The organism is Streptomyces sp. NPDC001750, assembly GCF_042892615.1.
Taxonomy (GTDB): Bacteria; Actinomycetota; Actinomycetes; order Streptomycetales; family Streptomycetaceae; genus Streptomyces.
In genome coordinates this window covers 173,014-228,923 of the sequence record NZ_JBIAUE010000011.1, presented here as the reverse complement: position 1 = coordinate 228,923, position 55,910 = coordinate 173,014, and the positions used below count along the sequence as shown (strand labels likewise).

The 55,910-nt window shown below is 72.1% G+C and carries 50 protein-coding genes and 3 pseudogenes (2 of these 53 only partly in view); 25 read left to right on the top strand and 28 right to left on the bottom strand.

The features are described from left to right. The 3 genes from ACFYY6_RS19455 to ACFYY6_RS19445 all read left to right on the top strand — a co-directional run. A protein-coding gene (locus ACFYY6_RS19455; protein ID WP_351517077.1) for a hydantoinase/oxoprolinase family protein crosses the window boundary here: on the top strand, positions 1-217 show its 3' portion. It extends 1,823 nt beyond the left edge of the window; only the last 217 of its 2,040 coding nucleotides appear in the window; its start codon lies beyond the left edge, outside the window; the stop codon is at positions 215-217. Position 218: 1 nt separating this feature from the next. Next, positions 219-2,195 (top strand): hydantoinase B/oxoprolinase family protein, encoded by a 1,977-nt coding sequence (locus ACFYY6_RS19450; RefSeq protein ID WP_360108474.1) that lies wholly within the window; start codon positions 219-221, stop codon positions 2,193-2,195. Between the two features lie 246 nt (positions 2,196-2,441). Next, positions 2,442-3,947 (top strand): PucR family transcriptional regulator, encoded by a 1,506-nt coding sequence (locus ACFYY6_RS19445; protein WP_351517074.1) that lies wholly within the window; start codon positions 2,442-2,444, stop codon positions 3,945-3,947. Between the two features lie 272 nt (positions 3,948-4,219). Here ACFYY6_RS19445 and gabT read toward each other — a convergent pair whose 3' ends face one another. Then, positions 4,220-5,596 carry a 4-aminobutyrate--2-oxoglutarate transaminase gene (gabT, locus tag ACFYY6_RS19440; RefSeq protein ID WP_351517073.1) on the bottom strand — a complete coding sequence of 459 codons (1,377 nt, stop codon included), beginning with the start codon at positions 5,594-5,596 and terminating at the stop codon, positions 4,220-4,222. Between the two features lie 285 nt (positions 5,597-5,881). Here gabT and ACFYY6_RS19435 point away from each other — a divergent pair, with 285 nt between their 5' ends. From ACFYY6_RS19435 to ACFYY6_RS19415, 5 genes are all read left to right on the top strand, one after another. Beyond that, positions 5,882-7,390 (top strand): aldehyde dehydrogenase family protein, encoded by a 1,509-nt coding sequence (locus ACFYY6_RS19435; protein WP_351517072.1) that lies wholly within the window; start codon positions 5,882-5,884, stop codon positions 7,388-7,390. 77 nt (positions 7,391-7,467) lie between these two features. After that, a complete protein-coding gene (locus tag ACFYY6_RS19430) occupies positions 7,468-8,571 on the top strand; it encodes a CaiB/BaiF CoA transferase family protein (RefSeq protein WP_388652997.1) in 1,104 nt (367 codons plus the stop codon). Then, positions 8,568-9,746: an acyl-CoA dehydrogenase family protein gene (locus ACFYY6_RS19425; RefSeq protein WP_351517069.1), complete on the top strand. Its 1,179-nt coding sequence runs from the start codon at positions 8,568-8,570 to the stop codon at positions 9,744-9,746. Before ACFYY6_RS19430 ends, ACFYY6_RS19425 begins: the two co-directional genes overlap by 4 nt. A 329-nt stretch (positions 9,747-10,075) precedes the next feature. Continuing rightward, complete coding sequence (locus ACFYY6_RS19420) at positions 10,076-10,207, top strand: hypothetical protein (RefSeq protein WP_351517067.1); 132 nt, start codon at positions 10,076-10,078, stop codon at positions 10,205-10,207. A 227-nt stretch (positions 10,208-10,434) separates the two neighbouring features. Next, a complete protein-coding gene (locus ACFYY6_RS19415) occupies positions 10,435-11,058 on the top strand; it encodes an SRPBCC family protein (protein ID WP_351624503.1) in 624 nt (207 codons plus the stop codon). A 42-nt stretch (positions 11,059-11,100) separates the two neighbouring features. On the opposite strand, the pseudogene ACFYY6_RS19410 reads toward ACFYY6_RS19415, so the two are convergent. From ACFYY6_RS19410 to ACFYY6_RS19370, 9 genes and pseudogenes are all read right to left on the bottom strand, one after another. After that, a pseudogene (locus ACFYY6_RS19410) lies at positions 11,101-11,511 on the bottom strand (excinuclease ABC subunit A); the annotation flags it as partial. Between the two features lie 230 nt (positions 11,512-11,741). Continuing rightward, positions 11,742-12,320, bottom strand: coding sequence for a rhodanese-like domain-containing protein (locus tag ACFYY6_RS19405; protein ID WP_351517066.1), 579 nt, complete (start codon positions 12,318-12,320; stop codon positions 11,742-11,744). Between the two features lie 155 nt (positions 12,321-12,475). Beyond that, a complete protein-coding gene (locus ACFYY6_RS19400) occupies positions 12,476-13,225 on the bottom strand; it encodes a sulfite exporter TauE/SafE family protein (RefSeq protein WP_360108450.1) in 750 nt (249 codons plus the stop codon). Further along, positions 13,222-13,698, bottom strand: coding sequence for a rhodanese-like domain-containing protein (locus ACFYY6_RS19395; RefSeq protein ID WP_389194338.1), 477 nt, complete (start codon positions 13,696-13,698; stop codon positions 13,222-13,224). The genes ACFYY6_RS19400 and ACFYY6_RS19395 overlap by 4 nt, the downstream gene beginning before the upstream one ends. Before the next feature lie 72 nt (positions 13,699-13,770). Next, a complete protein-coding gene (locus ACFYY6_RS19390) occupies positions 13,771-15,135 on the bottom strand; it encodes a rhodanese-like domain-containing protein (protein WP_386607843.1) in 1,365 nt (454 codons plus the stop codon). A gap of 449 nt (positions 15,136-15,584) precedes the next feature. Further along, on the bottom strand, positions 15,585-16,046 hold the full coding sequence (locus ACFYY6_RS19385) for a hypothetical protein (protein ID WP_351517060.1): 462 nt from the start codon (positions 16,044-16,046) through the stop codon (positions 15,585-15,587). A 349-nt stretch (positions 16,047-16,395) separates the two neighbouring features. Further along, entirely contained in the window at positions 16,396-16,890 is a 495-nt protein-coding gene (locus ACFYY6_RS19380) for a hypothetical protein (protein WP_386607841.1), read from the bottom strand. Next, on the bottom strand, positions 16,887-18,611 hold the full coding sequence (locus tag ACFYY6_RS19375; protein ID WP_386607839.1) for an ATP-binding protein: 1,725 nt from the start codon (positions 18,609-18,611) through the stop codon (positions 16,887-16,889). Before ACFYY6_RS19375 ends, ACFYY6_RS19380 begins: the two co-directional genes overlap by 4 nt. Further along, positions 18,608-19,300: a response regulator transcription factor gene (locus ACFYY6_RS19370; protein WP_351624494.1), complete on the bottom strand. Its 693-nt coding sequence runs from the start codon at positions 19,298-19,300 to the stop codon at positions 18,608-18,610. The genes ACFYY6_RS19375 and ACFYY6_RS19370 overlap by 4 nt, the downstream gene beginning before the upstream one ends. 136 nt (positions 19,301-19,436) lie before the next feature. Between ACFYY6_RS19370 and ACFYY6_RS19365 the strand changes: the two genes are divergently transcribed. Genes ACFYY6_RS19365 through ACFYY6_RS19350 form a run of 4 tightly spaced genes read left to right on the top strand, consistent with a single transcriptional unit; the run spans position 19,437 to position 23,207 of the window. Beyond that, positions 19,437-20,093, top strand: coding sequence for a hypothetical protein (locus tag ACFYY6_RS19365; RefSeq protein WP_351624535.1), 657 nt, complete (start codon positions 19,437-19,439; stop codon positions 20,091-20,093). Positions 20,094-20,113: 20 nt separating this feature from the next. Then, positions 20,114-21,166, top strand: a complete 1,053-nt coding sequence (locus ACFYY6_RS19360) for a peptidoglycan-binding protein (protein ID WP_388652968.1) — start codon at positions 20,114-20,116, stop codon at positions 21,164-21,166. After that, positions 21,163-22,017 carry an ABC transporter ATP-binding protein gene (locus tag ACFYY6_RS19355; protein ID WP_351624492.1) on the top strand — a complete coding sequence of 285 codons (855 nt, stop codon included), beginning with the start codon at positions 21,163-21,165 and terminating at the stop codon, positions 22,015-22,017. The genes ACFYY6_RS19360 and ACFYY6_RS19355 overlap by 4 nt, the downstream gene beginning before the upstream one ends. Continuing rightward, a complete protein-coding gene (locus ACFYY6_RS19350; RefSeq protein WP_351624490.1) occupies positions 22,014-23,207 on the top strand; it encodes an ABC transporter permease in 1,194 nt (397 codons plus the stop codon). Before ACFYY6_RS19355 ends, ACFYY6_RS19350 begins: the two co-directional genes overlap by 4 nt. A gap of 289 nt (positions 23,208-23,496) precedes the next feature. On the opposite strand, the pseudogene ACFYY6_RS19345 reads toward ACFYY6_RS19350, so the two are convergent. Further along, positions 23,497-23,913, bottom strand: a pseudogene (locus ACFYY6_RS19345) (peptidoglycan-binding protein); the annotation flags it as partial. A 398-nt stretch (positions 23,914-24,311) separates the two neighbouring features. Between ACFYY6_RS19345 and ACFYY6_RS19340 the strand changes: the two are divergent. Together ACFYY6_RS19340 and ACFYY6_RS19335 are read left to right on the top strand one after the other, a co-directional pair. Then, positions 24,312-25,166 (top strand): alpha/beta hydrolase, encoded by an 855-nt coding sequence (locus ACFYY6_RS19340; RefSeq protein ID WP_351517052.1) that lies wholly within the window; start codon positions 24,312-24,314, stop codon positions 25,164-25,166. 117 nt (positions 25,167-25,283) lie between these two features. Further along, positions 25,284-26,684, top strand: a complete 1,401-nt coding sequence (locus ACFYY6_RS19335) for a carboxylesterase/lipase family protein (protein WP_388652961.1) — start codon at positions 25,284-25,286, stop codon at positions 26,682-26,684. Between the two features lie 39 nt (positions 26,685-26,723). Here the strand turns inward: ACFYY6_RS19335 and ACFYY6_RS19330 are convergent, their stop codons facing one another. Continuing rightward, a complete protein-coding gene (locus tag ACFYY6_RS19330) occupies positions 26,724-27,905 on the bottom strand; it encodes a helix-turn-helix domain-containing protein (protein ID WP_351517050.1) in 1,182 nt (393 codons plus the stop codon). 385 nt (positions 27,906-28,290) lie between these two features. On the opposite strand from ACFYY6_RS19330, the gene ACFYY6_RS19325 reads away from it, so the two are divergent. After that, positions 28,291-28,827 (top strand): VOC family protein, encoded by a 537-nt coding sequence (locus tag ACFYY6_RS19325; protein WP_351517049.1) that lies wholly within the window; start codon positions 28,291-28,293, stop codon positions 28,825-28,827. Then, the gene (locus ACFYY6_RS19320; protein WP_351624486.1) at positions 28,820-29,623 is read left to right on the top strand and encodes a MerR family transcriptional regulator; all 804 of its coding nucleotides are present in this window, start codon (positions 28,820-28,822) and stop codon (positions 29,621-29,623) included. Before ACFYY6_RS19325 ends, ACFYY6_RS19320 begins: the two co-directional genes overlap by 8 nt. A gap of 80 nt (positions 29,624-29,703) precedes the next feature. On the opposite strand, the gene ACFYY6_RS19315 is transcribed toward ACFYY6_RS19320, so the two are convergent. Beyond that, the gene (locus ACFYY6_RS19315; RefSeq protein WP_389194331.1) at positions 29,704-30,657 is read right to left on the bottom strand and encodes an alpha/beta fold hydrolase; all 954 of its coding nucleotides are present in this window, start codon (positions 30,655-30,657) and stop codon (positions 29,704-29,706) included. A 115-nt stretch (positions 30,658-30,772) separates the two neighbouring features. Between ACFYY6_RS19315 and ACFYY6_RS19310 the strand changes: the two genes are divergently transcribed. Beyond that, the gene (locus tag ACFYY6_RS19310; protein ID WP_351517044.1) at positions 30,773-31,393 is read left to right on the top strand and encodes a TetR/AcrR family transcriptional regulator; all 621 of its coding nucleotides are present in this window, start codon (positions 30,773-30,775) and stop codon (positions 31,391-31,393) included. Between the two features lie 106 nt (positions 31,394-31,499). Here ACFYY6_RS19310 and ACFYY6_RS19305 read toward each other — a convergent pair whose 3' ends face one another. After that, positions 31,500-31,880 carry a DUF1330 domain-containing protein gene (locus ACFYY6_RS19305; RefSeq protein ID WP_351517043.1) on the bottom strand — a complete coding sequence of 127 codons (381 nt, stop codon included), beginning with the start codon at positions 31,878-31,880 and terminating at the stop codon, positions 31,500-31,502. Positions 31,881-32,166: 286 nt separating this feature from the next. Between ACFYY6_RS19305 and ACFYY6_RS19300 the strand changes: the two genes are divergently transcribed. Beyond that, a complete protein-coding gene (locus ACFYY6_RS19300; RefSeq protein WP_351517041.1) occupies positions 32,167-32,634 on the top strand; it encodes an NUDIX domain-containing protein in 468 nt (155 codons plus the stop codon). A gap of 135 nt (positions 32,635-32,769) precedes the next feature. Here ACFYY6_RS19300 and ACFYY6_RS19295 read toward each other — a convergent pair. Beyond that, positions 32,770-33,012 (bottom strand): annotated as a pseudogene (locus ACFYY6_RS19295) (IS5/IS1182 family transposase); the annotation flags it as partial. Positions 33,013-33,386: 374 nt separating this feature from the next. Continuing rightward, on the bottom strand, positions 33,387-33,953 hold the full coding sequence (locus ACFYY6_RS19290) for a hypothetical protein (RefSeq protein ID WP_351517040.1): 567 nt from the start codon (positions 33,951-33,953) through the stop codon (positions 33,387-33,389). A 270-nt stretch (positions 33,954-34,223) separates the two neighbouring features. Here ACFYY6_RS19290 and ACFYY6_RS19285 point away from each other — a divergent pair, with 270 nt between their 5' ends. Next, complete coding sequence (locus ACFYY6_RS19285) at positions 34,224-35,288, top strand: 2,3-butanediol dehydrogenase (RefSeq protein WP_351517039.1); 1,065 nt, start codon at positions 34,224-34,226, stop codon at positions 35,286-35,288. 163 nt (positions 35,289-35,451) lie between these two features. On the opposite strand, the gene ACFYY6_RS19280 is transcribed toward ACFYY6_RS19285, so the two are convergent. Beyond that, positions 35,452-37,221 (bottom strand): CocE/NonD family hydrolase, encoded by a 1,770-nt coding sequence (locus ACFYY6_RS19280; protein WP_389194327.1) that lies wholly within the window; start codon positions 37,219-37,221, stop codon positions 35,452-35,454. A 126-nt stretch (positions 37,222-37,347) separates the two neighbouring features. On the opposite strand from ACFYY6_RS19280, the gene ACFYY6_RS19275 reads away from it, so the two are divergent. Further along, on the top strand, positions 37,348-38,064 hold the full coding sequence (locus tag ACFYY6_RS19275; RefSeq protein ID WP_351517038.1) for a TetR/AcrR family transcriptional regulator: 717 nt from the start codon (positions 37,348-37,350) through the stop codon (positions 38,062-38,064). A gap of 242 nt (positions 38,065-38,306) precedes the next feature. On the opposite strand, the gene ACFYY6_RS19270 is transcribed toward ACFYY6_RS19275, so the two are convergent. From ACFYY6_RS19270 to ACFYY6_RS19260, 3 genes are read right to left on the bottom strand one after another with little or no spacing between them, the layout of a single operon-like run. Beyond that, a complete protein-coding gene (locus tag ACFYY6_RS19270) occupies positions 38,307-39,107 on the bottom strand; it encodes a 2OG-Fe(II) oxygenase (protein WP_351517037.1) in 801 nt (266 codons plus the stop codon). Positions 39,108-39,155: 48 nt separating this feature from the next. Further along, on the bottom strand, positions 39,156-40,373 hold the full coding sequence (locus ACFYY6_RS19265; RefSeq protein WP_351517035.1) for a hypothetical protein: 1,218 nt from the start codon (positions 40,371-40,373) through the stop codon (positions 39,156-39,158). Beyond that, complete coding sequence (locus ACFYY6_RS19260) at positions 40,370-41,764, bottom strand: hypothetical protein (RefSeq protein ID WP_389194324.1); 1,395 nt, start codon at positions 41,762-41,764, stop codon at positions 40,370-40,372. Before ACFYY6_RS19260 ends, ACFYY6_RS19265 begins: the two co-directional genes overlap by 4 nt. 158 nt (positions 41,765-41,922) lie before the next feature. Between ACFYY6_RS19260 and ACFYY6_RS19255 the strand changes: the two genes are divergently transcribed. Together ACFYY6_RS19255 and ACFYY6_RS19250 are read left to right on the top strand one after the other, a co-directional pair. After that, positions 41,923-43,281 carry a lysine 2,3-aminomutase gene (locus ACFYY6_RS19255; protein ID WP_351517032.1) on the top strand — a complete coding sequence of 453 codons (1,359 nt, stop codon included), beginning with the start codon at positions 41,923-41,925 and terminating at the stop codon, positions 43,279-43,281. Further along, complete coding sequence (locus ACFYY6_RS19250; protein ID WP_389194321.1) at positions 43,281-44,561, top strand: pyridoxal phosphate-dependent aminotransferase; 1,281 nt, start codon at positions 43,281-43,283, stop codon at positions 44,559-44,561. Before ACFYY6_RS19255 ends, ACFYY6_RS19250 begins: the two co-directional genes overlap by 1 nt. Here ACFYY6_RS19250 and ACFYY6_RS19245 read toward each other — a convergent pair. Genes ACFYY6_RS19245 through ACFYY6_RS19230 form a run of 4 tightly spaced genes read right to left on the bottom strand, consistent with a single transcriptional unit; the run spans position 44,549 to position 47,923 of the window. Continuing rightward, positions 44,549-45,166: a 2OG-Fe(II) oxygenase gene (locus tag ACFYY6_RS19245; RefSeq protein ID WP_351517029.1), complete on the bottom strand. Its 618-nt coding sequence runs from the start codon at positions 45,164-45,166 to the stop codon at positions 44,549-44,551. The two genes, ACFYY6_RS19250 and ACFYY6_RS19245, sit on opposite strands and share 13 nt — an antisense overlap. Beyond that, on the bottom strand, positions 45,160-45,789 hold the full coding sequence (locus ACFYY6_RS19240; protein ID WP_351517028.1) for a hypothetical protein: 630 nt from the start codon (positions 45,787-45,789) through the stop codon (positions 45,160-45,162). The genes ACFYY6_RS19245 and ACFYY6_RS19240 overlap by 7 nt, the downstream gene beginning before the upstream one ends. Beyond that, positions 45,786-46,895, bottom strand: a complete 1,110-nt coding sequence (locus tag ACFYY6_RS19235; protein ID WP_351517027.1) for an aminotransferase class I/II-fold pyridoxal phosphate-dependent enzyme — start codon at positions 46,893-46,895, stop codon at positions 45,786-45,788. Before ACFYY6_RS19235 ends, ACFYY6_RS19240 begins: the two co-directional genes overlap by 4 nt. After that, positions 46,892-47,923, bottom strand: a complete 1,032-nt coding sequence (locus ACFYY6_RS19230) for a radical SAM protein (protein ID WP_351517026.1) — start codon at positions 47,921-47,923, stop codon at positions 46,892-46,894. Before ACFYY6_RS19230 ends, ACFYY6_RS19235 begins: the two co-directional genes overlap by 4 nt. Positions 47,924-48,115: 192 nt before the next feature. On the opposite strand from ACFYY6_RS19230, the gene ACFYY6_RS19225 reads away from it, so the two are divergent. Further along, complete coding sequence (locus ACFYY6_RS19225) at positions 48,116-48,898, top strand: tyrosine-protein phosphatase (protein WP_351517025.1); 783 nt, start codon at positions 48,116-48,118, stop codon at positions 48,896-48,898. Positions 48,899-48,913: 15 nt separating this feature from the next. On the opposite strand, the gene ACFYY6_RS19220 is transcribed toward ACFYY6_RS19225, so the two are convergent. Further along, the gene (locus ACFYY6_RS19220) at positions 48,914-50,266 is read right to left on the bottom strand and encodes a hypothetical protein (protein ID WP_351624464.1); all 1,353 of its coding nucleotides are present in this window, start codon (positions 50,264-50,266) and stop codon (positions 48,914-48,916) included. Positions 50,267-50,302: 36 nt separating this feature from the next. Continuing rightward, positions 50,303-50,932, bottom strand: a complete 630-nt coding sequence (locus ACFYY6_RS19215; protein WP_351517023.1) for a 2OG-Fe(II) oxygenase — start codon at positions 50,930-50,932, stop codon at positions 50,303-50,305. Between the two features lie 582 nt (positions 50,933-51,514). Between ACFYY6_RS19215 and ACFYY6_RS19210 the strand changes: the two genes are divergently transcribed. Both ACFYY6_RS19210 and ACFYY6_RS19205 read left to right on the top strand, forming a co-directional pair. After that, positions 51,515-52,792 carry an ATP-grasp domain-containing protein gene (locus ACFYY6_RS19210; RefSeq protein WP_351517022.1) on the top strand — a complete coding sequence of 426 codons (1,278 nt, stop codon included), beginning with the start codon at positions 51,515-51,517 and terminating at the stop codon, positions 52,790-52,792. 4 nt (positions 52,793-52,796) lie between these two features. Further along, positions 52,797-54,044 carry an MFS transporter gene (locus ACFYY6_RS19205; protein WP_351517021.1) on the top strand — a complete coding sequence of 416 codons (1,248 nt, stop codon included), beginning with the start codon at positions 52,797-52,799 and terminating at the stop codon, positions 54,042-54,044. A 116-nt stretch (positions 54,045-54,160) separates the two neighbouring features. Here ACFYY6_RS19205 and ACFYY6_RS19200 read toward each other — a convergent pair whose 3' ends face one another. Continuing rightward, positions 54,161-54,943 carry a LuxR C-terminal-related transcriptional regulator gene (locus ACFYY6_RS19200; RefSeq protein WP_388651867.1) on the bottom strand — a complete coding sequence of 261 codons (783 nt, stop codon included), beginning with the start codon at positions 54,941-54,943 and terminating at the stop codon, positions 54,161-54,163. Positions 54,944-54,971: 28 nt separating this feature from the next. Then, on the bottom strand, positions 54,972-55,910 hold the 3' portion of the coding sequence (locus ACFYY6_RS19195; RefSeq protein WP_351517018.1) for an amidohydrolase. Its footprint extends 774 nt past the window's final position; only the last 939 of its 1,713 coding nucleotides appear in the window; its start codon lies off the right edge, out of view; it ends in the stop codon at positions 54,972-54,974.

The window sequence follows — 55,910 nt, the reverse complement described above, 5'->3', positions numbered from 1 at the left end:
CCCGGCCCCCGAACCGGCGTCCACCCGGCAGGTCTGGTTCCCCGGCACCGGCTGGGCCGAGACCGGCATCCACCGCCGCGACGACCTCCCGGCCGGTACCCGGCTCCAGGGCCCCGTGATCGTCGAGCAACTGGACTCCACCGTCGTCGTCCCGCCCCGCGCCGAGGCCGAGATCGACGCCTGGCTCAACATCCGCATCCACCTCCAGGAGGCCTGACGTGAGCACCACCGAGCACCTCCCGCGCGAGCGGACGCTCGACCCGGTCACCTTCGAGGTCCTGAAGAACGCCTTCACCACCTCGGTCGACCTGATGAGCGAGCAGATCCTGCGGACCTGCTACTCCTTCGTCATCTACTGCCGGGACTTCTCCTCCGCGCTGTGCGACGCACAGGGCAACACCGTCATGCAGGGCAGCCAGGACATCGCCGTGCACGTCGGCACCCTGCACTTCCAGTGCAAGGCGGTCATCGAGTACTTCGGCGACGACATCCACCCCGGCGACGTCTTCGCCATCAACGACCCCTATCGCGGCGGCACCCACTTCAACGACATCAGCTTCATCCGGCCCGTCTTCGCCGGCGACGAGATCATCGGCTTCGCCCAGAACAAGGGCCACTGGGCCGATGTCGGCGGCACCGTCCCCGGCTCGTTCGACGTCACCGCGACGGAACACTTCGGCGAGGGCCTGCGCATCCCGCCGCTCAAGATCTGGGACCGCGGCGACTTCCGCCACGACGTCGCCCAGCTGATCGTGCAGAACACCCGCTCCCCGTTCGTCGGCCTCGGCGACCTGCACGCGCAGTCCGAGGCGACCGCGGTGTGCGAGCGCGAGCTCCTGCGCCTCGTCGACCGCTATGGCCAGGGCACCGTCGTCGCGGCGATGGCCGAGGTCCAGGACTACGTCGAGGACCTGGTGCGCGGCAAGGTGAGCGAACTGCCCGACGGGACCTGGGAGGCCGTCGACCACCTCGACGCCGACCCCGGCGCCGACGAGGCCCTCGTACCGATCCGGGTGAGGATGACGATCGAGGGCGGCACGGTCACCTACGACCTGTCCGGCAGCGCCCCCGCCGTCGCTACCTTCCTCAACAGTGGCTACGGCGCCACGTATTCGGCGCTCTACGCGGGCACCAAGACCTTCTTCCCCGACGTGCCGCTGAACTCCGGCTTCTACCGCGTGGTGCTCGGCGACCTGGGCCCCGAGGGGACGGTCGTGAACGCCGGGTGGCCGATCGCGGTCACCGGATTCTGTTCGGGAGCCTACGAGAAGCTGATGAACGCGATCATCGAGATCTGGTCGCGGATCCTGCCCGAGCGGGCCATGGCCTGCTCGTTCAATCTCGAATACCTCCTCGTCGGCGGGCGCGACGGCCGGACCGAGGAGCGGCCGTACTTCATGTGGTACGACTGGATGGCCGGCGGCTGGGGCGGCCGCCGCACGAAGGACGGCTCCAACGCCACGTCCCCGGTGTTCGGACCGGGCCTCGCGGTGCAGCCGCTGGAGGGCCAGGAACGCCTGTCTCCCGTGCTGACCACCACCCACGGCATCACCACCGACTCCGGCGGCCCGGGGAAGTACCGCGGCGGCTGCGGCGTGGACAAGGGCGGCCTGCTCACCGACGCCGAGAAGACCGTCATGTCGTACTGCTGCGACCGCGCCCGCTCCATCACCTGGGGCATCGAGGGCGGTCTGCCGTCCGTCCCGCACGGCGTCTGGCTCAACAAGGGCACCGAGGAGGAACGGTTCCTCGGCAGCGTCTTCTCCAACGTCACCGTCGAGTCCGGCGACACCTTCACCCGCCCCTCGGCCGGTGGCGGAGGATACGGCGACCCGCTCGAACGCGACCCTCGCCTCGTCGTCGAGGACGTCATCGACGGCTACGTCTCCCTCGAACGCGCGGCCAAGGACTACGGCGTGGTGATCCGGCCGGTACGCCCGGAGCTCGACGAGTACGAACTCGACCAGGAGGCCACCGCCGCCCTGCGCGCCGAGATCGCCGCCGCCCGCGCCGGCTGGCTCGCCCAGGACCCCGAGGAACTCGCCGAGCGCTACCGCGCCGGTGAGGTGGACATGCTCGACATGATCCGTCGCTACGGGGTCATCGTCGACTGGGGCACCGGCGAACTGCTCCGGGAGACGACCGACCAGTTCCGCCGCACCCTGCGGGACCGCGCGCTCGCCCACTGGGCCTGATCCGCCCCCACACCCCGGGCGCCTCCCCGCCCGGAAATCCCCGTCGGCGCTCTCCCCGGCGCGCCGACGGGGCGCGGCCCGGTCAGGCGGGCCGGTGACGGCCGGTCTGCGCGATGTGCTACCTCTGACCTCGCGGAGACCGGCCGGGCCGTGTCGTCGTACCGCCCTCGTTCGGCCGGAGGCAGTTCGACGCGGGCTCTCGCGGCCTCGCACCACCGGACGACCGACCGAACGGAGACGAACAGCGTGGGCGTACCCCTCGCCTGGCTGCTGCGGCGCCAGGAACTGCGCCTGAAGGTGCTGGCCGGACACGACAACCTGGACCGCGAGGTCGAGTGGGCGCACAGCATCGAGCTCGCCGACCCCGTGCCGTGGCTCGGCGGCGGAGAACTCGTGCTCACCACCGGACTGCGGCTCCCGGACTCGGCCGAGGCCCGCGGGCACTACACCCGGCGGCTGGCCAAGGCCGGGGTGGCCGCGGTCGGGTTCGGCGTCGGCCTGTCGCACGCGCGGGTGCCCGACGCCCTCGTCGAGGCCGCGGACGAGACCGGGCTGCCCCTGCTCGAAGTGCCCCTGCCCACACCCTTCGTGGCGGTCACCAAGGCGGTCATGGAGCGGCTCGCCGAGCAGCAGTACGAGGGCGTGGTCCAGGCATCCCGGATCCAGCCCCGGATGACCCGGGCCGCACTGCACGGCGGCGCACAGGCCGTCGTGCGGGAGCTGGCCGTCTCCACCACGACGTCCGTCCTCTTCCTGGACCACGACGGCGCCGCACGGGCCTCCCACCCGCCCGGTGCGAGCGCGCCGGAACCCTGGGGTCTCGCCGGAGCGTGCCCGGCGGACCAGGCAGCGGCGGCGGTGAGCACCGGCCCCGACGGGGTGGTGGCGGTGCAGCAGGTACGCGTGGGGCCCCGGGCGCACGGGCGCCTGATCCTGACCGCGCGGCGGCCCCTCACGACGGTCGACCACCTGCTCCTCGGGCACGCCGCTTCGCTGATCGCCCTGGAGGCGGAGAAGCCTCTGCGGCTGCGGGACGAGCAGAGCCGCGTGAACAGCATGTTCCTGCGGATGCTGCTGGACGGCACGGTTACCGCGACGGCCTGCGCCGACCACCTCGCCGAGTCGGGCTTCCCGCTCCGGGACGGCGTCCGCGTCCTGGCGCTGCGGGGCGGGGACCCGCGGCGCGACCTGAAATGGGCGGGGGAGGAGCTGGCCCGGCGCGGCCTGCCCCTGTTCGGCGCCGTGCACGAGGGGTGCGCGGTGGTGCTGCTGCCCGGCGCCCATACGGAGACGGCGCGCGCCCTCGCGGACGGTGCGCCCTCCCGGCCGCGCTCGCGCGCCTGCGCCGGCCTGAGCGACGTACACGATCCGGGGGACGGCCCGGCGGCGTTGCGCGAGGCCATGAACGCGGCGTCGGCGGCGTGGGCGCGCGGCCGCCCCGATCTCGTCGCCTTCGAGTCGCTGGCCGGGCGGACGCTGATCGCCGACCCCGGGACGAGAGCGGCGCTCCAGGCACTCGCCGAGGCCAGGCTCGGCCCGCTCGCCGCCTACGACGCCCGGCGCGGCACCGAACTGGTCGCCTCGCTGCGGGTGTTCCTCGAACACAACGGGCAGTGGGAGGGCGCCGCCGCGGTCCTGGGCGTGCACCGGCACACCCTGCGCGGCCGCCTGGAACGGATCCGGAGCCTCCTCGGCGTCGACCTCGACGCGGCCCACGTCCGGGCCGAGCTCCTGCTGGCGCTGTCGGTCTGAGAACTGTCCGTCGTCCCCGGCGGGCGCCCGAGACCGGCCGCTGCACCTCGCCGTGTTGCCGGAACGCCCGCGTGCATCCGGTATGCGGGCGCCCCTCCGTCCTGCGACGGACGCACCACGTCCGACGCCGCGCGCCGATCCGTCACGGATGACGGGACAGCCCTCGGCAGGAGCCCGGCCTCCCCGGCCGACGACGGCGCCGGGCGGGGAGGCGGACGACGGCGCCGGGCGGGGCCGGCCCGCCCGGCGCGGAGACCGCGGCGGGACGCCGGTCACACGACGGACGCGGCCTCCGCGGCGACGGCCTCGCCGAGCAGGGACAGCCCTTCCACCAGCAGGTCGTCGGGGATCGACAGCGGCGGCAGGAACCTCAGCACGTTGCCGTAGCTGCCCGCGGTCAGCACCATCAGCCCCTCCGCATGGCAGCGCCGGGCGATCCGGGCGGCGAGATCGGGCGCCGGGAGCCGCTCGCCGAACGGTTCCACCAGCTCGATCGCGGCCATCGCACCCCGGCCGCGCACATCCCCGATCACCGGATGCGCGTCACGCAGCGCGTCGAGCCGCCCGAGCATGGTGTCACCGATCGCGAGCGCCCGTTCCAGCAGGTCATGGGCCTCGATTTCGGCGAAGACCCCGAGCGCGGCCTCGCAGGCCACCGGATTGCCGCTGAAGGTGCCGCCCAGTCCACCGGCCGGCACCGCGTCCATCAGCTCCGCCCGGCCGGTCACCGCGCCCAGCGGCAGACCACCCGCGAGGCCCTTCGCGGTGGTGATCAGATCGGGCCGGACGCCCTCGTGCTCGCAGGCGAACATGCGCCCGGTACGGGCGATGCCGCTCTGGACCTCGTCGGCGATCAGCAGGATGCCGCGGGCCCGGCAGATCTCGGCGACCCGGGGGAGGAACCCGGGCGCCGGCACGATGAACCCGCCCTCGCCCTGGATCGGCTCGACGAGGACCGCGGCCGCGTTGTCCGCTCCCACCTGCCGGTCCAGCAGGTCCTCCAGGGCGTCCGCGGCCTCCGCGGCACAGTCGGCCGGGCCGGAGGGCCAGCGGTACGGGTACGCCATCGGGGCGCGGTGGACCTCGGGCGCGAAGGGACCGAAACCCTGCTTGTAGGGCTTGTTCTTGGCCGTGAGGCTCATGGTGAGCAGCGTGCGCCCGTGGAATGCGTGGTCGAAGACGACGACGCCGGGCCGTCCGGTGGCCGCTCGCGCGATCTTGACGGCGTTCTCCACGGCCTCGGCACCGGAGTTCACCAGAAGGGTGCGCTTCTCACCGGGCACGGGCGCGTACTCGTTGAGCTTCGCGCACACGTCGAGGTACGACTCGTACGGGTTGACGAGGAAACAGGTGTGGGTGAAGCGGCGCAGCTGGGCGGCGGCGCGCTCCGCCACGGCCGGGGCGGAGTTGCCCACCGTCGTGACGGCGATGCCGCTGCCGAAGTCGATGAAGGAGTTGCCGTCCGCGTCGACGATCACTCCGCCTCCGGCGGCCTCCACGAAGACGGGCAGCGTCGAGCCGACCCCGGCCGGCACCAGGGCGCGCTGACGGGCCAGCAGCTCGCGCGAGCGCGGGCCGGGGATCTCGCCGGTGATCCGTCGTACCTGCGTGAGACCGGGACCGCCGACCGGTCGGGAAGCACGGGGCATGGAAGGTCCTCCGAGGAACTGCGGGGATGGGGGCACCGAGCCAAACACCGCCCCGGCGACCGCGGCCATGGACGAAGCGGCGTGCCGGAGCCCTCGGGTTCGGGACATCCCGTCCAGTGCGGTGGCGCCCACGCGGTCCCCAGAATCGTCCTCACCGCCCGGGGCCCCGACGGACGGCGCGCGCGGCCCCAGGGACACGAGCCCGTGGGCCGACCGCGGACGCGTGCCGGCCCACGGGTGCGCACGGGAGTCATGGACGCGTACGGAGTCACGAGAGGAAGGCCGATGCGGCACAGTGCAGGCAGCAGCGTGGCGGCGGGCGGAGTCCCGGGGCCGGCCCGGACCCTGCGTCACCTGGTCGCGGGGCGATGGCGGCCCGGCGACGGCGACGAATTCGTCGACACCAGCCCGACACGCCCCCATGAGACGGTGGCGACCGGGCGGCTCGCCCGCGAGCACGACCTCGACGAGGCGGTCGCCGCCGCCCGCGACGCCTTCCCCCGCTGGGCGGCCACCCCCCATCACGTACGCGGCCGGATCCTCGACCGGGCCGCCGACGTCATCGACGCGCACGCCGAGCAGTGGGGCGAGGAACTGTCCTGGGAGGAGGGCAAGACCCGGGCCGAGGGGATCGGCGAGGTGCGTCGCGCCGCCGAGATCCTCCGCTACTGCGCGAGCGAGGCCTCGCGTCCCGTGGGCGAGGTGTTTGCCTCGCCCCGGCCCGGCGAGCAGATCCAGGTGATCCACCGCCCGGTCGGCGTGGTCGCGGCCGTCACCCCGTTCAACTTCCCCATCGCGATCCCGGCCTGGAAGATCGCCCCCGCTCTCGGCTACGGCAACACCGTCGTGTGGAAGCCCGCGAGCACCGTTCCGCTGCTCGCGGTGCGGCTGGCCGAGGCCCTGGTCGAGGCCGGGCTGCCGGAGGGCGTGCTGTCGCTGCTCATCGGCGACGGAGACCTGGGGGGCCGACTCGTCGAGCACCCCGGGGTGGACGTGGTGACGTTCACCGGATCGACATCGGTCGGCCGGGACCTGATCGCCGCCTGCGGCCGGCTGGCCCGGCCCGTGCAGACCGAGATGGGCGGCAAGAACGCGGCGGTCGTCCTCGCCGACGCCGACCTCGACCTGGCCGCGACCGAGGTGTTCGCCGGGGCCTTCCGTTCCACGGGCCAGAAGTGCACCGCCACCTCCCGGCTCGTCGTCGCGGAGCCCGTCGCCGACGCCTTTCTCGCCCGGCTCACCGAGCGGGCCGCCGCCCTGCGGGTCGGCGACCCCCTCGACCCGGACACCGGGATGGGCCCGGTGATCTCCCTGCGGGCCAGGGACGGGATCCAGCGGGCCGTGAGCGAGGCCGCCGCACGCCCCGGCGTCGACGTCCTCACCGGCGGCCGCCCGTACGACGACGACCGCACGACCGGAGCGTTCCTCCCGCCCACCGTCGTCGAACTGGCCGGGGACGACCCGCTGTGGCGCGAGGAACTGTTCGGCCCCGTCCTCGCCGTGCGCCGCGCCCGCGACACCGCCGAAGCGCTCGCCCTGGCCGACGACAGCGACTTCGGCCTGTCGGCCGCCGTCTTCACCGACGACCTGCGCGCCGTGACCGCCGCCGTGCAGCGGATCGACGTCGGCATCCTGCACATCAATTCCGAGACGGCCGGCGCCGATCCGCACGTCCCGTTCGGCGGCGCGAAGCAGAGCGCGTACGGACCCAAGGAACAGGGCCGCGCGGCACGCGAGTTCTTCACCCGCACCACGACCGTGTACCTGCGAAGCTCCGGAGGGCCGACACCGTGACCACTCCCTCCGCGCTGCCGCTGAGCGGCGTCCTCGTGGCCGACTTCGGCCGCGTCCTCGCCGCCCCTTACGCCACCATGCTCCTCGCCGACCTCGGCGCCGACGTCGTCAAGGTCGAGCACCCCGCCGCCGGCGACGACACCCGGGCGTGGGGCCCGCCGCACGCCCACGGCCAGGCCACCTACTTCCTGTCCGTCAACCGCAACAAGCGCTCGGTCGCGCTCGACCTGCGCGACGCGGCCGACCGGCGCCGCGCCGCCGAACTCGCGCGCCGCGCCGACGTGCTCTTCGAGAACTTCCGGCCCGGAACGATGGAGAAGCACGGGCTCGGCTACGACCGGGTCCGGTCATCCAACCCCGGCATTGTCTACTGCTCGATCACCGGCTTCGGCGCCGGGCCCGGCGCCGCCCTGCCCGGATACGACCTGCTGATCCAGGCCGTCGGCGGACTGATGAGCGTCACCGGTCCCGGCCCCGGGCAGCCGGTGAAGACCGGCGTCGCACTCGTCGACGTGCTCACCGGGCTGCACGCCACGACCGGCGTGCTCGCCGCGCTGCGCCACCGCGACGCGACCGGCCAGGGGCAGCACGTCGAGGTCGACCTGCTCTCCACCCTGCTGTCGAGCCTGGTCAATCAGTCCGCCGGATACACCCTCGCGGGGCAGGTGCCCGGCATCCTGGGCAACCGGCACCCGTCCATCGCGCCCTACGAGGTCTACCCGACCAAGGACGGGCCGCTCGTCGTCGCCGTCGGCAACGACCGCCAGTTCGCGGCCCTGTGCCAGGGTCTCGGCGCCCCGCACCTCGCCGACGACCCCCGCTTCGCCACCAACCCCGACCGCGTCGCCCACATCGACCGACTGACCCGGGAACTCGGCGAGTTGCTCGCCACCCGCACCGCGGCCGAATGGTTCGAACACCTCACGCCCCTGGGCGTGCCCTGCGGCCCCGTCAACGACCTCGCCCAGGCCTTCGACCTCGCCGAACGCCTCGGGCTCTCGCCCCGGGCCACGGTCACCGGCGACGACGGCGCCCCCATGGACCTCGTCGCCAACCCGATCTCCCTGTCCCGCACCCCGCCCCGCCACGACCGCCGTCCGCCCCGGCTGGGCGAGCACACCGACGAGATCACCGACTGGCTGGACACCCCCGACCCCACCCACCCAAGGAGCACACGATGAGCGCCACCAAGCCGATGAAGGACCCCCTCGACCTGCTCGACTTCTCCTCCGCCCTCAGCGAGGAGGAACGCGAGATCCAGTCCACCGTCGCCAGATTCCTCGCCGACCGGGTCCGCCCGCACATCGCCGAATGGTTCGAGAACGCGCACTTCGCCCGCGAACTCGCCCCCGAACTCGGCAAGCTCGGCGTGCTGGGCATGCACCTCGACGGCTACGGCTGCGCGGGCACCAACGCCGTCGGTTACGGCCTGGCCTGCCTGGAGCTCGAAGCCGCCGACTCCGGCTTCCGCAGCTTCGTCTCGGTGCAGGGCTCGCTGTCCATGTACTCCATCTGGAAGTGGGGTTCGGAGGACCAGAAGCGGGAATGGCTGCCCCGGCTCGCCGCCGGTGAGGCGATCGGCTGCTTCGGGCTGACCGAACCCGACTTCGGCAGCAACCCCGCCGCCATGCGGACCAAGGCCGTCCGGGACGGCGGCGACTGGATCCTCGACGGCTCCAAGATGTGGATCACCAACGGCGGCATCGCCGACGTCGCCACCGTCTGGGCGCAGACCGAGGACGGCGTCCGGGGCTTCCTCGTCCCCCGCGGCACCCCGGGCTTCACCACCCAGGACATCAAGCAGAAGATGTCCCTGCGCGCCTCCATCACCTCCGAGCTGTACTTCGACAGCGTCCGGCTGCCCGACTCCGCCCGTCTCCCCCTCGCCCAGGGCCTGCGCGGACCGCTGTCCTGCCTCAACGAGGCCCGGTTCGGCATCCTCTTCGGTGCCGTCGGCGCCGCCCGCGACAGCCTCCGGACGGCCCTCGACTACGCCGACGCGCGCGTGCAGTTCGACCGGCCCATCAGCGGCTTCCAGCTCACCCAGAAGAAGCTCGCCGACATGAGCGTCTCCCTGGGCAACGCCGCCCTCCTCGCCCTGCACCTGGGCCGCCTGAAGGACCAGGGCCGCATCCGCCCCGAGCAGATCAGCGTGGGCAAGCTCAACAACGTGCGCGAGGCCCTCGCCATCGCCCGCGAATGCCGGACCGTCCTCGGCGCCAACGGCATCTCCCTGGAGTACTCGCCGCTGCGCCACGCCAACAACCTGGAGTCGGTGCTCACCTACGAGGGCACCAGCGAGATCCACACCCTGGTCATCGGTCAGGCCCTCACCGGCCAGGCCGCCTACCGCTGACCCGCCCCGCACGCCGGTTCCGGGCGCGCCGACCGCACGCCTGCGCCCGGAACCGGCGCTGCCGTCACTTGACGAAACGGATGGAGTTGTACGGGGTGCAGTCGCAGTCGGCGTACGTGCCGGCTCGCTGGGGTCGTTCTTCTGCGCGAAGGCCCCGGTGACACTCATCGACCCGGACCTTCCCTCGTGCTGGTGCACCCTGTCGGCCACCTCCCCGGTCGCCCGGGGATCCCGAGTGCCTGGCCGAACTGCTGGGGCGGACGCGCGCCACGGCCCTCCGGGCACCGAACCCGCCCTGCTCAGCGGGTGAACTCGCCCTCGGCACGGGTGTGTCCATCGGCACCGCGAGCAAGCACGCCTCCGTGCTGCGCAGGGCGGGGCTCCTCGCCAGTACGCGGCGCGGCTGCATGGTGCTGCACGCGCTGACGCCGCTCGGCCGCGCCCTGGTCCGGCGCCGCTGAGCCCGTTCCCCGACCGGCCACGAGCCGGTCGGTCCGCCGTGAGCGCCCGGGGAAGGCCCGTTCGCTATGTCCTCAAGTTTTCGTTAGAATCTATCACGTAAACTCTTGCCCTTTTGTTTCGCGCCCGGTTATAACTTCCAGCGAACGCGCAGGCATCCAAGGGCTGTTGTCGAAGTGCCGTCGCACGGCAGGCGACGCCCGCCGAACAAACCGGCAAGGGGAACACCATGTCCACCGTCCGCGGCACCGGCATCCGCGCCACCCTGCTCACCGTCCCACTGGCTTTCGGTCTTCTCGGCGCCACGGCCGCGCCGGCCGGGGCGACCCCCCACCACTCCGGCGACTCCCTCACCTGCCGAGGGCAGGGCGTCGACCCCGACGCGCGGGTCCGCCACCGGACCGAGACCCTGATTCACGCGCCGTTGCGCACCATCTGGAAGCTGCAGACGGACGTGGAGCGCTGGCCGTCCTGGCAGGACTCCGTCGAGACCGTGGAACGCCTCGACCACGGCCCGTTCCGGCAGGGCTCGGCGTTCCGGTGGACGACCCCGGTGCCGCCCAACCCCGCCACTCCGGCGACCGAGCTGGAGATCACCTCGACCGTCGAGCAGATCGGGCGCGGCTCCTGCATCCGCTGGACCGGCCCCGCGGTCGGTGAGGGACTGCGCATCGACGGCATCCACGTATGGAACGTCACCGAGGTCGGGGGCGGCGTCCGCGTGAGCACCGAGGAGACCCACACCGGTCCCCAGGTCGATGCGAACGTCCCCGCCGCGACCGAGATCCTGCGCCAGGGGCTCGAAGCGTGGCTGCGCGAACTGAAGGCCGCCGCCGAGGCCCGCACCCGTTGAGGTGACGGGGACGGCGGCCCCGTCGCGTCATCGTCACCCGACGGCGCCCAGCAGGCCGCCGAGGAAGCGTCCGGTGTGGGACCCGGGCTGGAGCGCGATCTGTTCCGGGGTGCCTTCGGCGATCACCTGGCCTCCGCGGTGGCCGCCCTCGGGTCCCATGTCGATGATCCAGTCGGCCGTCTTGATGACGTCGAGGTTGTGTTCGATGACGACAACCGTGTTGCCGCCGTCGACCAGACGCTGAAGTGCCGTCAGCAGCGGTTCGACATCGGCCGTGTGGAGGCCGGTGATGGGTTCGTCCAGGACGTTGAGGGTGCGTCCGCGCGTGCGGCGCTGGAGTTCCGCGGCGAGCTTCACGCGTTGTGCCTCGCCGCCGGAGAGGGTGGTGGCCGGTTGCCCGAGCTTGACGTAGCCGAGCCCGACGTCGTGCAGGGTCCGCAGGTGGCGGGAGATGATCTGGTGGCCGCCGTCCGGGTCGAATCCGCGGGGGACGTGTCCGGTTGATGACGCGGCCGTTGCGTGCCCAGTGTGTTGTGACGCGCCCAGTGTGCTGTGACGCGTCGGGCCGACGGGATCGCCGAACGGGTGCCCGGCCGATCGCTCGTCTCCGGTACCCGAGGTGCGGGCGGGGCGGGCGGGCCTGCGGATCGGGTCGTCGAGCGCCGACCGCCCCGTGCCGTCGGTCAGCGGTGGCGCAGTGCGGTGAGTGTCGCGGCGAGATCGGCCGCACGGGGACGGTTGTGCGGCAACTTGGCCAACAGGACGGCCATGCCACAGGTGTTGGTGAGCGCGGAGAAGACGAGGCCGCCCGCGATGCCCGCCGAGAGAAGCTGGAAGGCCGGGTGCACCAGCAGGCCGAGGAGCAGGCCCAGAAGCACCACCGTCCCCGCCGTGAAGCGCACTTGGCGCTCCATGCTCCACTTGGCGCGGGTGTCACAGGCGACGGGCCGTTGCAGGTCGTGCCCCGCGGCGGCCCACGCGCCGGTGCCGCCGGAGAGGGTGGCCGCCGGGATGCCCTGCTCGGCCAGGAGCTCGCAGGCGCCTTCCGAACGGGCGCCGGAAGCGCACACCACGAGGACGTCGCCGCGCTCCGTCGCGCGCCGGATCTCGGGCAGCGCGCGCCGGATCTGGTCCAGGGGGATGTTGAGCGAGTCGGGCAGGTGGCCGGAGGCGTACTCGCCGGGGGTGCGGACGTCGATGACGGTGAGCTCGTGCAGCCGGGCGTGGGCCTGGTCGGCGTCGAGAGCGATGGGGCTGTTCATGGCAGATGTGTTCCTTGATGGTCGTCGCCGCCCCGGACCGGGGCGCGCGGTACCCCTGGGGGTATATTTTTCAGTGTTCTGCGGGGACGGAGGCAGTCGATTCCGTCATCGTCGGAGGGAATCCCGCTCGGACGGCCGGACTCCCGGGCAGGCGGTCATCGCACCATCGCGTCCACCAGCATGAAGCCGGCCACCGCCAGCAGGACCAGGGCGAACACCCGTTGAAGGGCGTGCCCGGACAGCTTCGCCGACAGGCGTCTGCCGTCCCAGGCGCCCAGGATCGCCGCGCCGGTGAACGGTGCTATGACGGCCCAGTCCAGGCCGTCGGCCGTACCGGCGCGCATCGCCAGGGCGGCCAGGGAGTTGACGGTGATGACGAGCAGGCTGGTGCCCACGGCCGCCCGCATCCGCATGCCGAGGACGTTCACCAGCGCGGGGACGGCGAGGAAGCCGCCGCCCACGCCGAGCACACCGGTGACCGCGCCGAGTCCGGCGCCTGCGGCCGCCGCCCGGCCCGGTCGTGCGCCGGTGGCGCCTTCCGGGGACGGGCGCGGTCTGAGCATGCGTACCGCGGCGGCGGCCGCGATCACGGCGAACGCCGCGGTCAGTACGGCCTCCGGCAGGCGTCCGGCGAGTGCGCCGCCCAGCACGGCCGGGCCGATCCCGGCCGCCGCGAAGAGCAGCCCGGTACGCCAGCGGACGTTTCCGTCGCGGGCGTGGGCGGACAGGGCGGTGGCGGAGGTGACGGCGACGATGACCAGGCTGGCCGTGGTCGCCGCGACGGGGGTGAAGCCGAGCAGGTAGATCAGGGCGGGGACGGCCAGGACGCTGCCGCCGCCCCCGAGCGCTCCGAGCGCCAGGCCGATGACGGCCCCGGAGACCAGGGCGAGTATCACCGCGCTCACAGGGAGGTCCCGTTCCCGCCCCGCGGGTCCCCGCCCGGCGGGCTGCCTATGTCCTGCGAGTCCCCGCCCGGCGGTCCGTCCTCGACCGGGAGGCTTGATACGACCGGGAAGCCCGCCTCGGCCCACTCCCGCATGCCGCCGATGACGTCGACGGCCTCGATGCCGCGGGCCCGGAGCAGTTCGACGGCTTGCCGGGAGCGATTTCCCGACCGGCAGATCACGACGACCGGTCGCGCCCGCGCCTCTGTGGGCAGTGCGGCATCGGCGGTCAGCATCGCGAGGGGCAGGTGCACGGCGTCGGGGGCGTGACCGGCCTGCCACTCGTGGGGTTCGCGTACGTCGAGCAGTACGCAGGTTCCGCAGGCCGCGGAGGCCGCGGTGCTTCCGGCCGCTCGCGCGTGCCCGGTGCGTGCGGCGGCCTCCTGCGCGGTCACCCGTTCCGGGCCGCTCCGGTCGCGTCCGAAGAGGCTCATCGTGGTTCTCGCTCCTGTTCGTTCTCTGGGGTGCGTTGATCGCTTGGGCGCGCTGATCCGCGACGGCCGTCGTCAGTGCGTGCGGATCGTGAGCCCGGCCTGCTCGGCCGCGTCGAAGGGGTCGTCGACGGCGACGACGTCCCGGCCCGCGGCGTCGAGCAGGGAGGCGGCGATGGCGGCGCGCATGCCTCCGGCGCAGTGGACCCACACCTGTCCCGCGGGGATCTCGTGGAGGCGGCGGTGCAGGAGGTGGACGGGAATGTGGACCGAGCCCGCCACATGGCCCGCCGCCCGTTCGGACTCCCGGCGGACGTCCAGTACGACGATGCCGTCCCCGGGGTGCTCCGCGAGATCGGCGAACGTGGCTCGCGGGAAGGAGGCCGGGGCCTCGCCCTGCCGCACCCATCCCGACGGTTGTCCGGTGGCCGCGGAGGCCGGGCGGTCGATGCCGACCCGCGCCAGTTCGCGCTGGGCGGTGGCCAGCTGCTCCGCGGATTCGGCGAGCAGGGTCACCGGCTTGCCCCACGGGATCAGCCAGGCCAGGTAGGTGGCGAGCTGCCCCTCGGCCTCGAAGTTGAACGAACCGGCGACATGGCCTTCGGCGAACGCGACCCGGTTGCGCAGGTCCACCACCCACTCACCGGCGGCGAGCCGGGCGGCGATCTCGTCGGCGTCCGCCGGGGCGGGCGGGGTCAGATCGACCGGGGCGGGGCCCGCGGCGTTGGCCGGTCCCATGTGGGCGTAGTACGCGGGGATGTCGTCCAGGCCGGCCAGCAGATCGGCGACGAAGGTCTCCACGTCACGGGTGAGCGCCTCGTTCGACGCCTTCTCCTCGCCGATCGTGGTGGACTCGCCCGCCGCCTGCCGTGACGAACAGAAGCTGCCGAAGCCGTGGGTCGGCAGTACCGCCGCGTCGTCCGGCAGCTCGTCCGCCAGGCGGTGCGCGGAGGCGTGCTGCGCCCGGGCGAGGCGCTCCGTCAGCCGCGGCTCGACCAGGTCGGGCCTGCCCACGGTGCCGATCAGCAGCGAACCGCCGGTGAACACCATGACGGCCTTGCCGTTCTCTTCGAGCACGTACGAGGTGTGGTGCGGGGTGTGGCCGGGCGTCGCCAGCGCGCGCAGCGCCAGGCCGGCCTCGGCGTCGATCTCGCTGTGGTCGCCGTCGTGCACGGGCACGCGGTCGTAGGAGACGCGGGCCCCGGCGGGGACGAGGTAGGCCGCGCCGGTGAGCCGGGCCAGCTCCAGACCGCCGGTGACGTAGTCGTTGTGGAGGTGCGTCTCGACGACGTGGGATATCCGCACCCCGCGCCGCGCGGCCGCCGCGATCACCTGGTCGATGTCACGGGGCGGGTCGACCACCACGGCCGTCCGCTCGCCGCCCGCCAGGTAGCTGCGGTTGCCGAGCCCTGCCACCTCGATCGTGTCGACGAAGAACATGGGCACTCCCTTCCAGTGATTGCATTTACCCCCCGGGGTATGTGACGACGATAGCACGATACCCCCGGGGGTATTTTTCGGGGCGGAGTGAGCCCGGTGCGCGCCGAGACCGAGTGCATCGCGAGGGAGCGCATCGCGAACGACCGGGTCGCGACGCGCTCGGACCGCCGAGTGCGTCGCGACGGCCGTGACCTGCTGACGGGCGGCCGCGACGCGTTCACGCCGGTCGGCGTCGGCCTGCTCGTCCGGTGCGCCGAGCCGCGCGCCGTGAAGGCCGCCGAGGCGCCGACGGACCGCACAACAACACACCGGCCCCGGGACGGAGTTGGCCCATCAGTCCGAGCAGGGTGGAACGACACGAGGACTCCTGGTACCGCAGCCGGCCCCCGGACAACCGCTGCATCTGCCAGGAGTTCCCACCGCGTCACCCGCCCGGCCGGGCAACCTCCTCAGGTACCCCCGAGCCGTACATGGAGTTCTTCGGCAAAACGCGTCAGGTAGACGCCGTGGACGATGGTCCCGGGAGACTGGTAGCCCCTGTGCTCCGGGTCCGAGACGTCCTCGTCCCACGGCATTACGCGGTCCGGAAGCAGTGGCGCATGGCCCAGATACATCTGCGCGGCCTCTTCCCACCGCACTTCCCCCGCGATCACCGAGCTCCATAGCCCGCAGCCCTGCCCGACCACCCACATGCACAGATCCTCGGTGCTGTCTTCGGACCAGACGTCCCCGTCCACGCTCACGCCTTCCGAGAAGTCGGCCAGCGAATCCGCCGCGGACTCGTACGCGAGCGCGAAGGCTTCAAGGACTTTCCGCGGCTGGGACTCCAACCACGATTCCAGGGCGGACAGACGCGGTCGTGTCGCTTCCAGGACCTCCCAGAACCAATCAGGAACGTGATCCGGTCCCATTGCGGCTCCCGTGTCGATGGCTGCGGTACCCGCCCGACCGTACAGCGGGGCGGAGTCCCCCGGACACTCCCGGACTTCACCGTGGGTGTGCCACCGGACTTCTTCCGGGTTCGGCCGGGGATCCCAAGTCCCGCGCTCCTCGGGCGAGCGAGTGCGCCGACCGTATCGATCACCACTGACATGGCGTCACCGCGGTGCTCGCCGGTAGAAGCGCCCGGTCACACCGACCGACCACGCACACCTCGATGAGGATGCCCGAGTCTCGCCGTGACGGGGCGGCCCGGGCGGAGGGGTTCTGGCGACGAGAGGACGACAGTGCTTCTTGCGGTTCACGGACGGCCGAGCACCCTCACCTGTTGAGGAACTCCGCGCACCGGTACGGGCCCAGCGCGGCGCCCTCGGACGGCAGCAGGGTGACCTCCACGTCATCGGTCCTGACCTCCGGAGCGAGTACGGACTGGGCGCGCGCCAGCGTGCACACCAGTTGCCCCGTGCCCTGGTCGCGTCCCGTCCCCGCGTAGGCCCCGAAGAGGTGCAGCGTCACGTGGGTCCCCTTTCCGGTCGCCGTGAAGCCGGGCAGCTCGACGAACGAGGTGAGACCGTCCGCCCGGCCGTTGGGCGGCGGCCCCACGAGAAGCAGTTTCACCACCGCGGCGAGGTTCTTGATCTCCCTGTCGCCCACGGGCACCGCGCGCAGTCCGCCGGCGGTCGCGAAGTACAGCCGTGCCCCGTGCGTCAGCCCGGACGCGGGCTCGCCCGCGCCCACCACTCCGGTCGGCTGGACGCCGCAGCCGGTGAGGACGATTCCCAGCGCGACGGCCAGACCCGTGAACCGGCCCCTCATTCCGCTTCCCCTTCCCCACGTCGCAGAGGCAGCCGCAGTGTGAACACCGCGCCGCGGCGCGGTCCGTCGGCCGCATCAGCCATGTGAACGATGCCGGCCGCATCCGCCACATCGGCCGCATCAGTCGTATCGGGCACGTCGGACACGTCGGCCGCCCTGGCCGGATGGGCGCCCGCGGCCACATCGGTAACGGCGGCCACGTCGATCGTGCCGCCGTGCAGCCGTGCGTTCTCGAGCGCGATCGCCGTACCGAGGCCGCTGCCCTGCCCGTCGGCGGCCACGCCGCGCGTACGGGCCGCGTCCGCCTTGTAGAACCGGTCGAAGACCCGCTCCCGGGCTTCCGGCGGCAGCCCGGGGCCGTGGTCGGCGACCTCCAGCGTCACCCACTCCCCGCCGTCCCCGTCCGCCGCGCGGGCCGTCCCGAGGGTCACGGTGACCGGCGGGGCCCCGTGCCGCAGCGCGTTGCCCACCAGGTTCGCGACGATCACGTCGACGCGGCGCCGGTCGACCACCGCCCGCAGCCCTTCGGGAAGGCGCGTCTCCACCCGGTCCGCCCAGCCGCGCAGTGCCAGCGACGCCCGCACGGTGTCGGCCAGATCCGTCTCGGACGCGTTCAGCCGTGCCGCCCCGGCGTCGAAGCGGGAGATCTCCATCAGGTCCTCGACCAGCCGGGACAGCCGTGCCGTCTCCGCGCCCACGGTGCGGGCCGCCCGCGCGGCGTCCGGCGGCAGTTGGTCGGCGTCCTCCTCCAGGACGGTCGCCACCATCGTCATCGCCGCGAGGGGCGTGCGCAGTTCGTGCGACACGTCCGCCACGAAGCGGCGTGCCTTCGCCTCCTGCTCGCGCAGTTCCGCGTCGGAGGTCTGGAGCGCGTCGGCGGTCTCGTTGAACGTCCTTGCCAGGTCGGCGAGTTCGTCGTGCCCCGTGACGGCGACCCGGCTGCCGAGGTCTCCGCCCGCGAGCTCCCGGGTGGCCCGCCCCAGCTTCCGTACCGGGCGAAGGACCGTCCCCGCGGCCAGCAGCGCCAGGACCGCGGCCAGCAGCACCACCGGCACGGTGCCCGCCCGCACGGAGTCCAACAGGGCGGCGGTGTCGTCGCGTTCGGCACGCAGATCCGTGATCGCGTAGACCTCCAGGCCCGAGGTGCCGCGGTCCCCGTCGGCGTACGTCACGGGCATGCCGACCACCAGATAGGGCTCGCCCCGCCACGTCACCCGCTGGAACCAGGCGCCGCCCCCGGTCGTCACGGCGGCCCGCAGGTCGACCGTGATCCGCTCCCTCGTGTCGGCGAGCGAGTCGGAGACCGCGACGAGGTCCTGGTACCGGGCGACCACGACGCGGGCGCCGAGACCGTCGGAGACCTTCGCCGCGAACCGGGACAGCGACTCCTGGTCGGGCGGCAGGTCGAAGTCGGCGGCGACCGCGCCGGCCCGGTCCCGCAGGTCCTCCACGGCGGTGTCCTGGGTGCGCCGGAGCACGGCGGTGCGGGCTTCCCGGTAGGCGAGCGCGGTCGCGGTCACCGCGCTGACGAGGGCGACGAGGACGAAGACGACGACGAGCCGGGCACGCAGCCCGACCAGGAGCCGCCACGGGCGCGCCGCCGAGGCGACGCGCCGCCCGCGACCACCGCCGCCCGCCCCGTTCCGCCGCTCTCCCCTGTCCCCGCCCGGGCTTGTGCCCCGTTCCTTCCCGCTCCCGCGCTTGCGGCTTCCACGGTTCACAGCGGCCCGAACCGGTAGCCGAAGCCGCGCACCGTCTGTATGTACCGGGGCTTGGACGGTACGTCCTCGATCTTGGCCCGCAACCGGCCGACCGCCGCGTCCACCAGCCGGGAATCGCCCAGGAACCCGTGGTCCCAGACGGATTCCAGGAGCTGCTCGCGGCTGAGCACCCGGCCCGGGGAGGCCGACAGCTCCAGCAGCAGCCGCATTTCGGTGGGCGGCAGCGGGACGGGGGTGCCGCTCTTGGTGACGGTCAGCCCGGCACGGTCGATCACCAGCCCGGCGAGATCGCCGTCCGCCCCCCGCCGCGCCGACGGTTCCGCACGCCGCAGCGCGGCCCGGATACGGGCCTGGAGGACGGGCGCGGTGACGGGCTTGACGACATAGTCGTCGGCGCCCGCCTCCAGCCCCGTCACGATGTCGTGGTCGTCGCCGCGCGCGGTCAGCATGATGACCGGCAGGGTCGCCGAACGGGCGCGGATGCGGCGGCACACCTCGAAGCCGTCCATGCCGGGCAGCATGAGGTCCACGACGGCCAGTTCGACCCGCGCCCCCTGTTCCCCGGCCAGCAGGGCGAGAGCCTCCTCGCCGGTGGCGGCGGTGTCCACCCCGTACCCGTGCCGGCGCAGCACGAGCTCCATCCCGTCCCGTACGGACACGTCGTCCTCGATCAGCAGCACATGAGGCATAGGGCCGATTATGACCACGCCCGAACCTCTCGCGCCCAGCCCGAACGGCGGCCGATCCGCAGGTCGGGGGGCATTGTTACGTTCCCATCATGTGGCCATGGACGGATCATCGACATCGGCGGCGAACGTGGGGCGCATGAACTTCCTCAGGACGAACCCCCGCGCCACCGCAGCCCGGTGGCGGACGGCCGCTTTCGTGGCCGTGCCCGTGCTCGCCCTCACCGTCGCCTGCGGCGGCGGGGACGACGGCGCCGGCGGGACGAAGACGCACGACACGATCGCCGACGTGCCCGAGGCGCCGACCGGGAGCGGCGCGAAGGACGAGAAGAAATCGGGCGGTCCCGCCGCGGGCAAGAGCGAGTTCTACGACGCCCAGATGAAATTCGTCCAGTGCATGCGCGCCAAGGGCGGCTACAAGGACTTCCCCGACCCCAAGCTCAGCGGGTACCTCGACTGGGACAAAATCACTGTGATCGGTGCCCAGCCCGGCCGCAATGACGGCATCAAGGCCGGCAAGAACGACGCCTGCGTCGACGAGTTGCAGGCCGCCATGAACGCCGAGCCCGAGCGGGACCAGCAGAAGGACTACGAGTCCATGCTCGCGCACGCCAAATGCATGCGCGACAACGGCGTCTCCAGGTTCACCAACCCGACCATGAGCGGTGGCAACGCCCAGCCGGGCGGCGACCCGAACCCCGCGTCCCCGTCCATCGACCTGGACTCGCCGACGTACAAGAAGGCCCGCGAGGCATGCGAATCGAAGCTGCTCGACGGTCTGGACGGCATGCAGTGAAGCGCGGCACCCTTTCGATCGTGCTCGGAGCCGTGGCCGTCACCGCGGTCGCCGGGGCCTTCCTGCTCCCCGACCGCGGGGGCGACACGGGCACCTCGGGCAAGGGCGACGACCTGCCGCCCGCCACCGCGACCGTCGTACGCACCGACCTCGTGCAGTCCAAGACGGTCGACGGCAAGCTCGACTTCGCCCAGCGCCGCGCGGTCAAGTCCGCCGTCGAGGGCACCGTCACGGTGGCCGCTTCCGAAGGGAAGACACTGACCATGGGACAGGCCCTGTACGAACTGAACGACAAGCCCGTCACCCTTCTCTACGGACCGGTCCCGATGTTCCGCGAGATGAAGGTCGGCGACCGCGGCACCGACGTACTCCAACTGGAGCGCGCTCTACGCGACTTGGGGTACGGGGCGAACCTGTACGTCGACACGCGGTACGACACGGACACCGAGGCCGCCGTCAAACGGTGGCAGAAGTCGCTGAACCGTGACACCACCGGCAGGGTCGGCCAGGGCGACGTCGTCTTCCAGCCCGGCCCGGTCAAGGTGGTCTCCGCCGACGCGGCGCTCGCCGACCAGGTGGGCCCGGACACGCCGGTCCTGACGATCGCCTCCACCAAGCCCGTCGTACGGGCGCAACTCGACCAGACCGACGGCGCGCTCACCGCACGCGGGACCAGGGTCGAGGTCACCCTGCCGAGCGGGAAGACCGTGTCTGGCGACGTCGCAGGGACGGTACGCCCGGAGGACTCCGCGGCCGGGGGCGGTGCCGGCGCGCAGGAGGGCATCACCGTCGAGGTCGTCCTGGACGGCGGGGTGAAAGCCGCGTCCGGCGAGGACACCGCGGTGTCGGCGAGCGTGAAGTTCGTCAGCGAGGCGCGCAAGGGGGTCCTCGCGGTCCCCGTCGAGGCGGTCGTCGCGCTGCGGGGCGAGAACGGCGGCTACGGCCTCCAGGTCGTCCGGGGCACCACTTCGACCATGGTGCGGGTGGAGACGGGCATGACCGCCGACGGGCTGATCGAGGTCGGCGGACCGGACGTGCGCGCGGGACTGAAGGTCGGAGTGGCGAAGTCATGACATGGAACCCGGTGATCGAACTGCGCGATGCCGGCAAGTCGTACCCCGGTGGTGTCCACGCGCTGCGTGGAGTGAACCTCACCGTCGAAGAAGGAGAAATGGTCGCCGTGGTCGGCCCGTCCGGCTCCGGCAAGTCCACGATGCTCAACATCATGGGCACTCTCGACAAGCCCACCACGGGCACCGTCCGGGTCGCCGGATACGACGTGTCCGAACTCTCCGACTCCCGGCTCTCCGCGCTGCGCGCCCGCCACATCGGCTTCGTGTTCCAGCACTTCCACCTGGCGGCGGGGCGCGACGCGGTGGACAACGTCGCCGACGGGCTGCTGTACGCGGGCGTACCGCTCGGCCAACGGCGTGCGCGTGCCCGGGAGGCGCTGGCCGAGGTGCGGCTGGACCACCGCGGCGCACACACGCCGAACGAGCTGTCGGGCGGCGAGAAACAGCGCGTGGCCATCGCCCGCGCCCTGGTGGGAAACCCTCGGCTGCTGCTGGCGGACGAGCCGACCGGGGCGCTGGACACCGCGTCCGGCGAGATCGTCATGGAGTTGCTGCACGAGCTGAACGCGTCCGGTACCACCATCTGCGTGATCACCCACGACAACGAGATCGCGGACGCGCTGCCGCGCCGGGTCCGGTTCAGGGACGGCGAGATCGTCGCGGACTCGCGTGCCGGCACGCGGCGCGGCGCGCGCGCCGACACAGGACCCGCCGTGCGTTCCGGCGCGGGACCGGCCGCTCGCTCCGTCGCGGGACCGGCCGCCCGCTCCGGCGCGGAGCCCACCGCCCGCTCCGGCGCGGGATCCGGCCCAGGACCCGCCTGCCGTAGGGAAGAAGAGGCCGGTCGGTGAAGAACGACCTCAGACCGTCCCGCCTCCCTCTCAGCGACATCGTGCGCGTCGGCGCGTTCGGCCTTCGCGCGCGCCGTGCGCGTGTGGTGCTCTCGGCGCTCGGCATCGCCATCGGCATCGCGACGATGGTCGCGGTCGTCGGTCTGTCCGAGTCGAGCCGTGCGGACCTGATGGCCCGGCTCGACCGCCTCGGCACCAACCTCCTCACCGCCGAGGCGGGCAAGGACGCCATGGGCCAGGCGGTCAAGCTCCCCAAGAACGCGGTGGCGATGGTCGAGCGTGTCGGCCCGGTGCTGCACGCCACGGCCACCGCCGACGTCGACGCCCGGATCCGACGCAGCGACGTCGTCCCCGAGGAACGCACCGCCGGCGTCACCGCGCAGGCGGCCCGGCTCGACCTGCTGTCCACGCTCGGCGGGGAGGTGGACAAGGGCGCCTGGCTGGACCCGGCCGGTGAGCGCCTCCCGACGACGGTTCTCGGGGCGGTGGCGGCGGAGCGCCTCGGCATCACCCGCACCGGCGAGACGGTCATGATGAACGACATCCGCGTCGTGGTCGTCGGCATCCTCAAGCCGCTCGAACTCGTGCCCACCCTGGACCGGGTGGCGATGGTCGGATTCCCCGCCGCCGAACGCCACTTCGGCTTCGACGGCCACCCCACCACCATTTTCGAGCGCTCCACGGACGCCTCGGTGGAGGACGTGCGGGCGGTCCTGGCCCGCACCATCAGCCCCGGGGACGAGGCGGGTGTCAAGGTCTCGCGCCCCTCGGACGCGCTGGCCGCCAAGGCCGCCACCGACGAAGGACTGACGACCCTGATGCTCGGCCTGGGCGCGGTGGCCCTCCTGGTGGGCGGTGTGGGCGTGGCGAACACCATGGTCATCTCCGTCCTGGAGCGCCGCCAGGAGATCGGTCTGCGCCGTTCGCTGGGCGCGACCCGCAGCGCGATCCGGCTCCAGTTCCTGGCGGAGTCGCTGCTGTTGTCGGCGCTGGGCGGCGTGACGGGCGCGCTGCTGGGAGCGGCGGCGACGTACGGCTTCGCGCGGGTCCAGGAGTGGACCGCGGTGGTTCCGCCCTGGTCCCTGGCGGGTGGTCTGGCCGCCACCCTGCTGATCGGCGTGGTCGCGGGCCTCTATCCGGCGATCCGCGCCTCCCGCCTCCACCCGACGGTGGCCCTGCACGCGACGTGAGCCAGCGGCGTACGGGGTGAGGGGGAGCGGTCACGGGGTGGCTCGGGTGGGACGGTGCGCCGTGCACGGCTCCCGGCGGGGGCGTGGCGCACGGGCACCCAGGCGGGCCGGTGCCCCGTACACCTTGGTGGGGCGGTGCCCCGTACATCCGCCCGCCGCCGGGCGTGGAGGCGCGGTGACCGTCGTGCGCCGGTCCGCGGCGGAGCCGCCACCCCGATTCCCCCGCCCGTGGGCCCAACGGGCCCACGGGCCCACGGGCGGGATCCGCCGGCGCGCGCGGGCGGGGCGATCAGCCGACGAGGGCCTCCCAGGTCTTGGGCCCTGCCAGGCCGTCCGCGCTCAGGCGGTTGAGGCTCTGGTACGCGCGTACGGCGGAGTCGGTCGTCGTCCCGAAGCCGCCGTCGACGGCGAACCCCGCACCGTGCTTGTTCAGCACCGTCTGAAGGGCGCGCACATGCGATCCCGAGCTGCCCCGCCGGAGCGAATGGACCAGGGCCGGCCAGGTCTTGGGACCGACCTGACCGTCCGCCATCAGGCCCTCGGATGACTGGAACTTCTTGACGGCCTTGACCGACACCGTTCCGTAGGCGCCGTCGGCGCTCAGCGCCGTGCCGCGCCGGGTCATCAGATACTGGACGGCCCGGACGGTCGCTCCCGCGGCTCCGGGGTCGATGGCGGGCCAGCCGCCGCCCAGACGCACACCGCGCGGAGAGGCACGCGCGTTGCGTTGGCGAGAGCATGTCAGAGATGCCGATGGTGCTCCAGGGACCAGGGACCAGGGACCAGGGGGCCAGAGCCGGATACGTCGACAGCGGTTCGTGCCGCGCCACCCGGTTCCCGTGCGGATGAGGAAGAAATCGCCTGTTCTCCGTTTTTGGCGTTCTCCTCCCGGGACCGGGCGGCGGGCTCTCTGTCGTAGCGGCGGAACCGAGCATGGCACCCTCACCGCGCTCGGGCCTCTCGGCATGTTGCACAAACTCCGACGTCGCTGCTTGCCGCGATTGCGCAGAGACGAGTCTCGGACCGTGCTTCAGGATGTGCGATCAGACAAGGCGTGAGCCGGATGAAACATCCGGTTCACCGTGACGACATCGGGAGTCCGCTGTGCTCTGGAGAAGACTGCTCGTCCCCCTGACCTCGCTCCTGCTCCTGCTGACGGCTTCTGCCGGCGCGGGAGCGGCAGCGGCGTCCACCGGTTCCCCCGCCGGTGCCAGTGCCGAGGCGGCCGCGGCCGACTACGGCGCTCCCGGCCCCTACGCCACCGCGGTGGAGGTCGGGGCGGTGACCACCCTGTACTACCCGCGTGACATCGCGACCAGCGACCGCCGCCACCCCGTGATCGTGTGGGGAAACGGCACCTTCGCCTTCCCGGTCGTCTACCGCGACCTGTTGCTCCACTGGGCCAGTCAGGGCTTCATCGTCGCCGCCGCCAACACCCCGCAGTCCAACCTCGGCATCTCCATGCGCGCCGGGATCGACATGCTCACCCGTCGCAACGCCGACCACGGCAGCCCCTTCCACGACCGTGTCGACCTGGAGCACATCGGCGCGTCCGGTCACTCGCAGGGCGGCGCCGCCGCCATCGTCGTCGGCTCGGACCCGCGCATCGACACCGTCCTGCCCATCCAGCCCGGGCCGCTCGCCGACATCGACGACGTACACGTACCCGCGCTCCTCCTGGCCGGGCAGAAGGACAGCATCGTCTTCCCCTTCATGGTCAAGGCCTTCTACAACGACGCCGACCACATACCGGCCATCTACGGGGAACTGCGCGGCGCCGATCACCTCACGGTCGTGGGCGACCCCGGCCCGTTCGCCGCGCCCACCACCGCCTGGTTCAAGGCACACCTGATGGGGGACCAGACGGCGAGGGCACAGTTCTTCGGGGCCGACTGCGGGATCTGCACCGACAGCGGCACCTGGTCCGACGTCCGCCGCAACGACCTCGCGAACCGGTGACCCGCTCCCGGAGATCCCTTCCGCCGTGACCGGCGGCCGTCCCGATCCACGCCGCCCGCCCCTGACGCTCCCGCGACCAGGGGCGGCCGGCCCCCGTTCGCACATGGAAGGACCGCCATGGACCTCATAGCGACCACCGGGCAGGGCAAGGTCCGAGGCCGTTTCCACAACGGGATCGCCACCTTCCTCGGCATCCCCTACGCCGCCCCGCCCTTCGGCGCCCACCGCTTCCGCGCTCCCGCCCCGGCCGAGTCCTGGGAAGGGGTACGAGACGCTCTGGAGTACGGGCCGACCGCCCCCAAACGCCCCTACCGCCCGCCCCTCGACCGGCTGATACCCGATCCGAGCATCGCCGGGGACGACTGTCTCAACCTCAACGTCTGGACCCCATCCGTCGGCGAGGGCCGGCTGCCCGTCATGGTCTGGATCCACGGGGGTTCCCTGCGCAACGGCTCGGCGAACCTGCCGCTCTACGACGGGGGCGCCTTCGCGCGCGACGGGGTGGTCCTCGTCTCCGTCAACTACCGGCTCGGCGTCGAGGGGTTCGGGGTCTTCCCCGACGCCCCCCTCAACCGGGGCCTCCTCGACCAGATCGCGGCCCTGATCTGGGTCCGCGACAACATCTCCGCCTTCGGCGGAGATCCGGCGAACGTCACCGTGTGCGGGGAGTCCGCCGGCGCGATCAGCGTCGCGGCCCTCATGACCAGCCCCGGCGCGGCCGGGCTGTTCCACCGGGCGATCCTGCAGAGCGGCCCGCCGCACACGGTGTCGCGCCGCGAGGGCGCGAAGACCGTACGCGCGATGGCGAAGAGACTGCGGATCCCGGCCACCGCCGAGGCGTTCGCGGCGGTGGACCGAGACCTGCTGCTGGACGCGCAGGCCGCCGTCGTCGACCGGTCCGACCCCATCGGCGGCGGTCCCGGCTTCCACATCGTGGTCGACGGCGACGTGGTGCCCGCCGCCCCGCCCCTTCCCGAGGCCGACCTGCTGCTGGGCTGCAACCGGGAGGAGTACCGGCTGTGGTTCGTACCCGGCGGAGCCGTGGACCGGATCAGCCGGCTCACCCTGCGGCTGGCACTGCTGAAGATCCGTGTCCCGCAACGCGTGGCACGCCTGTACCGAGCCACCCGGCCACACGCCAAACCCGGTGAGATCCTGGGAGAGATGGCCACCGACCTGCTGCTGCGGGGGCCGCTCAACCGCCTCGCCGACTCCCGGCCCGCCCGCACCTTCGTCTACGAATTCTGCTGGCGCTCGCCCGTGATGGGACTCGGCGCGTGCCATGCGCTGGAACTCGGCTTCGTCTTCGACAACCTGCGCGCTGCCGAGGACCTGACCGGGCCCGGCGCGCCCCAGCCACTGGCCGACGCCATGCACCGGGCCTGGGTCGCCTTCGCCACTACCGGACAGCCGGGCTGGTCCGGCTGGAACGCGGACCGGCCCGTCATGGTCTTCGACCACCCCGGCGCCGGCCCGGTCCTCGCACCCCGGCACGAGGAACTCGTCGCCTGGCTCTGACAGATGACAGGCCGAGCGCTCGCCGTCGCCGGCCGTGGTTCATCCGCCTTCCGCTGCTCCTGCGGATCCCTGCCATCCGGTGACCCCGCGGTGATCCGCGGGCCCGGCCAGGTCCCTGGCGACGAGCGCCGCCTGGATCAGCCGCGCCTGCGCGGGAACCGCGAGGTCGAGGCCCGTCAGCGCGCTCACTCGCTGCAACCGGTAGTCGAGGGTGTTGCGGTGGACGCACAGCTCCGACGCCGTCTGGCGGCGGTTGAGCCCCCGCTCCACGAACACGCGCAGCGTCTCAAGCAGGTACGGATGCTCCTCCAAGGGGTCGAGTTTGGCCGCCAGCCGCACCAGGCCGTCCCCGGGGCGCGCGAGCTGGTGCTCCAGCAGCACGTCGTCGAGGCGGTAGCACCCGGGCGGGCGTCCCAGACGCCGGACGAGATCCAGCACGCGGCCGGCCTCCTGTGCGGCCGAGGGGATGGCCGCCGGTACGGAGGAGCGGGCGGCGGCGGCGCGCACGGGCTGTCCCACGTCCTTCTCCAGCCGGGCCACCAGGCCCGGCACGTCGGACCTGCCCGGCAACAAGGCGATCCGAGCGACGTGGTCCATCAGCACAGGGATCCCGGTGAAGGCGTCGAGCGAGGACTGCACCAATCTGCTCGGCGGGTCGGACTCGAACGCGAAGGCAACCACCTCGTACTCACCCACCACGGCCACCCGCGCCACGCCCGCCAGTTCCTCGTACGGCCGTCCTGCCAGCAGGGCGCCGAGCAGGGCCCGCCGTACGCGCTTGTCCTCGCTGTGGAGGTCCTCCCGGGCGTTCTGGTGGGCGAGGACGACCGCGGGCAGCGCGGCGTGCAGGCAGGCGAGCAGTTTGCCGCCCGCTCCGGCCAGCTCACCGGGCTCCGCTACCTCGGTCAGCGTCTGCCACCACACCTCGGCGCCGATCAGGTACGCGGCGATCACCGCCTCCAGGGGGACGCGCTCCTCGGCCCGGCGCGCCGACCACTCGATGAGCCGGGTCAGATCGCCCGGCCCCATCGGACCCCCGTCGCCGTCGCGCAGTGCCCTGAGCAACAGCGCGTGCACCGCCGCGATGGACCGCGCCACCTCGCCCTGGAGGGTGGCGGGGGGCAGCGCCCCGTAGAACGGCGCCTCCGCCGCGCAGCGCGCGACCACGACGGCGGTGAGGTCACCGACCCGGGCGGCCATCCGGGCGTGCAGGTCCGACATCGGCGCATCGTCACACCGCCCCGGCCGTGCCGTCAATCGGCGCCCCCGGTCCGGCGGCGGACGCGGCCCCATGCCCCGTACCTGAGGCGAGCCACTGTGTCACGAGGCCACATCTGTACGCACCGACGGTCACCCGTGCCGACTGCTCGACGACCCCGCAGTGCGGGCACGCTTCGACGGTGGCCGGCGCCCGGGGCGAGCACCGGCCGGTGATTCGACACGGCCTCGTGGCCGGGTGCGCGTAAATCCATGCGTCAGGGTGAGAAGGACGACCCGTCGGGTGGACCTCCATGGAGGCGGCGGGATGTGTCGCGTCGTCGGGGCAGGGCGGGGTTCACGGGCCCGGCTTGACCCTCACCCTGCGTGAGGCTGAAGGGTGGGGCGCATGAGCGACTACTACAACGCGTTCGAGATGAGTCCCGTGCCCGATCCCGGCCCGGATGCGGTTCCGCCGGAGCCGTTCCGCGGCATCTATGGAATGCCCGCGTTCGTGACGATCCCCACGAGCGATTTGGCGGCGTCGGTGGACTTCTGGACTCGTGGGCTCGGGTTCTTCGAGCTGTTCGGCATCCCCGGCACGCTGGTGCATCTGCGCCGGTGGGCGTTCCAGGACGTACTCCTCGTCACGGCGGCGAGCGTTCCGGAGCAGCCACCAGCGATGAGCTTCAGTTTCGCCGGCGTGCTCAGCCAGGTCGATTCCCTTGTCGAGGCCTGTCGTGCGTTGCGCCCGAACTCGGTCGACGGTCCGCGGGACACTCCCTGGAACACCCGCGACGTGGAGGTGATCACCCCCGAGAACGCACGGATCGTTTTCACCGCGGCGAAGCCCTTTGATCCGGCCAGTCAGGAGGCGCGGAACCTTGAAGCCATCGGGATCACCCCACCGGGCGACGGCCGCGGCGACAATGGGGAGCATGCCTGATGCCACTGCCGCCGATGGCCTGACGGTCGGTCAGGTCTCGACGCGTCTGGACGTGACAGTCCGCGCGCTGCACCACTGGGACGAGATCGGTCTGGCGCGGCCGTCGCTGCGCACGGCTGCCGGATACCGGCTCTACACCGCCGGTGATCTGGAACGGCTGCACCGCATCGTCGTCTACCGTGAGCTCGGTCTCGGCCTGGACCGGATCCGGGCCGTCCTGGACGACTCGACCGCGGACGTGCCCGGCGCATTGCGCGCGCAGCGCACCCAGGTCGCTGAACGGATCGACCGCCTCCAGCAGCTCAGCGCCGGACTGGATCGGATGATCGGCGCCCACGAGCGCGGCCTGCTGCTGACCGTCGAGCAGCAGGCCGCGATCTTCGGCCCCCAGTGGAACCCGGACTGGCCCGCCCAAGCCCGTCAGCGCTACGGAGACACGACGCAATGGCGGCAGTACGCCGAACGCTCCGCCTCTCGAGGCCCGGAGGAATGGCAGACCATCGCCGACGCCATGGCCGACCTCGACCGTGCCCTCGGGGATGCGATGGACACCGGCGTCACACCTGGTAGCCCGGAGGCGAATCAGCTCGTCGAGCGGCACCGCGAAGTCTTTGCTTCGTACTTTCCCCTCACCAGGCAGATGCAGGTCTGTCTCGGCCGCATGTATGAGTCCGATCCGGCATTCGCCGCCCACTACGACGGCACCCGCGCCGGCCTCGCCACGTGGTTCCGTCGAATCATCGACGCCTGCGCGCGTGCCCACGGCATCGACCCCGACACCGCGACCTGGCAGTAGAGCGGGTCCGGAGGCCTGCATCCGTGCGGGCGTCCGGACCGGACGACGCTCCTTCCGGGCAAACCTTGCCGGTCACGGCACTAGACGCTTCGTCCGGTGTTCCCCGGCACGCCGCGCTCCACGGCGTCCATGAAGTCCAGCACGAGGCGGTTGGTTCGCTCGGCGTGGTCGATCTGAGGTCCGTGCCCGGTATCGGCCAGGATCTCGGCCCGCGCGCCCGGAAGCAGTCGCGGCACGCGCTCCGCCTGCCGTTCCGGGTGCACGAGCAGGCTTCGCCTGCCCATGAGGAGATACAACGGCGTGCTGACGCTCGCCAGTTCGGCGTCGGACAAGGGGAGGGGAGCAGGGCGGCGTATCCGGTAGGCGCGGACCCCGGACCTGATCATGGTGCGCAGTTCCGGTACGACGAGCACCGGCTGCTCCAGCCACGAGGCCAGGCGGGGTCGCAGCGCCTTGGGGGCGAAGGTGGCGAAAAGGCTCGCGAAGATCCAGACGAAGAAGCGCAGCCCCACCTTCTCCAGGCCGCCCGGGTCGAGCAGCGTGACCGAGGCCAGGCGCTCGGACCTCAAGTGCGCCTGGTTCAGGGCGAGCCAGCCGCCGTACGAGCTGCCGACGAGGTGGACCCGGTCGAGCCCGAGCCCGGCGAGGGCCTCGTCGAGCCACTGCGCGGCGTGCTCGGGCCGGTGGATGGGGGCGCGTTGGGCGCTGCGCCCGGGGTCGCCCGGGGTGTCGAGCGCGTAGACGGGCCGCTCCCCGCCGAGGACCGCGGTGTTCGGGTACCACATGGCGGAACAACTGCCCGCGCCGTGCACAAGGACGACAGGAGTGCGGTCGCGGGCGGCCGGGTCGGCGGGGTCGTAGCGGTAGACGTGCGTGGTCGCGAAGGACGTCTCCACGTCCCCCTCCCAGGACGCGGGTGCGCCCAGCGCGTAGACCGCGTCGCAGGCGGCGAAGTAGCGCTCGCGCGAGGCATCGCTGACGAAGCGGCCGACATCGGCCTGGGGACGGGCTGCTGCGGACGGGGACACGGCCACCTCCCGGGTAGTCGATCTTTGTGATACGACCGTACCACGATGGTGGTACGGTCGTATCATCAAAAGGGCGGGAGGACACCTGCGCACTGCCGGCCGAGGAGCGGAGAGCCGAACGATGCCCAAGCGCGTGGACCATGAGGAGCGAAGGACCGAGATCGCGGCGGCACTCGTCCGCGCCGCCGGACGGCTCGGCCTCCACGCGGTGGGGATGCGCGACGTGGCGGCGGAGGCGGGCGTGTCCCTCCGGCTGGTGCAGTACTACTTCGAGTCCAAGGAGAAACTGCTCCTCTTCGGGCTCCGGTATCTCACCGAGCGCTTCGGGGAACGGGTGGCCGCCCGGGTACGGGCCACCGGGACCGATCCGGGAGCGCGCGCGGTCATCGAGGCGCTGCTGGCGGCGGCCCTGCCCGTCGACGAGGAGAGCCGCGTCTTCCACCACCTGTACACCTCGTACGCGGTCCTGGCCGTGACCGACGCAGCCCTCGCCGCCCAGCCGTTCATCAAGGACCCCGACACCGCCGAGGACACCGTGGCCGGTCTGCTCGGGCAGGCGGCGGAACAAGGTCGCCTGCGGCCCGGCGTGGACCCCCGTGCGGCGGCGGCCGGGCTGCTCGCCATGTCCGCCGGGCTCGGCACCGGAGTCCTCGTCGGCCAGCGCAGTGCGGAGTCGGCCGCCGAGGTGCTCGCCCACCACCTGGACCTGATCTTCCTGCCCGGGCCCGCCGAAGCCTCCTGAGGAGCCGCCCGTGCCCCGCCCCCCCCGGAGCACGCCCGACTCGGTCGATGCCGTGCCGTTGAACGTGCGCCGTCGGGACGAGAGGGCTGCCGGCGACCCGGGGGCCTTACCGGGCTCCGCCTGCCCCGACGGCCGAGGGCCACCCGCCGGACAGAGCCTCCCGCATGGCCTCGACGGCCGCGGCAGGGTCGTAGCCGTCGGGGACGCCCTCGACCAGGACGATGCCGCCGTCGATGTGCCGCGAGCGCAGCGGTGCGATCTCCCGGTACGCGGGGGAGTCCCACCAGGCCCGCGCCTCGCGGATCCCGGGGAAGCCGATCATCACGACCGTCCCGGGCCGGCTTCCCTCCATCACCTCGTGCCGCGTCATGTGCACGAGGCAGCGGCCACCGTACGGTTCGAAGGTGCAGGGAAGACGCTCGATGTACTCGGCGATCTCCGGGTGCGGGGCGGCGTCCCGCAGGTGGGCAATGACGTAGGCGGGCATGGCATCGTCCTTCGCGTCGGTCTCCCTACGACGGCGATCGTGGCACCCCGGCGCGACGGCGGGCGATGACACGGAAGGTCATTGACGCCGTTGGAACGGGTCGTCACCACCGGAGCGCCGCCCGGCGAGCCGCATGGGTCGACTTCCATACCGCCTCCACCAACCGGAAGGGAAGTGGCATACGGACAGAGGGAGTTGATCCGGCTCCACTCCGCGCTCATAGTGATGTGCGGATGCCGGATGCCGGATGCCGGTGTCGGGCGGGGTTCGGCGGGAGGGCGCGGGGATGAGTTTCCGGCTGGCGGCGTACGCCGTGTGCATCGAGGACGGGCGGGTGCTGCTCGCCCGTCATGTCCCACCGGAGGGCGAGAGCAACTGGACTCTCCCGGGCGGCGGGGTCGAACACGGGGAGGATCCGTTCGATGCGGTGATCCGGGAGGTCGCCGAGGAGACCGGCTGCGCCGCGGTGGTCGATCGCCTGCTGGGCGTGGACTCGCGAGTGGTTCCCGCGGGCGTCGCCCGTGCGGGGGTCGAGCACCAGAACGTCGGCGTCTTCTACCGGGTCCGCATCACCGGCGGCCGGCTCCGGCCCGAACCGAACGGTGAAATCGCCGAGTCGGTCTGGACCGCGATCCCCGATGTCGCTCGTCTGCGCCGGTCATCGCTCGTGGACATCGGACTCGCTCTGGCCCGGACCCTTCCGGTGACCGGCCACGTCGCGCCCGTTCGCGTCGGCGGCCTGGTCCAGCACTGAGGCTTGACGAACATCCGCCGGGCCTGTCTGCTACTCCGGCGACGGCCGCGAGAGGCCGACCAGGAGTGCCTGGGACGTCCGGAGGTGCAGCGCGGCGAGCTGCGGCAGATCCTGCTCGACTCGCTCCCCGCCGGCACCGAGCCGGATCCACTCGGCGCGGCGGTTGCGGATGGTGGCAGCCGAGCTCGTGTCCGTAATCGCCTGGTAGGAACAGCCGAATCGCGGGAGCTGCGGCATCTTGTCGAAAACGACCCGGTCGCTGATGCGGGGGCGACGGCAGCCCAGCGGATGCGTCGGCGCGTAGGCCGATCGCTCAGGCAACAGGGCGATGAATTGGTTCCGGAGTGGTTCGTTCAGCCATGATGGCAGTACAGGCACAGGTCTCCCCGGTGGTTACAGAGGGCCGCAACTCCATGATCGCCAAGACCTGCGCCAGCTTCGCTACGGCGTGAGCGTGTGATCGCACAGAACACGTGTGACTGCGCGGAACATCGGAGCAGGCCGCTCACTTGAGTCGGGCGTGCGGCCCGGATCGGTTTCGGCGCGGTCCATGTGCGGGCGGTTCTTCTCCTGCGGCGGTCGACGCCCCGCGGGGGGCATCGTGATCGAGCAGCGGCCGTGGACATGGCGCACGCCGCGCGCTCGATCGCGCGTGGCCGTCGGGCCGTCATGACGACGGAGTCCTCGCCTTCGGGCCCCTGATGGCGGGGCAGCCTCCCGCTCGCCGAGGGGCGTAGGACGTACGGGACCCGTCAGTGGCCGTCGCTGCCTGAACGGCGACTCCTTCGGCTCGGGAAGTCGACGACGTTCGCCAGTTCGTCGGCCGAATCGGACGTCAGACGGTAGAACCCCTGGAGGCTGATCGCGCGCTCCAGTCGGCCGTCCACGACGTACTTCAGACCGCGGGTCCGCCCTCGGCGGTTGCGCCAGGTGAGTCGTTCCAGGAGCTCACCGGGTATCGGCAGGTCGAAGCGCACGGGCGTCGCGTCCACGTGCACCGCGGTGGCGCCGCAACCGTTGGCGCCGAGCACGGACCAGTCGGCGTGTCCGGGAAACGCCGGTTCCTGCCATGTCGCGGGGGCGGATCCGCAGCAGGCGCGCCGTTCCAGGTCGATCACCCGCATCCGGCTCACCACGAACACCTCGCGCCGGTTGACGTGCAGCGCGTACACCTCGTCCCCGGCGCGGGCACCCGACCAGGCGGGAAGGGAGGCGTGGATCCCGCTGAAGGCGACCGGCGGCCGTTCGCCCACCCGGCCCTCGTTGCGCAGGGCACGGCAGGTGTCATGGGTCCACAGGACGGTGAAGGCATCCGACATGCCGTGATCGTACGAACGAGGACTGACAACCTCACCGGACCGCCGGTCATCGATCAACGTCCGCTCCGCACGGAGCGTCACGGGGCGCGCCCGTGCGACGGGCCTCGGCCGCTCCTTCCGGCCCGGGAGACGGACCGGGCATCTGAACCGTATTGCACCGTATTGTTTAATTGTTGACGTGAATGCGCCGCGCGAGGCTCGCACACCTCACTCCACGGCACGACTTGTCACGAGGTGTGAGCGGAAGATGAACGAAGGAGCCAGTTCAAAGTGAAGGCTGCACGCTACTACGACCGTGGTGACATCCGTATCGAGGACGTTCCGGAGCCCACTGTCCGGCCCGGCACCGTGGGCATCGATGTCGCGTACTGCGGGATCTGCGGTACCGACCTGCACGAGTACCTCGACGGACCGATCTTCGTCCCGCCGGCCGGCCACCCGCACCCGGTCTCGGGCGAGTCCGCGCCGGTGACGCTCGGCCACGAGATGTCCGGCGTCGTGTACGCGGTGGGCGAGGGCGTCGAGGGCCTGAAGCCGGGCGACCGCGTCGTCGTCGAGCCCTACATCCTGCGTCCCGAGGTCGACACCAGCGAGAACAACCCGACTTATCACATCTCGCCCGACATGAACTTCATCGGGCTGGGCGGCCGCGGCGGCGGGCTCGCGGAGAAGATCGTCGTCGAGCGCCGGTGGGTCCACCCGGTCGGTGACGTCCCGCTGGACCAAGCTGCCCTCATCGAGCCGCTGTCGGTGGCGTACCACGCGTTCGAGCGCTCCGGTGCGAAGGCGGGCGACTTCGCCCTCGTCGGCGGCGCCGGTCCCATCGGGCTGCTCACCTGCGCGGTGCTCAAGGCGATGGGCGTCGAGGTCGCGGTCAGCGAGCTCAGCTCGCTGCGTCGGCAGAAGGCGCTGGACGCCAAGGTCGCCGACCACGTCATCGACCCCGCCACCACCGACGTCGCCGAGGAGGTCCGGCGCCTCACCGGCGGCAAGGGCGCGGACGTGGCGTTCGAGGCCACGTCCGTCAATGTCGTCCTCGACACCCTGTTCGACGCGGTCAGGCCGGGCGGTGTCATCACCGTCATCTCGATCTGGGGCAAGCCGGCGTCGATCGACATGCAGAAGCTCGTCCTCAAGGAGGTCGACCTGCGCGGCACGATCGCCTACGTCAACTCCCACCCGCAGACCATCAAGCTGGTGCAGGAGGGGCGCGTCGACCTGGCGCCGTTCATCACCAAGACGATCGGCCTGGACGACCTCGTCGCCGACGGTTTCGAGACCCTGATCCACCACAACGAGACGGCCGTCAAGATCCTGGTGGACCCCAACCTCTGACCGGCCGTCGGACCGGCCCACGGGTTACCGGGGCTCGTTCGTCACCGCGTCACCGCCTGCGGCGAGTGTGGCCGCCGCAGGCGGAACAGGTTCTTCGACAGCACCGGGATGCCGTCGCCCCGAGAACACCGGAATCGCGAGCACTGGATCGCGAGCACCGGGATCACGCTGGTCCGGTATCGCGCGGAAGCAGCAGGGCCGAGTCCGCGTGGAGCGTGATGCGCACCGGTGCGAAGACGGTGGCGTCCACCGACGACTCGCCGGTGCCGGTGCCACGGGCGTAGCGCGGATGGGCGCCTCCGCTGATCTGCCAGCGTATGCGGTGGCCGACGCGGAAGCGATGGGCCGTGGAGCTCATCGACACGATGGTGCGTGAGGGCGCCTGCCCGGTCGGCCAGGCCGCCTGCCCGGTCGTGGAAGACGCTTCTTCGGCTGTCGTGGGCGCCTCTTCCGCCGTCGAAGACGTCTCCTGGGTCGTCCGGAGCCGGCCGAGCCCGTCGCAGACGTTGACGGAGCGGCCTTGTGGGTCGACGTCGCACAAGCGGGTGAAGACGTCGGCGTGCCCGGTGTCCGTGGAGACGCTCAGCAGTGCGGAGACCGGTCCGAGGACGTCCACGGGCTCGGTCAACGGGGGAGTGGTGAGGGTCAGGACGTCGTCCCGGGCTTCCAGGGCGCGGTTGTCGCGCGGACCGGCGGTGCGGGAGAGCAGCGGGCCGCCGAGGGACGGGGTGGGGTCGGCCGGGTCGTAGCGGAACGTCGTCAACGGCGCGGAGCCCGTGGGCGCCTGCGGGGTGAGCTGCCCGTCGGCGCCGGGATACCACGAGGTGGCGGTCGCGGCCGGCGGCCAGTCGTCGAGGTCCCGCCAGGTGTCGTCGCCGCCGATGTGCACGCGCACCGCGGTGGGACGCCGACCGGAGGGATCGGCGTACAGATGGGCGCGCAGCCACGCGAGGCTCTCGGCGAACACCTCGGGCCAGCCCTGCTGCAGGGCGGAGGTGTGGGTCCAGGGGCCGACGAGCAGGGCGGTCTCGCATCCGGCCCGACGCAGCCGTTCGTACTGCTCGAAGGTCTGGTCGACCAGCGCGTCGTGCCACCCGGTGATCAGGCTCGTGGGCACGTCGAGCCGCTCGGCCGCCTCGGCCGGGGAAGCGCCGCGCCAGTACGGGTCCGTGGCGTCCGGGTGTGTCATCACGTCGTCCAGCCAGGGCACTTCGCCCCCGAGGGCGGACGCGTACGACCCGCGCAGCGGCTGCGCGGTGGTGACGGAGCGCAGGCGGCGCTGGAGACGCAGTGTCGCCCTCAGGAACGGTGCCATGCCCTGGTGCTGGTAGGTCATGCCCACCCCGACGGCGAGGGCGTTCTCCAGGCGCAGCACACCGTCCATGTGGAACAGGGCGTAGGGATCGTGCAGGCCCACCTGCACCACCATCGCCTTCAGTTCCGGTGGTGGATCCAGGGCGAGGGCCCATTGCACGTAACCCAGATAGCTGGGGCCGACGGTTCCCAGCGATCCGTCGAACCAGGGCTGTTCGCGCAGCCAGGACACCGTGGCCAGGCCGTCGGCGGCCTCGTTGCGCCACAGGTCGAACACGCCGCCCGAGCCGCCGGTGCCGCGGCAGCTCTGCAGGACCACGTGAAAGCCCTGTTCGGCGAAGAGCAGGCCGTACATGGGGGACCACGGCATGCCCCGGCCGTAAGGGGAGCGGACCAGGAGGGTGGGGAAGTCGCCCTCCGCGCGCGGGAAGTAGTGGTCGGTGATCAACGGGCTGCCGTCGGCGGCGGGCACCACCAGTCCGGGCTCCCATCCGACGTCGTGCCGTTTCGCCGGGAGGCCTCGCCAGGTCGCCCTCATCATCCGCGAGGACAGTGGCGGCTTTCCGGCAGGTCGTACCCCGGCTGGTCCGGTCGTGGCGTCGGGCGTGCGTGACGGCATAGATCCCCTCCTTTATTACGTACGTTGTACGAGAATAGGGGATGCTTGGATGCCTTGCACAAGGACCCCCGCCTGTCTCGACGACAACCACGACAACCACGACAACGGGAAGAGGAGCGCGAGAACGTGTCCCATGACGGAGGATCCGGCGCCGCAGGCATCGATCCCGAACAGCTCTGGCTGCGTCCCGACGAGCCGCGCAGGGGCCGCAGACCCTCCTTCAGCCGCGAGGCGATCACGGCGGCGGCCGTCGCCCTTGCGGACGCGGAAGGACTCGAAGCGGTCACCATGCGGCGGGTCGCCGCCGAGGTCGGAGCGGGCGTCATGTCGCTCTACAGCTACGCCCCCGACAAGGAGACGCTGCTGGAACTGATGGTCGATCACGTCAGCGGCGAACTGACGGTCGCGGGCCCGCCCACCGGCGACTGGCGTGCCGACCTGAAGACCGTCGCCCACCTCCAGCGCGCCCACATGCTGCGCCATCCCTGGCTGCCCGCCGCTCTGACGACCCGTCGGGTTCCGGGCCCCAACACACTGGCCTTCCTGGAACACGCGCTCGCCGCGCTGCGGCCCACCGGGCTGGACGGTGCGGCGAAGCTGGAGGTCTTCGCCCAGCTCACCGCGTTCGTGGCCGGGCACGTCGGCCACGAGGTGGCGCAGGCCGCGGTCTCAGAGTCCCCGGACAGGGCCGCGGCCGAGATGCGCTACCTGGTCGCCGTCGCCGCGGACGGCCGTCACCCGGAGCTCGCCGAGGCCCTGTCCGCCCCCGGACGCCCCCTCACCGCCGAAGCCACCTTCACCCGGTTCCTCGACCGGCTGATCGACGGCCTCGAGACCGGCTGAGCCCGCTCTGCCCGTTCTCGTGAACGTCGCGCCGGTTCTCATGAGCCTCGTGCGCGTTCCGGTGTTCGGCCAGGGGATCCGGGTTCTCGGCAACCGCCTTGTGCGGTTGCCGAGAGGAACGGGGCGTCCTGGGAGGGGGCGCCCGGCGACGGGCCCGGAGCCCTGACGGTCCATGGGCGAAGCCGGGCTCGTCGTGCTGCTTGCCGCCGGAATCGTTTCGGGATTCGTCGCCGGGCTCTTCGTCAGCTCCAGTAGACCAGCGGGCGGTCAGGTCCGGTGGAGCCTATGAACGCGGCCATGCCGACCCGGTGTCCGGTGGGGCTGGAGGTGACCGCGTGCAGCATCGCCGAGCTGAAGACGATGAGGTCGCCGGGGCGGGGGTGGAATCGGAGGGCGGGTGGCTCGACGGTGTCGGGGGAAAGCCCTTCGACGTCCAGGATCACCTTGCTCTCCTCGGCGGTGGGTTCACGGAGCCAGAGCAGCAACTCGCCCCCATCGTCGGGTACTTCGAGGTAGACGTTGGCGGTGAGCTGTTCCATGAGCCCGGTGGCCTCGGGGGCGTCGGTCTCCTGCTCCAGGCGGTCGTTGTGCGGCAGCAGTTGCGAGACGCCGGGCTGGAAGACACGGAGCGCGCCGACGAAGCAGGCCCTGTCCCGTAGGCGCAGCAGGTTGGCGCCGGCGGGCCAGAGTTCCTGGAGCAGCAACCGCAGATGGTCGATGGGCGACAGCTGCGGCAGGAACATCGAACGGATGTCGTGGATGGCCGGGACCGCGCCGTCGTTGTACTGCCGGATGAGTTCCGGGTCGAAGGCGGTGTCCACGTGGGGCATGTGCACCCGGCCCACGGAACTGGACAGTTCCTTGTGGTACGAGCCGAGGGCCCTGTGGCGCAGTGCGCGCTCGGCTGCCTGCCGGGCGATGTCGGCCGGGTAGAAGCCCGGTACGTGGATCGCGGCGATCTCGCGGGCGGCGAGCCGGAGCAGGCTCTCGGCGGTGAGGGCCGTGGCGGTCTCCGGCCGGGGGCGCGTGGTGGTCGTCTGCATGTGGGCTCCTCGCTGAAGGTGGTGGGAGAGGTGCTGGCGGGGCGGGCGTCAGTCCCAGCGGACGGCGTCGAGCCACCAGTCCTGCACGGTCCGCAGCGCGCCCGGCAGGTCGTGGGTGTCGGGGAGCGCGAAGATCAGCTGGGCGACGCTGTCGTTGGCGGAGCGCGGGCCCGGGTAGTGGCGGCCCGGGACGCCGCTGGTGCGGTACCGGACGGCGCCGGGGAGCGGACAGTGCTCGGGGATCCGGCGCAGGGTCCCCGCGCGGGGCAGGAACCAGCCGTGCCCGTGCGCCGGGCCCGGCTCGTGCCATCGGACCTGGTCCGAGCGGCCGGCCTGGCCCAGGAGACCGGCCTGGTAGAGGTTGAGGCCGAACGAGAGCTCGTGCACCTCGACGATGCCCGCGCCGCCCGCGCGGCAGGCGATCTCGCAGAGGACGATCTCGTCGTCGGGGGTGTGGAACAGCTCGGCGTGGAAGGGCAGGACGCCCGGGGCGGCGGGCAGCGCGGCCACCACCTCGGCGGTCGCGTCGACCAGCCGGCGGCACAGCGGGTCGTCGGCGGGGAGCATGCCGCTGACCAGGGGAGCGGACGTGTGGTAGTTGGCCCACTGGGTGTTGAGGTAGAGGGCGGGCCACCCGTGGAGCAGGACGCCGTCGGCCATGACGCCGTTGACGTGGTAGACCTCGCCCTTGATCCAGGCCTCCGCCAGCATGGCGGGCGGTTCGCCCTCGCCCGCCCGCTCCTCGAGGAACCGGCGCAGCGCGGGGCGGTCGGCGAGCACCGACATGCCCACCGCGCCACCGCCGGTGAGGCGCTTGACGACGAGAGGGAACCCGTGTGCGTCGGCGAAGTCGAGGAGGCCCGGGGTATCGGTGACGTATCGCATGGGGGCGACCGGGATGCCGCCCGCAGCCGCCGCCGCCTTCATGGTGTGCTTGTGGGTGAACGCGAGGGCGCTCTCCTCGTCCTGGCCCGGCAGACCGAACGCGCGGCGCAGGCGGGCGGCACGCACCAGGTCGCCTTCGGCGACGGTCAGGATCCGTCGGACGTCGTACGCGCGGCACAACTCCGCGAGCCGTTCGGTGGCGGCCGGGCCGTCGTAGTCGTCGGCGATCTCCAGATGGCGTACCGAGCGCGCGACGGCGTCGGCGTCCCGGCCGGCCAGGGCGGACGGGTCGGTGAAGACCACCAGTTCGTCGGCCGCGTCCGGGAACCACTGCGGCAGCCGGTCGAGGAGGGGGCGGCGGTTGACGAGCAGCATGGTCATGGGCGCTCCCCGGAGGGGGTGCCGCGGAGGGTGCCGCGGACGCCGTCGTCCGTGCAGGAGACCAGGCCCGGGGTGCCGAGCGCGGCGGCGAATTCGGCCATGGCAGGGCCGATCAGCCGGTCGTCGGAGGTCGGCCGGATCTCCAGGACGTCGGCCGCGCCGTCCTCGATCCGGTACCGGATCACCTCGCCCCCGGTGGCCGTGAACTCCCGCCCGTCGAGCGCGATACGTGCTCCGGGACCCGGTGCGACGGTGCCCGAATAGGACGGGCGGCGTCGGATGGCGTCGCAGAACGCCTCCTCCATGTGGCGCGGGGCGAGGTCCGCGATGCCGGGGAGCCGCTCCTGCACCGCGCGGTGGAAGAGGTAGACGGGGAATCCGGGCAGGCCGGAGCGGACGCCGAGCCCCCCTCCGGCCCGCGGGTTGAGTTCGGTGGCCCGGAAGCCGTCGGGCGTCAGCAGGCCGTCGACGGTGAAGATGCCGCGGAATCCGGTGTGTTCGATCAGGTAGCGGCCCGCCCGGTGGACGTGGCGCTCGATCTCCTCGCGGACGCCGGGCCCGGGGAGCCACCAGGTGGAGGTGCCGCAGTAGAAGAAGGCGCCGGTGTCGGGGGAGCGCAGCATCGCCTCCTCCGCCGGGTCGAACACCGCGATCCCGTCGTCCATCGCCAGGGCCTGGGTGCTGCACGGCACCCCGGCGACGAACTCCGCGACCCGCACCCGGTGCGTGCGCCCGGCGAACTCCCGCAGCGCGGAGTCGAGTTCGTGGGGGTGCCGGACCCAGCGCAGGGCCTTGCCCGCACCCTGGATGCCGGCGGTGGAGTCCATCGCGAGCACGACGCCGCGCCCCGTGTCGAGCAGCGCCGCCCGCTCCCGCAGCGCCGGGTCGGCCAGGTCGAGGACGGCATGCCGGGGCGACGGCACGCCGGTGGCGGCCCACAGTTCCTCGATGCGGGTCTTGTCCTCCCAGCGGGCCCATTCGGGACGGCGCCAGCCGTGCACCGCCCGGCCGCAGAACTTCTCCACCTCCGTCCAGATGGTCCCGACGGCCAGACAGGAGCCGTCCGGGTCCAGGTCGTCCAGCCAGGCCGCCAGATCTCCCGGCGGTTCCCGCAGCCAGGCGTCGAACTCGTGTCGCTCCACGGGGGTGCCGGGACCGGCCATGCTCCACCGCGGCACGCCCGGCAGTGCGCCGGGGGCCGGCGGGGTGCCCGACACCGCGGCCGCCACGGTGGCCCCGCAGGCGGTCAGTTCGTCGGCGAGCACGAGGGTGCTCGTCGTCACCCGGTGGGCCAGCAGCACCACCCGTCGGCCCCGCCAGAACCGGCGCAACACCTCGGTGGCATGTGCAATGAGCTCTTTCGGTCCCGCCGTTCCGGGCTGTCCCTTCATATTTCTCGCAATCCTTCCGCCGTCTTCCGTAATCCTTGCGTCATCTGTCATTCTTTACGCGCAACTCGACCTCTGGTAAATTCGACGCCCTGTCCGGCCGGGTCCGGTCGATCGCTGGAACCCGTTTCCCGTAGCACCCGTTCCATCAAGGGGATGTAATGTCCTTATTCGAGTCGATTCGCACTTCGGGTGATATGCAGGGCGGTACCAGATTTTCCGCCCATGGTCCGCGCAAAATTTCCGTGATAGCCCGTAGGTTCGGGATTCCGCGCGAGGTCGAAGAAACCGTTCGGCTCCTCTCCATGGTGCTTCCCTTCCGAGTGAACGACTATGTGTTGTCGCAGCTCATCGATTGGAAGAACCTCGACGTCGACCCGATGTTCCAGTTGGTTTTCCCGCAACGTGGGATGCTTTCCGAATCCGACGAGAAAACCCTTGCAGAGATATCCGGCACGGGGGATCGGAAACGTATCGCCGAGGTCGTGCGCGATATTCGGACACGGCTGAACCCGCACCCGGCCCAGCAGCAGGACCTGAATGTTCCGCAGGACTCGCTCGGGCCGATTCCCGGTGTTCAGCACAAATACCGGGAAACCCTGCTCTACTTCCCGTCCAGCGGTCAGACCTGCCACGCCTATTGCACCTACTGCTTTCGGTGGGCCCAGTTCGTGGGAGACCAGGAACTCCGTTTCGCGGCGGCGGAACCGAGCCGGGCGGTGGCGTACCTGCGCAGGCACCCCGACATCACCGATGTGCTGGTGACCGGCGGGGACCCGATGGTGATGTCCAGCGCCCGGCTGCGGCAGCACCTGGAGCCCTTCCTCGACGTCGAGAGCGTCCGCACGATCCGCATCGGCACCAAGTCCGTCGCCTACTGGCCGCAGCGCTTCGTGACCGACGACGACGCGGACGAGGCCCTCGCCTTCTTCGAACGGGTGGTGGCCGGCGGCCGGACGCTCGCGGTGATGGCGCACTTCAGCCACGAGGTCGAGATCCGCCCGGACATCGCCCGGCGTGCGCTGTCCCGGATCCGCGACACCGGCGCGGTGATCTACTGCCAGGCCCCGCTGATGGCCCACGTCAACGACGACGCCGCGGCGTGGGAGAAGCTCTGGCGCGCCGAACTCGCGGCCGGGACGGTGCCGTACTACCTGCTGATGTCGCGGGACACCGGACCGCACGAGTACTTCCGGGTCCCCGTCGACCGCGCCGTGCGGATCTACCAGGACGCCTACCGGCGGCTGCCGGGGCTCGCCCGCACGGTCCGCGGCCCGGTGATGTCCACGACCGCGGGCAAGGTCGTCGTGGACGGCGTGGAGGAGGCTCATGACGGCCGCGCCTTCCGGCTCCGGCTGCTGCAGGCGCGCGACCCCGCGCTGGTCGGGCGGCCGTTCCGGGCCCGGCACTCGGCCACCGCGGCCTGGCTGGACGAGCTCCGCCTGACCGACGACACCCCGCCCGACCTCGCCCGCGCCCTGCTCCCGGACACCGCCACCCACTCCCAGAGGAGCCTGTGATGACCTCCCGGTTCCGGATCGCGCCGAACCTGGCACTCGACGAGAAGGTGGCCCGGCTCCGGGCCGCCGGCACCGCCGTCGTCCACCTCGGCTTCGGGGAGTCGCGGCTCCCGCTGCCCGCCGAGGTCCGCGACCTGCTCGTCGCGGGCACCGACCGCCGCGGCTACGGCGCGGTGGCCGGTGCGGAGGACGCACGGGCCGCGGTCGCCGGCTACTTCACCCGGCGCGGCCTGCCGACGGACCCGGACCGGATCGTCCTCGCGCCCGGCAGCAAGCCCCTGCTGATGGCGCTGACCGCGGTGATCGACGGGGACGTGGTGCTCCCCGACCCGTCCTGGCTCACCTACGCCCCCCAGGCCCGGCTGTTCGGCCGCCGCGTCCGGCCGGTCGCCATCCCCGCGGAGCACGGCGGGGTGCCGGACCCGGACCTGCTCGCCGAGACCCTGCGCGCCGCCCGTCGCGCCGACAGCGCTCCGCGGCTGCTCGTGCTGACCCTCCCGGACAATCCGACCGGCACGCTCGCCCCGCCGGAACTGGTGCGGCGGGTGTGCGCGGTGGCCGAACGGGAGGACCTGCTGATCGTCTCCGACGAGATCTACCGGGACCTGCCGCACCGCCCGCAGGAGCCGTTCCTCAGCCCCGCCGAGATCCTGCCGGACCGCACCGTCGTGACGACCGGACTCAGCAAGAGCCTGGCACTGGGCGGCTGGCGAATCGGCGCCGCCCGCTTCCCGGCCGGTGCCGTCGGCGACCGGCTGCGGGACGGCGTCCTGGCGGTGGCCAGCGAAGTCTGGTCCACCATGCCGGGGCCCATGCAGGAAGTGGCCGCCGGAGTCTTCGCCGAACCGCCGGTGATCGTCCGTCACCTCCGCGACAGCGCACGGCTGCACGCCACCGTCACCGCGGCGATGCACCGCATCGTGACGGACGCCGGCGCGCACTGCCGGACACCGGGCGGCGGCTTCTACCTCTACCCCGACTTCGAACCGGCACGCGCGGTCCTGGCCACGCGCGGGGTACGCGACGGCGGCGCCCTCCAGGACCATCTGCTGGAGGAACACGGTGTGGCGGTGCTCGCCGGCCACCACTTCGGCGACGCCCCCGAAGCCCTCCGGTTCCGGATCGCCACCAGTCTGCTGTCCGGGGAGACCGACGAGGAGCGCTGGGCGGCGCTGCGGGCCGACGACCCGCTGCGCCTCCCGCACGTCGCGGTGGTCCTGGACCGGCTGGCCGAAGCGTTCCAACGGCTGGTGCACCGACCCTCCCGTCATGCCCAGTAGTGCACGAGGAGGCTGCGCCGCTGCACCGGCCTGCGGACGGGCAGCACCTGGTGCCACGACCGGTCGGAGCGGACCAGCACGGCCGCCGTCCCCAGACGCGGCTCCACCCGGGCGTCCTCGTCGTCCGGGTCGCTGGAGCACAGGATGCTCAGCTCGCCGCCGTCGGCCGCCGACCAGTGCGTCGACAGATAGAGGATCAGGGAGACCAGCTTGTCGGAGCGGTCGGTGTGCGGGCCCAGGAAGCACCCCTCCGTGTAGCAGGAGGCGCGGATCTCCAGCGTGGCGTCGGCGAGCTCCACGCCCGCCGCCCGGGACACCGCCGTGGTGAAGGCCGGCGTCCGCAGCTCGTCCACCAGCCCGCGCCAGATCGGGGTCAACCGGCGGGTGAGGGGCAGCTCCCGGCCCTGGTCGACCAGCGGCGCCGACAGCATGCGGTACTCCTTCTCCGCCCCCGCTCGCGCCGTCCTCAACCGGAGGTGTGCGAGCGGGAATTCCCGCGCGACCGCCAGGGCGGTCCGCGGCGAGTCGAAGCTCTCGGTCACCGTGCCCCACCGGTACGGATCGTCCTGCATCTTCGCGTTCTCGAACGCGGAAAGGCTCAACACCTGCCACTCCCTTCTCCGGTGCGGTCTGTGGGGAGACCTCGTCCGAGGTCCGTGAGGACGGCCTCGGCATCGGCGCGGCTGCGCAGGACGACGACCGGGACGTCGCCGCGGGCGGCGAGGCACGCCGTGATGCCGGGCAGCGTCCGGCGACGGAAGGCCAGGATGAAGCGGGCGAAGGACACCGGGCGGTCGGCGACCCGGCGGCGTCCCGCACCCAGCCGCATGTAGTGGGGGAGCCGGTCCTCGGCCGCTCGGGCGTGGCGCAGCAGCCGGCGCAGATACGCGGCGAGGCACAGCGCCGGGGCCCGGTCGATCAGCACCACCGCCTCGGCCCGGGCCAGCCGCTCCGGCAGCGTGGCGGCGTGGTTGCCGTCGACGACCCATTCCTGCCCGGCACTCAGCCGCCGCACCTCCGCACGCCATTCCTCCGGCGGCGTCGCCGACCAGCCCGGCCCGAAGTACAGGTCGTCGAGATGGACGACGGGGAGGCCGGTCAGCGCGGCCAGGCGCACGGCGAACGTGGTCTTCCCCGCGCCGGGGCAGCCGATGACCAGCACCCGGCGGGCGGTGGTCAGGGCGGTCGGCGACAGGCCCCGGGGCGGCCGCCGGTCGGGGACTTTCATGGCGCCCCCGCCCGCTGTTCGCGGCCCCGGACGAACGCGCCGAGGGCGTCCAGCAGGCCGTCCGTGGTCTCCTTGTCGGCGGTGGAGACCCGCAGGTGGCGGGGGAGTCCGAACCTGGCCAGATGGCGTACCGCGTATCCGCGCGCGGCGAGCCCGGCCACGCACTCGGCCGCCGCCTGCGGGGTGGTGCACCGCACTGGCACGAAGTTTCCCCGGGACCGCTCGGAACTGCCGCCCACGAGCCGCGGCAGCTCGGTTGCGAGCCGCTCCCGCGAGGCGTTCAGCTCCGCGTGGATCCGGGTGAACTCCTCGGTTCGAGAGGCGAGTTCGAGTCCCACCCGCAGGGCGGGGCCGCTCACCGGGTTCGTCACGTTCCAACGCTGGATGTGGTCCGCGACCTCCGGGCTCCCGCAGGCGCACACGGCCAGGCGCGTCCCGGCCAGGCCGTACTCCTTGCTGAACGATCGCACCACGATCACCTGCGGCCGGCCGGACACCCGGGTGAACACCCGCTCCGGCGCGTAGGCGGCGTACGCCTCGTCGATGATCAGCATGTGACGGTGCGCGGCACAGGCATCGGCCAGCGCCGCTACCTCCTCGGGCGTCCACCACGCTCCGGTGGGACCGTTCGGATTGGAGACCGCGACCAGGGAACCCGGCGGGAGCCGTCGTACCGCGGCCAGGAACTCCGCCGACGAGAACCCTTCGCCGGGCCGGTAGTCGACGCACTCCACGGCGAACCCCGTCAGGGCCGCGTACGGGAAGATCTGGCCGTAGTTGGGCCGCTGGGTCAGCAGTACCCGGCCCGGCGCGGCGAAGGCGTGCAGCACCGCCCGGTACGCCTGGTCGGAACCGGCGGTGAACAGCAGGCCGGCGGCCGGCACTCCGAGGAGCCCGGCGAAGCGGTCCCGTGCCACCGCGTAGTCCGGGTACGAGATCCAGTCCTCGGGCCGCAGCCCGGCGAGCGCCTGCGTGAGCAACCGGGGCACGGCGGGGTGGCACATCTCGTTGTTGGACAGGTTCACCCGCGACGTGGTGCTCCGCCGCCAGTGCGGCCGGACTCCGGCGTCGGACGCGGTGAAGTGCTCCCGCAGCCAGTCGGTCATGACCGGCTCCGCCGGGGTATGACCTCGTGCACGGCGGTGACCGGTGCATCGGGGTCGAACAGGACGCGGTAGTACCGTGCGGCGTCCTCGGGCTCCTCGCCCGGCCGGAACAACTGGCGGTTGAAGGAGGCGACGGTCGGTTCGTCCATGTCGGCGCGCATGTCGTCGAAGTCGGTGTAGATCGTGGGCCGCACCCGGCCGCCGATCTCGCGGACCGCCTCGATCGTGCGGGCGACGCCGGCGAACGAGGTGCCCGGCAGGCCCAGGATGACGAAGCAGTTGAGTTCGATGCCCGCGGCGCGGCAGGCGTCCGCGGTCTCCCGGAAGCGCTGCTCGGCGACGTGCTTGGCCCGGGGCAGGGCGGCGTGACCGGCCGGCTCCAGCGTTTCGAGGCCCACACTGATCCGGATGCAGCCGGCCGCTCCCATACGCCGGATCAGTTCCTCGTCGAGGTGGTGCAGGGTCGTGGTGCACTTCCACGGAATACCGATCCCCGACGCCTCGTACGCGTCACAGAATTCATGCACCCATCGCTTGCGGAGGGTGAAGGTCGGGGCGTACATCGACACGTACTCGAACGGCATGGTGTCGGCCATTTCGGAGATGTACGAGATGATCCGGGGAATGGGGACCCGTCGCTCGGCCTTGCCCTCCCTCCCGGGTATTTCGCAGAACGCGCAGTTCACCGGGCAGCCACGGGCCACCGGGACGACCAGTTCCCGGCGCTTGGGAATTCCGCAGAACCGTGCGGTGTCGTCGGCGTAGAGCAGGTCGTACGCCTCGTAGGGAATCTCCGTCACGTCCGGCAGCGGGAGTTCGTCGTCCCGCAGCAGGCGCGGAGTGCGGTCCGGAGGGCGCCAGTCGCCGCCCTCCCGGCGCCAGACCGTGTCCGGCAGCGGCTCCCCGGCCAGTTGGGCGCGGACCAGGTCCGCGATGGCGGACTCCGGGTCGCCGGGGCCGACGACCGCGTCCAGGTCGAATCTCCGGAAGAATTCAGGGAGATGCGCGCTGAGTCGTCCGAAAGTCACTATCCGGACTTCGGGCGCCAACGTCCGGGCATAGTATGTGATACGTTCCAGACTTCCGGTCGAATCAAAGTCGTTGGCCACCGCCAAGATATCCGGCTGCTCCATCAGGAGATCGCCCATCGACTTCCAGGTGACATTCAGAGCTGCCGCATCGACGGCCTTCACGTCGGCCGACGGGAATACGGAGCGCAGATGAGTGGCAACATTGAAGACGGTCAGATGATGTCCGGCATTGAAATAGCTGGGCACCTGCGGCGGCCAGACAACGAGAACCTTCACAGCATTTCTCCCCTCACGTCCGGTCACTTCTTTGATGTCGCGGACGCGGTCGCCGGGCTGCGCCGCGGTCTGCTGCTGAGGACGGGATGGACGCTGCTGGGGTCCTGCCCCGCCCACGGCGCCGCGCCCGCCGCCGACTGGTGGGCCGTCGACCTGCGCAGCAGCCCCGAGCGGGAGCGGCCCGCGCTCGCCCCGGACGGACGGCTGACCCGGATCCCCATCGACGTCCCGGGCGCGGCGGACCTGCTCGCCGGCCGGCCGACCACGGCCGACTACGCCACGCTGTACCGGAACATGTCCGAACACTGCGCCGCGGAGCTGGCGGCCGTCGCCACCGCGGTCGCCGAACGGCTGCCGGGGAGCACCGTGGTGGGCTGCTCCCTCGGCAAGGACCGCACCGGCGTCGCGGTGGCGTTGCTGCTGAGCCTGGTCGGACTGCCCGAGCGGGAGATCCTCGACGCCGACCGCGCCGCCCGCGCCGCCCTCGGCGCCTGCCCGGCGGCGAGTGCGGTGTACGCCCGCAGAAGGAACGTCACCGAGGACGAGTTCGGGCGCCGGCTGGCCGTGGGCTCGTCCGCCGTCGGCGCGCTGCTGACCACGGTCGTCGAGCGCCACGGCAGTGCCGAGGGCTTCCTCCGGGCGCATGGTGCGACCTCCCGTACGGTTGACGCCCTGCGCAGGGCTCTGGTCGGCTGAGACGTGTCCCGGCGGTCACCCCGCGGAGCCGGCCGGGCGCTCGATCCGCGCGCCCAGCCCCACCAGCCGGGGCACCAACTCCTGGTAGCCCCGGTCCAGATGGGCCAGACCACCCACCACGGTGTCGCCGGGTGTGGCGAGCGCCGCTCCCAGGCACACCGCGGCGGCGCGGGTGTCCTCGGGCGCGAGCGGCTCCCGCGCCGGGTGCAGGGTGGAGGGCGCCACGAGCAGGCGATGCCCCACCACCTCCATCCGCGCGCCCATGCGCCGCAGATGCTCCGCGTAACCGAACCGTCCCGGCCACACCCGGTCCTCCACCGTCGAGGAACCGGTCGCCCGCAGCAGCAGCATCGCGAGCAGCGGCGTGGTGTCGGTGGAGATCCCTGTCGACTCCGCCACCAGCTCCGCGCCGTCGTACGGGCCGTTCGCCGGTCGTACGGTGATGCTCTCGGTACCGAACTCCGGTTCCGTACCGAGCAGTTTGAGAAACCTCAGCTCGCGGTGGAGCGCCGCGTGGGTCCGTGAGGTCTCGCCGCAGTCGAGGGTCAGCGTGGAGCCCGTCATGGCGGCGAAGGATGTCCAGGTCACCACCTCGGCGGGATCGGACATCAGGCCGTACTCGGCGGACGGGCCCGCGGTGCCGCCACGCACCAGCCAGCTGGCGTCGCGCTGCTCGACCTCCACGCCGAACCGCCGCAGCATGCTGGCCAGTTCGTGCTGTGCTTCCTTCTCGTGCGGATTGTGGATCAGACTGGTGCCGGGCGCGGCCGCCGCCATCAGCAGCGCCGTCTTCGTGGCCCCGGACACATGCGGTCCGGCGGGCCGCCGGTCGTCGTCCGACCAGCGCAGGATGTCCACGGTGGCGGGCCGCAGCCGCGACGCCGTGATGCGCAGCAGGCCGTCCCGCCACTCCCAGCGCGCCCCGAAGCTCTCCATCACCTCCAGCATGTGCTTGAGCGGACGGGCCAGTCCCCATTCGAAGCGGCCCAGCCCGTCCCCGCCCGAGCCGTGGAACTCGACCTGGCCCCGCTGCGCCAGTACCGCCGGCAGCAGGTACAGCGAGCCGTGGATCGCCCGGGTGCTGGCCGGAGGCAACTCCGTTCCGGTGATCCGGCCATCGATCCGCAGCCGCGTGCCGGTGCCGCTCACCGAGCCGCCGAGACCGGTGACCGCCGCGCCGAGTGCACGGCGTTCGGTCAGCCGTGGGGCGTTGTCGAGAGTGAGCTCGGCGCCCAGCGCCACGGCGGCGGCGAAGCCGAGCACCATGCCGTGCTTGTTTCCGGGGACGGAGACCCGGCCGCCGAGCGGACGCCCTCCCGTCACGAACACGTTCCCCGTCTCCGGCCGACCGCCGGGATCCGGCGTCATGTCTGCCCTCCTCGCCTGCAGCCCTGTCGCATCGGGTCAGCTCTCCCGCAGCCAGAACTCCAGTTGCACGGTGAGCCGGGTGACCTCGTCCGTGTCGATCTTCGACACCGCGTGCCACGACGTGTCGCTCGGCGGGAACGCCAGGAGCTGCCCGCCGAGGGGCGGCACGGACTCCACCGGGGTGTCCGCCGACCGGCCCGAGCCGCGGACCTCGAAGTTCCCGCCGCCATCGGCGGGCCACTGCTCATTGAGGTAGAGGATGGCCGTCAGGGCCTTCGTCGGCTTGTCCTTGTGCAGCGAGATGTAGTCGCCCTTGGTGTAGGTGTAGACGCCGATCTCGGACGGCAGGCCACGCAGGTCGATATCGGTGGCCCGGCTCAGCCAGTCGAGGAACCAGTCGCTCTCCAGGTCGTCGAGGAGCGCCTTCCAGGAAGGGGACAGGCTGTCGGCGGCCGAGGTGCGGACGTTTCCGTCCACCAGGGTCAGCACGTTCATCCGGTAATGCTTCTCGCGGCGGGTTCCTTCGACCACCGCGCGTCGGCCGGTGTCCGCGGCCGGCCGTTCTCGTTCCAGATCACGCAGCTGCTCCACGGTCAGCAGATCCGTGGCGAGATGCCAGGTGAAGGGCTCGTAGGAGTGCCGTAGGTCAGCGGTTCGCTTGAGCATCGTCCTCACATTTCCACTGGGCATGGATATCGGAAGGTCTGCTCTGAAACAGGGAAGGGAATGGGGCGGCTCGCGACCAGGCTTTCCACGGTGACGTTCACATTGCTTCGGGTGCCACCGAAAGCCGTGATGCCTGATCGGATCTTTTGCCGGACCGAAGGAAGGATGCCATATGATCCCGCCCCCCGTGCAAGAGTGATTCACCTTCTCGGGAATTCGACGGGTCGGCCACCGGATGATTCCCGGCCATTCCGTCGACGCCGTCCCCTGCCCCGGACGGGCCGGACCCGACGGGGCATCTGCCCAGTTCGGAGCGGTGTTGCGCCGGAACCCCAGGTCTGTGGGGCGTGGGTACGGCGGCACGCTTCGTCGTCCGGAAAGCGACTTGATGACTGGCCGAATTGACGTGCTGAATGGCAGGAATGAGACCATGTCCGCGAGACCGCTGTGCGTTCCCGTGAGTACATCTCTGTTAACGGCGCTTCAGGCGACGAATAGGCGGCGTGTCAGGCGCGATCGAGACCTGTTACGGTGCCGGGACGCATACGGATGAGACCACGCATGGGCAGGAGTGTGGGTGGGATGGCCCCCGCCGCGGATCAGGGATTCGACAACATTCAGTACCTCCTCGTCGGCTACAGCGCCGACCTCCTCGCCGACCTCGACGGCCTTCTGCCGGAACGCAGTGTCGCGGTGATCGAGACACCGGAGGTCATCGAGGCCAGAGGCGTCCGCGAACAGATCGGCGCGGTGCGCTGTCTCGCCGACGTCATCGCCGCCCCCACCCAGGACGAGTCCAACGCGGCCCGGCTCGTCTCCGAGATCCCCCGGCCCGCGCGGATCCGCGCCGTGGTCCCCGCCGGCGACTACGGCGTGGTGGCCGCCGCCGTACTCGCCGCCGCCTGGGGACTGCCCGGCGCCGGCCCGGACGCGGCCCCGGTCTTCCGGGACAAGGCCCTGCTGCGCCGCACCGCGTCCGCGGCCGGCATCGCCCAGCCCGAATGGCGTGTGGTGACCGGCCCCGAGGAGGTCGCCGAGTTCCGCGCGGGCGGCGACGGCAGCTGCGTTCTCAAACCGACGAACCGTCAGGCCAGCGTGGGAGTGCAGATCCTGCCGCCGGACGCGGACACCGCGACCGCGTGGGCGCTGACCGCGGGCGCCGAGGAGCAGATGTTCCGGCCGGGCGAGTCCGGCGGCTCGCGCTACCTGGCCGAGCGACTGTTGCGAGGCCCCGAGGTCAGCGCCGAAGTCCTGGTGAGGGACGGGGAGATCACCTTCTTCAACAGCACCACGAAGGACGTCCTGCCCGGCCGGCACCCGGTCGAGATGGGTCACGTCGTCCCCGGACAGGAGAGCGACGAGGTGGCCGCACGGCTGGCGGCCGGTATGCGCGCACTGGTCGAGGCGGCGAAGTTCTCCACGGGCGTCCTCCACGGCGAGTGGATCGTCGTCGACGGCGTGCCGCACCTCGTCGAGTGCGCGGCCCGGCTCCCCGGCGACTACATCGTCGAACTGGTCGAGATGGCCTACGACTGGAGCCTGCTGCGCGGCTTCCTCGCGGTCCTCGAAGGACGTCACGCCGAGCCCGCGCCGCCCGCCGTGCGCGGGGCCGCCATCCGCTACCTGTCGGCGGAGCCCGGCGAGGTGCGCGAGGTCCGCGGAGCGGAGCGGGCGGGCGCGGTCGACGGGGTGCGCGAGGTGCTGGTCCGCGTGCGCGGCGGCGACACGGTCGAACCCATCACCAGCTCCTGGAAGCGGCCCGGACACGTCATCGCCACCGGCGCGGACGGCCCCGCGGCCGTCGGGGCGGCCGAGCGCGCCCGGGCCGCGCTCACCATCGAGACCCACCGGCCGGGGTGAGGCGGTGAACTGGCTGCGCGCCTACGTCCCCGAGACCCGGGCCGGCCGGATCTTCGCGCTGAGCGCGTTCGTCGACGCCTCCGGGACGGGTCTCTACCTCGCGGGTTCGGCGATCTTCTTCGTACGGGTGGTCGGTCTCACCAGCACACAGGTCGGGCTGGGCCTCACCCTCGGCATGACGGTCGGCTTCCTGTCCACCGTACCGATGGGCCTGCTCGGCCAGCGGATAGGCGCCAAGCGGCTGCTCGTCCTGCTGCAACTGGCCCGCGGCGCCGGACTGATCGCCCTGGCTTTCTGTACCTCGTTCCCCTGGTTCCTGGCGCTCAGCGCCTACCTGGCCGTCGCGCAGAGCGCCACCGGACCGATGACCCAGGCCGTCATCGGAGCCGCCACCGGGGAGAAGGAGCGGGTCCGGACGATGGCCGTGGTCCGCTCGACCCGCAACCTCGGCTTCTCCCTCGGCGCCCTGAGCGTCGTCCCGCTGCTCGCCGCGCACTCGCCCTGGGCCTACCGGTCCATCGTCCTCGGCAACGCCCTGTCGTTCGCCCTGGCCGCGGTGGTGGTGATGCGACTGGCCCTCCCGGCCGCGCCCCGGGTCGAACGGACCGGCAGCAGGATCGGACTCCTCGCCCACTTCCGGGATTTCCGCTACCTGTCCATGACCGGCCTCAACGGCGTGCTCGTCCTGCACAGCACCCTGCTCTCCGTGGGCATCCCGCTCAGCGTCGTACAGGCCAGCCGCGCCCCCGACGGACTCGTCCCGCTGCTGACCCTGACCAACACCGTCATGGCGGTCGTCCTCCAGGTGCACTTCGCCCGGCGCGCCACCGCCTTCTCCGGGTCGGTCCGGGCACTGCGCTACGGCGGACTGTCCCTGGCCGGCTGCTGCCTGGCGATGGGCCTCACCCAGCACACCGACCGCTGGACGGCGATCGCCCTGCTGTTCGCGGCGATCGTGCTGCTGAGCCTGGGCGAGCTGTGGCAGTCGGCCGGCTCCTGGGAGGTCTCCTACCGCTACGCCCCCCAGGACCAGCGCCCCACCTACCTGTCCATCTTCTTCCTCGGCATCACCGCCGAGTCGATCTTCGGCCCCTTGGTCGTCACCGGCCTCGTGGTCGGCCACGGCCCCTTCGCCTGGCTCTGCCTCGCCGCCGTCCTCGGCCTGGCCGCCGCCCTGGTCAGGCCGGTGCTCACCCCCCTCGAACGCCGCCTGACGGCCCCGCAGGGCGAACGCCCGCTCGCCCACAACTGAGCGGATCCCGGACCTGGTTCGGCACCGTACCGAGGCGCCCGCGGCAGACCGGCCGGCGTACCCGGTCCTCGGAGGGGTTCGTGGCTCGCCGCGTCGGCGGTGTGCGCGCACCCGCGTCAGCGGGAGGGCTCGATTCCCCAGGCAGCGGCTCGGGCGGCGGCGGCCGCCCGGTTGGGGAGGCCGAGCTTGGCGAGGATGTGCTCGATGTGGGTCCCCACGGTCCGCGGCGTGACGTACAGCCGCTCGGCGATCTCCCGGTTGGTGCGGCCGGCGGTCAGTTCGGCCAGCACCTGGAGCTCCCGGGGCGAGAGCCCGCCGGGCCGCCCCGTGTCCGGCTGTCGCGTGTCCGCCTCGGGGGCGAACGCGGCGACCTCCTCGGGCGGCAGGCCCGCGCGGGGGTCGACGGCCGCGGCGAGCGCCTCGGTGAGCAGGGTGATCACGGCGCGGGCCGGATCGGGCGTGCGCCGCGGCCGTCGGGTGCTGACGTTCAGCATGCCGACGTACCGGCCGTCGGCGGCGAACAGGCACTGGGCCACGCCGTCCTCGATGCCGAGGGGGCACAGCACCTCCCGGAAGCCCGGGGACGTCGCCAGGAGTTGCCGGGGCACGTCCCTGAGCCAGAGACCGCCCCGGGCCGGGCTGCGGAGCACAGGGAACACCGGGTCGTGGTGGAGGCGGGTCTCGATGTAGGCCGTGGCGTCGTCCGGGTAGCTCCCGGCCAGGGTGGTGTGGCGCCGCCGCAGCGGGTCCCACCGGGCGAGGGAGGCGTGGTCGTACTCCATCACCTCCGACAGCGCCGCCAGGACCGTGCCGACGCCGGTCGCGCCGCTCCTGGCGGCCTCACGGACCTGCACCGCCGCGTCCAGGATGTCCGCCGTGCTCCGCTCCGCTGCCATCATCCAAGGATGATCAAGCGCCCGGAATACGTCAATCGCGAAGGGTGTCGTGCACGACCTGCCCGTCCACGACGGTGAGGACGACGGGCATCTCCGGGATGTCGTGGGGGTCGGCGGTGAGCAGGTCCCCGTCGAGCACGCAGAGGTCGGCGGCCTTGCCCGGCTCCAGGGAACCCTTCCAGTCGTCGGCGAAGTCCTGCCAGGCCGCGTCAATGGTGTACGTACGGATCGCCTCGGCCAGGGCGATGCGCTGCTCGGGGCCGCTGACCCGGCCCGCGGCCTTCGACTCGCGCAGCACCATGGTGGCGACGCCCTGGCGCCAGTCCGGGTGCGTGACGGGGGCGTCGGACCCGCTCGTGACACGCACCCCGGCGTCGATGGCATCGCGGTAGGGCCATGCGTACGCGGCCCGTTCGGCGCCGACGAACTCCTCCTCCATGTCGGCGACGGTCCACTTGATGGTGGGGTTCATGTTGACGCCGAAGCCGTGCGCGGCCAGCACCTTCATGCCGTGCGCGGTGAGGAAGTCGCCGTGGATGGCGTAGTGGCGGGCGTCGGGCCGCGGGTGCTCGGCCATGGCCGCGGCGAAGGCGTCGACGACGGTGTCGACGGCCCGGTCACCGGTGACGTGGACGCCCAGCTGGTGCCCGGCGGCGTGGGCATGCCGGATGATCGCGCCGATCTCGGACATCCGCTCGGCGTCGGTCTCGCCGCCGACGCACAGGGAGCCGCAGCCGCCGCCGACGTACGGTTCGTGCATCCAGGCCGTCTTGTTGGGAACGATGCCGTCGGCGAAGACCTTGACCCCATGGATCGCGAGGCGACGCGGATCGGACTCGGCGGACTCGCCGGACTCGTCGAGCGCGGTGAGCGTGCGGGCGAACTCCTCGGCGGTGCTCGCCATTCCGGTGGGCAGGAGCAGGACGCCGACTCGGGCGGTCAGTTCGCCGTCGGCCAGCAGCCGGCGGTA

Bases quoted from the DNA above. Each gene is read 5' to 3' on its own strand.
- gabT (WP_351517073.1), bottom strand. From the start codon at position 5,596: ATGCCCCGTGCTTCCCGACCGGTCGGCGGTCCCGGTCTCACGCAGGTA.
- ACFYY6_RS19435 (WP_351517072.1), top strand. From the start codon at position 5,882: ATGCGGCACAGTGCAGGCAGCAGCGTGGCGGCGGGCGGAGTCCCGGGG.
- ACFYY6_RS19430 (WP_388652997.1), top strand. From the start codon at position 7,468: ATGCTCCTCGCCGACCTCGGCGCCGACGTCGTCAAGGTCGAGCACCCC.
- ACFYY6_RS19425 (WP_351517069.1), top strand. From the start codon at position 8,568: ATGAGCGCCACCAAGCCGATGAAGGACCCCCTCGACCTGCTCGACTTC.
- ACFYY6_RS19415 (WP_351624503.1), top strand. From the start codon at position 10,435: ATGTCCACCGTCCGCGGCACCGGCATCCGCGCCACCCTGCTCACCGTC.
- ACFYY6_RS19405 (WP_351517066.1), bottom strand. From the start codon at position 12,320: ATGAACAGCCCCATCGCTCTCGACGCCGACCAGGCCCACGCCCGGCTG.
- ACFYY6_RS19395 (WP_389194338.1), bottom strand. From the start codon at position 13,698: ATGAGCCTCTTCGGACGCGACCGGAGCGGCCCGGAACGGGTGACCGCG.
- ACFYY6_RS19390 (WP_386607843.1), bottom strand. From the start codon at position 15,135: ATGTTCTTCGTCGACACGATCGAGGTGGCAGGGCTCGGCAACCGCAGC.
- ACFYY6_RS19385 (WP_351517060.1), bottom strand. From the start codon at position 16,046: ATGGGACCGGATCACGTTCCTGATTGGTTCTGGGAGGTCCTGGAAGCG.
- ACFYY6_RS19380 (WP_386607841.1), bottom strand. From the start codon at position 16,890: ATGAGGGGCCGGTTCACGGGTCTGGCCGTCGCGCTGGGAATCGTCCTC.
- ACFYY6_RS19370 (WP_351624494.1), bottom strand. From the start codon at position 19,300: ATGCCTCATGTGCTGCTGATCGAGGACGACGTGTCCGTACGGGACGGG.
- ACFYY6_RS19365 (WP_351624535.1), top strand. From the start codon at position 19,437: ATGAACTTCCTCAGGACGAACCCCCGCGCCACCGCAGCCCGGTGGCGG.
- ACFYY6_RS19355 (WP_351624492.1), top strand. From the start codon at position 21,163: ATGACATGGAACCCGGTGATCGAACTGCGCGATGCCGGCAAGTCGTAC.
- ACFYY6_RS19335 (WP_388652961.1), top strand. From the start codon at position 25,284: ATGGACCTCATAGCGACCACCGGGCAGGGCAAGGTCCGAGGCCGTTTC.
- ACFYY6_RS19330 (WP_351517050.1), bottom strand. From the start codon at position 27,905: ATGTCGGACCTGCACGCCCGGATGGCCGCCCGGGTCGGTGACCTCACC.
- ACFYY6_RS19325 (WP_351517049.1), top strand. From the start codon at position 28,291: ATGAGCGACTACTACAACGCGTTCGAGATGAGTCCCGTGCCCGATCCC.
- ACFYY6_RS19320 (WP_351624486.1), top strand. From the start codon at position 28,820: ATGCCTGATGCCACTGCCGCCGATGGCCTGACGGTCGGTCAGGTCTCG.
- ACFYY6_RS19310 (WP_351517044.1), top strand. From the start codon at position 30,773: ATGCCCAAGCGCGTGGACCATGAGGAGCGAAGGACCGAGATCGCGGCG.
- ACFYY6_RS19305 (WP_351517043.1), bottom strand. From the start codon at position 31,880: ATGCCCGCCTACGTCATTGCCCACCTGCGGGACGCCGCCCCGCACCCG.
- ACFYY6_RS19300 (WP_351517041.1), top strand. From the start codon at position 32,167: ATGAGTTTCCGGCTGGCGGCGTACGCCGTGTGCATCGAGGACGGGCGG.
- ACFYY6_RS19290 (WP_351517040.1), bottom strand. From the start codon at position 33,953: ATGTCGGATGCCTTCACCGTCCTGTGGACCCATGACACCTGCCGTGCC.
- ACFYY6_RS19280 (WP_389194327.1), bottom strand. From the start codon at position 37,221: ATGCCGTCACGCACGCCCGACGCCACGACCGGACCAGCCGGGGTACGA.
- ACFYY6_RS19270 (WP_351517037.1), bottom strand. From the start codon at position 39,107: ATGCAGACGACCACCACGCGCCCCCGGCCGGAGACCGCCACGGCCCTC.
- ACFYY6_RS19265 (WP_351517035.1), bottom strand. From the start codon at position 40,373: ATGACCATGCTGCTCGTCAACCGCCGCCCCCTCCTCGACCGGCTGCCG.
- ACFYY6_RS19260 (WP_389194324.1), bottom strand. From the start codon at position 41,764: ATGAAGGGACAGCCCGGAACGGCGGGACCGAAAGAGCTCATTGCACAT.
- ACFYY6_RS19255 (WP_351517032.1), top strand. From the start codon at position 41,923: ATGTCCTTATTCGAGTCGATTCGCACTTCGGGTGATATGCAGGGCGGT.
- ACFYY6_RS19250 (WP_389194321.1), top strand. From the start codon at position 43,281: ATGACCTCCCGGTTCCGGATCGCGCCGAACCTGGCACTCGACGAGAAG.
- ACFYY6_RS19240 (WP_351517028.1), bottom strand. From the start codon at position 45,789: ATGAAAGTCCCCGACCGGCGGCCGCCCCGGGGCCTGTCGCCGACCGCC.
- ACFYY6_RS19235 (WP_351517027.1), bottom strand. From the start codon at position 46,895: ATGACCGACTGGCTGCGGGAGCACTTCACCGCGTCCGACGCCGGAGTC.
- ACFYY6_RS19225 (WP_351517025.1), top strand. From the start codon at position 48,116: ATGAGTGGCAACATTGAAGACGGTCAGATGATGTCCGGCATTGAAATA.
- ACFYY6_RS19220 (WP_351624464.1), bottom strand. From the start codon at position 50,266: ATGACGCCGGATCCCGGCGGTCGGCCGGAGACGGGGAACGTGTTCGTG.
- ACFYY6_RS19215 (WP_351517023.1), bottom strand. From the start codon at position 50,932: ATGCTCAAGCGAACCGCTGACCTACGGCACTCCTACGAGCCCTTCACC.
- ACFYY6_RS19210 (WP_351517022.1), top strand. From the start codon at position 51,515: ATGGCCCCCGCCGCGGATCAGGGATTCGACAACATTCAGTACCTCCTC.
- ACFYY6_RS19200 (WP_388651867.1), bottom strand. From the start codon at position 54,943: ATGATGGCAGCGGAGCGGAGCACGGCGGACATCCTGGACGCGGCGGTG.